Annotated in this window: 47 protein-coding genes (2 of these 47 cut by a window edge); 24 read left to right on the top strand and 23 right to left on the bottom strand. The window is 68.1% G+C overall.

Annotated features, from left to right (window positions below; genetic code table 11):
• From yidC to ACW5IY_RS22030, 4 genes are all read left to right on the top strand, one after another.
• Positions 1-1,703 carry the 3' portion of a membrane protein insertase YidC gene (gene yidC, locus ACW5IY_RS22045; RefSeq protein ID WP_043397705.1) on the top strand. It extends 13 nt beyond the left edge of the window, so 1,703 of the gene's 1,716 nt are visible here — the last part of the coding sequence; its start codon lies off the left edge, out of view; its stop codon occupies positions 1,701-1,703.
• A gap of 115 nt (positions 1,704-1,818) precedes the next feature.
• Positions 1,819-4,491, top strand: a complete 2,673-nt coding sequence (locus ACW5IY_RS22040) for a polysaccharide deacetylase family protein (protein ID WP_049436116.1) — start codon at positions 1,819-1,821, stop codon at positions 4,489-4,491.
• 3 nt (positions 4,492-4,494) lie between these two features.
• Complete coding sequence (gene mnmE, locus ACW5IY_RS22035; protein ID WP_049436114.1) at positions 4,495-5,844, top strand: tRNA uridine-5-carboxymethylaminomethyl(34) synthesis GTPase MnmE; 1,350 nt, start codon at positions 4,495-4,497, stop codon at positions 5,842-5,844.
• 137 nt (positions 5,845-5,981) lie between these two features.
• Complete coding sequence (locus ACW5IY_RS22030) at positions 5,982-7,097, top strand: glycerophosphodiester phosphodiesterase (protein ID WP_049436113.1); 1,116 nt, start codon at positions 5,982-5,984, stop codon at positions 7,095-7,097.
• Between the two features lie 110 nt (positions 7,098-7,207).
• Here ACW5IY_RS22030 and ACW5IY_RS22025 read toward each other — a convergent pair whose 3' ends face one another.
• Both ACW5IY_RS22025 and ACW5IY_RS22020 read right to left on the bottom strand, forming a co-directional pair.
• The gene (locus tag ACW5IY_RS22025) at positions 7,208-7,978 is read right to left on the bottom strand and encodes a rhomboid family intramembrane serine protease (protein ID WP_457326863.1); all 771 of its coding nucleotides are present in this window, start codon (positions 7,976-7,978) and stop codon (positions 7,208-7,210) included.
• Between the two features lie 106 nt (positions 7,979-8,084).
• Positions 8,085-9,047 (bottom strand): TerC family protein, encoded by a 963-nt coding sequence (locus tag ACW5IY_RS22020; RefSeq protein ID WP_010487446.1) that lies wholly within the window; start codon positions 9,045-9,047, stop codon positions 8,085-8,087.
• A gap of 350 nt (positions 9,048-9,397) precedes the next feature.
• Between ACW5IY_RS22020 and ACW5IY_RS22015 the strand changes: the two genes are divergently transcribed.
• Together ACW5IY_RS22015 and ACW5IY_RS22010 are read left to right on the top strand one after the other, a co-directional pair.
• Complete coding sequence (locus ACW5IY_RS22015; RefSeq protein ID WP_049436108.1) at positions 9,398-10,567, top strand: class I SAM-dependent rRNA methyltransferase; 1,170 nt, start codon at positions 9,398-9,400, stop codon at positions 10,565-10,567.
• Between the two features lie 178 nt (positions 10,568-10,745).
• A complete protein-coding gene (locus ACW5IY_RS22010; RefSeq protein ID WP_049436106.1) occupies positions 10,746-11,981 on the top strand; it encodes a dipeptidase in 1,236 nt (411 codons plus the stop codon).
• Positions 11,982-12,036: 55 nt separating this feature from the next.
• Here ACW5IY_RS22010 and ACW5IY_RS22005 read toward each other — a convergent pair whose 3' ends face one another.
• Positions 12,037-13,464 (bottom strand): amino acid permease, encoded by a 1,428-nt coding sequence (locus ACW5IY_RS22005; RefSeq protein WP_049436104.1) that lies wholly within the window; start codon positions 13,462-13,464, stop codon positions 12,037-12,039.
• Between the two features lie 175 nt (positions 13,465-13,639).
• Positions 13,640-14,635: an aldo/keto reductase gene (locus tag ACW5IY_RS22000; RefSeq protein WP_049436100.1), complete on the bottom strand. Its 996-nt coding sequence runs from the start codon at positions 14,633-14,635 to the stop codon at positions 13,640-13,642.
• 121 nt (positions 14,636-14,756) lie between these two features.
• On the opposite strand from ACW5IY_RS22000, the gene ACW5IY_RS21995 reads away from it, so the two are divergent.
• Positions 14,757-15,659 carry a LysR family transcriptional regulator gene (locus tag ACW5IY_RS21995; RefSeq protein ID WP_049436099.1) on the top strand — a complete coding sequence of 301 codons (903 nt, stop codon included), beginning with the start codon at positions 14,757-14,759 and terminating at the stop codon, positions 15,657-15,659.
• A 23-nt stretch (positions 15,660-15,682) separates the two neighbouring features.
• Here the strand turns inward: ACW5IY_RS21995 and ACW5IY_RS21990 are convergent, their stop codons facing one another.
• The 3 genes from ACW5IY_RS21990 to ACW5IY_RS21980 are packed head-to-tail and all read right to left on the bottom strand — an operon-like array spanning position 15,683 to position 17,730.
• On the bottom strand, positions 15,683-16,117 hold the full coding sequence (locus ACW5IY_RS21990; RefSeq protein ID WP_049436096.1) for a hypothetical protein: 435 nt from the start codon (positions 16,115-16,117) through the stop codon (positions 15,683-15,685).
• A complete protein-coding gene (leuE, locus tag ACW5IY_RS21985) occupies positions 16,114-16,743 on the bottom strand; it encodes a leucine efflux protein LeuE (RefSeq protein ID WP_005411716.1) in 630 nt (209 codons plus the stop codon). The genes ACW5IY_RS21990 and leuE overlap by 4 nt, the downstream gene beginning before the upstream one ends.
• Positions 16,744-16,758: 15 nt before the next feature.
• Complete coding sequence (locus tag ACW5IY_RS21980) at positions 16,759-17,730, bottom strand: LysR family transcriptional regulator (protein WP_049436095.1); 972 nt, start codon at positions 17,728-17,730, stop codon at positions 16,759-16,761.
• A gap of 91 nt (positions 17,731-17,821) precedes the next feature.
• Here ACW5IY_RS21980 and ACW5IY_RS21975 point away from each other — a divergent pair, with 91 nt between their 5' ends.
• Positions 17,822-18,829 (top strand): zinc-binding alcohol dehydrogenase family protein, encoded by a 1,008-nt coding sequence (locus tag ACW5IY_RS21975; RefSeq protein ID WP_049436092.1) that lies wholly within the window; start codon positions 17,822-17,824, stop codon positions 18,827-18,829.
• Between the two features lie 153 nt (positions 18,830-18,982).
• Here the strand turns inward: ACW5IY_RS21975 and ACW5IY_RS21970 are convergent, their stop codons facing one another.
• Positions 18,983-19,588 (bottom strand): glutathione S-transferase family protein, encoded by a 606-nt coding sequence (locus tag ACW5IY_RS21970; protein WP_049436090.1) that lies wholly within the window; start codon positions 19,586-19,588, stop codon positions 18,983-18,985.
• A gap of 45 nt (positions 19,589-19,633) precedes the next feature.
• Here ACW5IY_RS21970 and ACW5IY_RS21965 point away from each other — a divergent pair, with 45 nt between their 5' ends.
• The 3 genes from ACW5IY_RS21965 (at position 19,634) to ACW5IY_RS21955 (ending at position 22,333) form a co-directional block, all read left to right on the top strand.
• Positions 19,634-21,190, top strand: coding sequence for a DNA recombination protein RmuC (locus ACW5IY_RS21965; RefSeq protein WP_049436087.1), 1,557 nt, complete (start codon positions 19,634-19,636; stop codon positions 21,188-21,190).
• A gap of 71 nt (positions 21,191-21,261) precedes the next feature.
• Positions 21,262-21,660 carry a hypothetical protein gene (locus ACW5IY_RS21960; protein ID WP_049486899.1) on the top strand — a complete coding sequence of 133 codons (399 nt, stop codon included), beginning with the start codon at positions 21,262-21,264 and terminating at the stop codon, positions 21,658-21,660.
• 127 nt (positions 21,661-21,787) lie between these two features.
• On the top strand, positions 21,788-22,333 hold the full coding sequence (locus ACW5IY_RS21955) for a glutathione peroxidase (protein ID WP_049436084.1): 546 nt from the start codon (positions 21,788-21,790) through the stop codon (positions 22,331-22,333).
• A gap of 85 nt (positions 22,334-22,418) precedes the next feature.
• Here the strand turns inward: ACW5IY_RS21955 and ACW5IY_RS21950 are convergent, their stop codons facing one another.
• From ACW5IY_RS21950 to ACW5IY_RS21925, 6 genes are read right to left on the bottom strand one after another with little or no spacing between them, the layout of a single operon-like run.
• A complete protein-coding gene (locus ACW5IY_RS21950; RefSeq protein WP_049436083.1) occupies positions 22,419-23,432 on the bottom strand; it encodes an MlaA family lipoprotein in 1,014 nt (337 codons plus the stop codon).
• 1 nt (position 23,433) lies between these two features.
• Positions 23,434-23,745 carry an STAS domain-containing protein gene (locus ACW5IY_RS21945; protein WP_019337965.1) on the bottom strand — a complete coding sequence of 104 codons (312 nt, stop codon included), beginning with the start codon at positions 23,743-23,745 and terminating at the stop codon, positions 23,434-23,436.
• Positions 23,735-24,397: an MlaC/ttg2D family ABC transporter substrate-binding protein gene (locus ACW5IY_RS21940; protein WP_010487479.1), complete on the bottom strand. Its 663-nt coding sequence runs from the start codon at positions 24,395-24,397 to the stop codon at positions 23,735-23,737. The genes ACW5IY_RS21945 and ACW5IY_RS21940 overlap by 11 nt, the downstream gene beginning before the upstream one ends.
• Positions 24,394-24,918, bottom strand: a complete 525-nt coding sequence (gene mlaD / locus ACW5IY_RS21935) for an outer membrane lipid asymmetry maintenance protein MlaD (protein WP_010487482.1) — start codon at positions 24,916-24,918, stop codon at positions 24,394-24,396. Before mlaD ends, ACW5IY_RS21940 begins: the two co-directional genes overlap by 4 nt.
• Positions 24,919-24,977: 59 nt before the next feature.
• Positions 24,978-25,727: an MlaE family lipid ABC transporter permease subunit gene (locus ACW5IY_RS21930; RefSeq protein ID WP_005414955.1), complete on the bottom strand. Its 750-nt coding sequence runs from the start codon at positions 25,725-25,727 to the stop codon at positions 24,978-24,980.
• Positions 25,727-26,515, bottom strand: coding sequence for an ABC transporter ATP-binding protein (locus ACW5IY_RS21925; protein WP_049436080.1), 789 nt, complete (start codon positions 26,513-26,515; stop codon positions 25,727-25,729). The genes ACW5IY_RS21930 and ACW5IY_RS21925 overlap by 1 nt, the downstream gene beginning before the upstream one ends.
• Positions 26,516-26,704: 189 nt before the next feature.
• Here ACW5IY_RS21925 and recC point away from each other — a divergent pair, with 189 nt between their 5' ends.
• Genes recC through recD form a run of 3 tightly spaced genes read left to right on the top strand, consistent with a single transcriptional unit; the run spans position 26,705 to position 35,606 of the window.
• Positions 26,705-30,052 carry an exodeoxyribonuclease V subunit gamma gene (gene recC, locus ACW5IY_RS21920; protein ID WP_049486897.1) on the top strand — a complete coding sequence of 1,116 codons (3,348 nt, stop codon included), beginning with the start codon at positions 26,705-26,707 and terminating at the stop codon, positions 30,050-30,052.
• Positions 30,049-33,729 carry an exodeoxyribonuclease V subunit beta gene (recB, locus tag ACW5IY_RS21915; RefSeq protein ID WP_049436077.1) on the top strand — a complete coding sequence of 1,227 codons (3,681 nt, stop codon included), beginning with the start codon at positions 30,049-30,051 and terminating at the stop codon, positions 33,727-33,729. The genes recC and recB overlap by 4 nt, the downstream gene beginning before the upstream one ends.
• Entirely contained in the window at positions 33,726-35,606 is a 1,881-nt protein-coding gene (gene recD, locus ACW5IY_RS21910) for an exodeoxyribonuclease V subunit alpha (RefSeq protein ID WP_049436075.1), read from the top strand. Before recB ends, recD begins: the two co-directional genes overlap by 4 nt.
• Positions 35,607-35,731: 125 nt before the next feature.
• Here the strand turns inward: recD and ACW5IY_RS21905 are convergent, their stop codons facing one another.
• The 6 genes from ACW5IY_RS21905 to ACW5IY_RS21880 form a co-directional block, all read right to left on the bottom strand.
• Positions 35,732-36,127 (bottom strand): hypothetical protein, encoded by a 396-nt coding sequence (locus ACW5IY_RS21905; protein ID WP_049436073.1) that lies wholly within the window; start codon positions 36,125-36,127, stop codon positions 35,732-35,734.
• 61 nt (positions 36,128-36,188) lie between these two features.
• On the bottom strand, positions 36,189-38,228 hold the full coding sequence (locus ACW5IY_RS21900) for an FUSC family protein (protein ID WP_049436072.1): 2,040 nt from the start codon (positions 38,226-38,228) through the stop codon (positions 36,189-36,191).
• A gap of 3 nt (positions 38,229-38,231) precedes the next feature.
• Positions 38,232-39,692, bottom strand: coding sequence for an efflux transporter outer membrane subunit (locus tag ACW5IY_RS21895; RefSeq protein WP_049436069.1), 1,461 nt, complete (start codon positions 39,690-39,692; stop codon positions 38,232-38,234).
• Positions 39,689-40,606: an efflux RND transporter periplasmic adaptor subunit gene (locus tag ACW5IY_RS21890; protein ID WP_049436067.1), complete on the bottom strand. Its 918-nt coding sequence runs from the start codon at positions 40,604-40,606 to the stop codon at positions 39,689-39,691. The genes ACW5IY_RS21895 and ACW5IY_RS21890 overlap by 4 nt, the downstream gene beginning before the upstream one ends.
• The gene (locus ACW5IY_RS21885) at positions 40,603-40,812 is read right to left on the bottom strand and encodes a DUF1656 domain-containing protein (RefSeq protein ID WP_005411696.1); all 210 of its coding nucleotides are present in this window, start codon (positions 40,810-40,812) and stop codon (positions 40,603-40,605) included. The genes ACW5IY_RS21890 and ACW5IY_RS21885 overlap by 4 nt, the downstream gene beginning before the upstream one ends.
• A 108-nt stretch (positions 40,813-40,920) precedes the next feature.
• Positions 40,921-41,376, bottom strand: a complete 456-nt coding sequence (locus ACW5IY_RS21880; protein WP_008265191.1) for a MarR family winged helix-turn-helix transcriptional regulator — start codon at positions 41,374-41,376, stop codon at positions 40,921-40,923.
• A 675-nt stretch (positions 41,377-42,051) separates the two neighbouring features.
• On the opposite strand from ACW5IY_RS21880, the gene folE reads away from it, so the two are divergent.
• The 4 genes from folE (at position 42,052) to ACW5IY_RS21860 (ending at position 48,330) form a co-directional block, all read left to right on the top strand.
• The gene (gene folE, locus ACW5IY_RS21875) at positions 42,052-42,663 is read left to right on the top strand and encodes a GTP cyclohydrolase I FolE (protein WP_004141296.1); all 612 of its coding nucleotides are present in this window, start codon (positions 42,052-42,054) and stop codon (positions 42,661-42,663) included.
• A gap of 112 nt (positions 42,664-42,775) precedes the next feature.
• Complete coding sequence (locus tag ACW5IY_RS21870; RefSeq protein WP_049435560.1) at positions 42,776-44,245, top strand: DUF3375 domain-containing protein; 1,470 nt, start codon at positions 42,776-42,778, stop codon at positions 44,243-44,245.
• Positions 44,232-44,933, top strand: a complete 702-nt coding sequence (locus ACW5IY_RS21865) for a DUF4194 domain-containing protein (protein ID WP_005421303.1) — start codon at positions 44,232-44,234, stop codon at positions 44,931-44,933. Before ACW5IY_RS21870 ends, ACW5IY_RS21865 begins: the two co-directional genes overlap by 14 nt.
• A 16-nt stretch (positions 44,934-44,949) precedes the next feature.
• A complete protein-coding gene (locus tag ACW5IY_RS21860; protein ID WP_049435559.1) occupies positions 44,950-48,330 on the top strand; it encodes an ATP-binding protein in 3,381 nt (1,126 codons plus the stop codon).
• A gap of 106 nt (positions 48,331-48,436) precedes the next feature.
• Here ACW5IY_RS21860 and ACW5IY_RS21855 read toward each other — a convergent pair whose 3' ends face one another.
• On the bottom strand, positions 48,437-49,216 hold the full coding sequence (locus ACW5IY_RS21855) for a sulfite exporter TauE/SafE family protein (RefSeq protein WP_029380158.1): 780 nt from the start codon (positions 49,214-49,216) through the stop codon (positions 48,437-48,439).
• 102 nt (positions 49,217-49,318) lie between these two features.
• Between ACW5IY_RS21855 and ACW5IY_RS21850 the strand changes: the two genes are divergently transcribed.
• Positions 49,319-49,711, top strand: a complete 393-nt coding sequence (locus tag ACW5IY_RS21850) for a YchJ family protein (protein ID WP_049435558.1) — start codon at positions 49,319-49,321, stop codon at positions 49,709-49,711.
• A 3-nt stretch (positions 49,712-49,714) separates the two neighbouring features.
• Here the strand turns inward: ACW5IY_RS21850 and ACW5IY_RS21845 are convergent, their stop codons facing one another.
• Positions 49,715-50,995: a GGDEF domain-containing protein gene (locus tag ACW5IY_RS21845; protein ID WP_049435555.1), complete on the bottom strand. Its 1,281-nt coding sequence runs from the start codon at positions 50,993-50,995 to the stop codon at positions 49,715-49,717.
• A 150-nt stretch (positions 50,996-51,145) separates the two neighbouring features.
• On the opposite strand from ACW5IY_RS21845, the gene egtB reads away from it, so the two are divergent.
• The 5 genes from egtB to ACW5IY_RS21820 all read left to right on the top strand — a co-directional run bounded on the left by egtB (position 51,146) and on the right by ACW5IY_RS21820 (position 56,472).
• Positions 51,146-52,417 (top strand): ergothioneine biosynthesis protein EgtB, encoded by a 1,272-nt coding sequence (egtB, locus tag ACW5IY_RS21840; protein WP_049435554.1) that lies wholly within the window; start codon positions 51,146-51,148, stop codon positions 52,415-52,417.
• On the top strand, positions 52,414-53,388 hold the full coding sequence (gene egtD / locus ACW5IY_RS21835) for an L-histidine N(alpha)-methyltransferase (protein WP_049435553.1): 975 nt from the start codon (positions 52,414-52,416) through the stop codon (positions 53,386-53,388). The genes egtB and egtD overlap by 4 nt, the downstream gene beginning before the upstream one ends.
• Positions 53,389-53,472: 84 nt before the next feature.
• Entirely contained in the window at positions 53,473-54,741 is a 1,269-nt protein-coding gene (locus ACW5IY_RS21830; protein WP_049435552.1) for a lytic murein transglycosylase, read from the top strand.
• 40 nt (positions 54,742-54,781) lie between these two features.
• Positions 54,782-55,648, top strand: coding sequence for a D-hexose-6-phosphate mutarotase (locus tag ACW5IY_RS21825; protein ID WP_049435551.1), 867 nt, complete (start codon positions 54,782-54,784; stop codon positions 55,646-55,648).
• 50 nt (positions 55,649-55,698) lie between these two features.
• Positions 55,699-56,472, top strand: coding sequence for a DUF2628 domain-containing protein (locus ACW5IY_RS21820; RefSeq protein ID WP_049435549.1), 774 nt, complete (start codon positions 55,699-55,701; stop codon positions 56,470-56,472).
• A 6-nt stretch (positions 56,473-56,478) separates the two neighbouring features.
• Here the strand turns inward: ACW5IY_RS21820 and ACW5IY_RS21815 are convergent, their stop codons facing one another.
• Positions 56,479-57,262, bottom strand: the 3' portion of a protein-coding gene (locus ACW5IY_RS21815; RefSeq protein WP_049435548.1) for a benzoate/H(+) symporter BenE family transporter. It continues 404 nt past the right edge of the window; the window shows 784 of its 1,188 coding nt (coding positions 405-1,188); its start codon lies beyond the right edge, outside the window — the gene reads right to left on this strand; the stop codon is at positions 56,479-56,481.

The raw sequence follows: 57,262 nt of genomic DNA, 5'->3' as shown, positions 1-57,262 counted from the left end.
GCGTATTCCTCATTTTTGCCTGGCTGATGGTGGCCGTGCTGCTGTGGATGGAGTGGAGCCGTGAAAAGGCTGCTCCGACCCCGGCACCGACGACCACGTCGGCCCCGGCCGCTGCACAGAGCGTTCCGGGCGCAACCCCGGGCGCCATCCCCAGCGCCCAGGTTCCGGGTGCGCCCGGCCAGGCCGCCGTGCAGGCGCAGGCCAGCGCCACCCCGGCCAGCCAGCGCGTGACCGTCACCACCGACGTCCTGCGCCTGGTGCTCGATGGCGGCCGCGTGCTCGACGCCGAGCTGCTGCAGTTCCCGCAGACCAAGGACGAAGGCAGCCCGCCGGTCCGCCTGCTGACCGAAGACCCCGCGCATCCCTACAGCGCGATCAGTGGCTGGGCCAGCGAAGACAAGAACACCCCGGTCCCCGGCGCTGACGGCTTCAAGCTGGTGGGTGACACCAAGGACTTCGTGCTGGCCAAGGGCCAGAACGAGCTGCAGATCCCGTTCGTGTGGACTGCCGACAACGGCGTGACCATCAAGCGCACCCTGACCGTCTCGCGCAACGAGTACGCCGTGCGCTTCAAGGACGAAGTCAGCAACACTGGTGCCGCTCCCTGGAACGGCTACGTCTACCGCACCCTGGACCGCACCCCGACCATCCTGTCGCGGAGCATGACCAATCCGGATTCCTTCAGCTTCAACGGCGCCACCTGGTACGACAACGACAAGAAGTACCAGCGTCGTGCGTTCAAGGACTACCTGGAAGACGGCACGCTGAACCAGAACATCACCGGTGGCTGGCTGGCGATGCTGCAGCACCACTTCTTCACTGCCTGGATCCCGCAGAAGGACCAGACCGCACACTACGTGCTGTCGCAGGTGGCCGGTCGTGACCTGATCGAAGCGCGCGGCCCGGCCTTCACCGTGGCCCCGGGCCAGTCCACCAGCACCGAAGCCCGCCTGTGGGTCGGCCCGAAGCTGGTCAACCTGATCGCCAAGGAAGACGTGCCGGGCCTGGACCGCGTGGTCGACTACAGCCGCTTCTCGATGATGGCGGTGATCGGCCAGGGCCTGTTCTGGGTGCTGAACCAGGTGCACAAGCTGGTTGGCAACTGGGGCTGGGCGATCGTCGGCCTGGTGGTGCTGCTGAAGCTGGTGCTGTACCCGCTGTCGGCGACCCAGTACAAGAGCGGTGCCAAGATGCGTCGCTTCCAGCCGCGCATCGCGCAGCTGAAGGAACGCTATGGCGATGACCGCCAGAAGTTCCAGACCGCGATGATGGAGCTGTACAAGAAGGAAAAGATCAATCCGATGGGCGGCTGCCTGCCGATCCTCATCCAGATGCCGATCTTCTTCGCCCTGTACTGGGTGCTGGTGGAATCGGTCGAACTGCGCCAGGCGCCCTGGTTCGGCTGGATCCAGGACCTGACCGCACGCGACCCGTACTTCATCCTGCCGGTGATCAACGTGGCAGTGATGTGGTTCACCCAGAAGCTGACCCCGGCACCGGGCATGGACCCGATGCAGCAGAAGATGATGCAGTTCATGCCGCTGGTGTTCGGCGTCATGATGGCCTTCATGCCGTCCGGCCTGGTCCTGTACTGGGTGGTCAACGGCGGCCTGGGCCTGCTGCAGCAGTGGTGGATGACCAAGCGCCATGGCGGCGAGCCGGTCCCGGCCACCACCGCGCCGGCTCCGGTCAAAAAGAAGTAATCGGTAGAGCCGGCCGCTGGCCGGCTGACCCCAGCAGAAGCCCGCCGCAAGGCGGGCTTTTCGCATCCGGCGTTAGAATCGCCGGCACACCGATCCTGCATCCATTGAGTCCGCCATGCCGCGTGCGTCGTCGTTCCGCCTGTTCCTGCCCTCGCTGTTGTTGACCCTGGTCGTTGCCGGCTGCGGCGACAAGGATGCGAAGGCGCCGGCGACCACCGTCACCCAGCCCAGCGCGCAGGCCGCGGCCGCCGCCGATCCCGCCGCGGCGCCGTTGCTGGCCGCGCTGCAGAAGCAGCTCGACGGCTACCGCCGGATCATCGTGCTGCTGGCCGACGAGGACCAGCAGTCGGCCGCCGACCGCGGTACCTCCACGCGCGTGGGCCAGCAGCTGTTCCACGATGGGCTGGAACAGCGCACGGCCATCGCCGCGCAGTTCGATACGCTGCTGCGCGGTTCCAGCGCCCAGCGCTTCGCCACCCTCGGTACCGTGCTGGACTACATCGAGTCGGCGCCGGAACTGTTCGACGCCGACCGCCTGGCCTTCCGCGAAGTGCTGCGTGACCTGCATGAGCGCGTTGGCACTGACTCGTCGCTGCCGGCGGTGAAGCTGCACCAGCGCATCGGCGAGGACCTGGAAGCGCTTGATGAGATCGAGCGCAACTACAACCAGGAACTGACCCGCATCTTCAGCCGCTTCGAGCGCACCCGCGCCATCGAGCTGAAGCGCGAGAAGTGGGAGGACTACATCGCCCACCTGCACAAGGACTACAGCCGCGAAGCGATCCTGCGCGACTACGGCGTGATCGAGCCGTACCCGATGTCGATGAAGGACAGCGATCGCGAGATCTTCGGCCGCGACCTGCCGGCCAAGACCGTGGTGCTGACCTTCGACGATGGCCCGCACAAGGCCTATACCGATGAAGTGGTGGCCATCCTCAAGCGCTACGACGTGCCGGGCGTGTTCTTTGAAGTGGGCCGCAACCTCGGCAAGGTCGAGGCTGATGGCAAGGTCAGCCTCGGCCCGATGGCCAAGATCAGCCGCAACCTGATGGAAGAGGGCTATGCGGTGGGCAACCACAGCCTGACCCACGCCCAACTCTCGCGCACCACCGGTGATGCGCTGCGCCAGCAGGTGCTCGACACCGACACGCTGCTGAAGGATGTCGACAGCAAGCGCGCGCCGCTGTTCCGCTTCCCCTATGGCGCCCGCAACGCCGAAGGCCTGCAGCTGCTCAACGAAGCCGGCCTGAAGTCGATCATGTGGAACATCGATTCGATGGACTGGGCCGACCCGGTGCCGGAATCGATCGTGCAGCGCGTGCTCGACCAGGTGAACAAGGAACAGCGCGGCATCATCCTGTTCCATGATATCCACGACCGTGCGGTGAAGGCGCTGCCGCAGATCCTCGACCGGCTGATCGCCGATGGTTACCAGTTCGCTGGCTGGAACGGCCGCGATTTCACCGTGGCCCGTGCGCGCAAGGGTGACACCAGCGCAGCCACCGTCACCACCGGCTACGAGAAGTCGTGGGCGATCGTGGTCGGCATCGACAACTACGCCAAGTGGCCGAAGCTGGAATACGCCAGCCACGACGCGCAGGCGGTGGCCGATACCTTGACCGGGCAGTTCGGCTTCCCGTCCTCGCAGGTGATCGTGCTGAAGAACGAGCAGGCCACCCGCAACAACATCCTGGCCGCCTTCCACGACCGCCTGGCCGACGACCGCACCGGAAAAAACGACCGTGTGTTCGTGTTCTTCGCCGGCCATGGCGCCACCCGCCAGCTCGCCTCCGGGCGTGACCTCGGCTACATCATCCCGGTTGATTCGGACCCGAAGGAATTCGCCACCGACGCGATCGCGATGACCGACATCCAGAACATCGCCGAGAGCATGCAGGCCAAGCACGTGATGTTCGTGATGGATGCCTGCTACAGCGGCCTGGGCCTGACCCGTGGCGGCCCGTCGTCGTCGTCGTTCCTGCGCGAGAACGCGCGTCGCAGCGCGCGGCAGATGCTGACCGCCGGCGGTGCCGACCAGCAGGTGGCCGATGCCGGCCCGAACGGCCACTCGGTGTTCACCTGGGTGCTGCTGCAGGCACTGGCCGGCAAGGGCGACCTCAATGGCGACGGCCTGATCACCGGTACCGAACTGGCCGCCTACGTGGCGCCGGCCGTCTCGGCCGTTTCGCACCAGACCCCGGCCTTCGGCAGCCTGCCCGGTTCGCAGGGCGGCGAGTTCGTGTTCCAGGTGCCGGACAGCCAGGAATTCCTCAACGCCGATACGCGCCAGCTGACCCCGGATGCCATCGCACTGAACAACAAGGTCGACGCCGCGCAGGATGCCAAGGGCGCGCAGGCACCGGTGACCGTGGCCGACCTGCAGGGCGGCAAGGCCAAGCTGGTGGTACCCACTGCCGGCCCGGCCTCGGACCGCCAGCGCGCGCAGCAGGCCAACGACCGTGGCCTGCAGCTGTACCGCGAAAAGCAGTACGACGAGGCGGTGGCGCAGTTCACCGAAGCACTGAAGCTGCGTCCGGACTTCGCCCAGGCCGCCAACAACCTCGGCTTCGTCTACTACCGTCAGCAGCGCTACGCCGAAGCCGCACGCTGGCTGGAGAACACGCTGAAGATCGACCCGTCGCGTGCGGTGGCCTATCTCAACCTGGGCGATGCCTACTTCAACGCCGGCGACAAGGCCAAGGCGAAGCAGGCCTACACGACCTACCTGGCGCTGCAGCCGCAGGGCAGTGGTGCCGCGCAGGCACGCACGCAGCTGGAGAAGCTCTGAGCGATGGACGATACCTTTCGCACTGACACCATCGTAGCCATCGCCAGCGCACCCGGTGCAGGCGGCGTCGGCCTGCTGCGCCTGTCGGGGCCGCGCGCTGCGGCCATCGCCAACGCGCTGGGTGCGCCGACGCTGCGCCCGCGCCATGCGCACTACGCACGCCTGCGCGATGCCGACGGCGAGGTGATCGACGATGGCATCGTGCTGTGGTTCCCGGCGCCGAACAGCTTCACCGGCGAGGAAGTGGTGGAACTGCAGGGCCATGGCAGCCCGGTGCTGCTGCAACAACTGGTCGCGCGCTGCATTGCGCTCGGTGCGCGCCAGGCGCGGCCGGGCGAGTTCAGCGAACGCGCGTTCCTCAACGGCAAGCTCGACCTGGCCCAGGCCGAAGCCATCGCCGACCTGATCGCGGCCGGCGACAATCGCGCCGCGCGCGCTGCACGCCGCTCGCTGGATGGCGTGTTCTCGCGCCGCATCGACGCAGTGGTCGAACAGCTGGTGCTGCTGCGCATCCATGTGGAAGCGGCCATCGACTTCGCCGACGAACCGCTGGATACCCTCGGTGGTGCGCAGGTGCGGCGTGGCCTGGAACAGGCACGCAGCGATCTGGCCATTCTGCGCCGCGACGCCGAACGTGGCCGCCGCCTGCGCGATGGCCTGCATGCGGTGCTGATCGGTCCGCCGAATGCCGGCAAGAGCTCACTACTGAACGCACTGGCCGGCAGCGAACGCGCCATCGTTACCGACATCGCCGGCACCACCCGCGACACGTTGCGCGAGACCATCCGCCTGGATGGGCTGGAGCTGACTCTGGTCGACACCGCCGGCCTGCGCGACGGCGGCGACGCCATCGAACGCGAAGGCATGCGCCGCGCCCATGTGGAGATCGAGCGCACCGACCTGGCCCTGATCGTGCTGGATGCGCGCGATCCCGCTGCGGGTGAAGCCGCGCTGGGCGGGGCCGTGGCGGCGGTGCCGCACAGGGTCTACATCCACAACAAGTCGGACCTGCTGGAGGCGTTGCCGGCACTGGACGATCCGGACCGCGTGTTCGTCTCCGCTGCGACCGGTGCCGGCCTGGAGGATCTGCACGCGCGCCTGCGTTCGATCGCATCGGCCGGGGCAGGGGAGCAGGTGGATGGCGAGTTCTCCGCGCGCACCCGCCACGTGGATGCGATTGAGCGCGCGCAGGAACACGCGCAGCGCGCCGATGGCGAGCTGGCGCATGAGCACCTGGAACTGGCCGCCGAGGAACTGCGGCTGGCGCATGATGCACTGGGCGAGATCACCGGGCAGATGAGCGCTGATGATCTGCTGGGAAGGATCTTCTCCAGTTTCTGCATCGGCAAGTAACTGTAGAGCCGAGCCCATGCTCGGCTGGCGGGTAGAACAGCCGAGCATGGGCTCGGCTCTACAGGGACCGGCTTCCCCCACCTGTCACATTGCCGCCGCATACTGACGCCCATCACATACCGCTTGGGGAAGTCGCAGTGAAGTCGTGGGGTTGTGCGTTGCTGTTGTCGCTGGCCGTGGCACCATCGGTGGCCATGAGTGCTGAATCCTCCACCCCGGCCGCGCACAAGGTGTCGGTCTACGGCCATCGCGGCGCAAGCGCGCTGTTGCCGGAGCACACCCTGGCGGCCTACGCCCAGGCGATCGCCGATGGCGCCGACTACATCGAACCGGACCTGGTGATGACGAAGGACGGGGTGATGGTGGCCCGCCACGAGAACGAGATCGGTGGCACCACCGACGTCGCCTCGCATCCGGAGTTCGCCAGCCGCCGCACCAGCAAGGTCATCGACGGGCAGAAGGTCGACGGCTGGTTCACCGAAGACTTCACCCTGGCCGAGCTGAAGACCCTGTACGCACGCGAGCGCCTGCCGGAGCTGCGCAGCACCGCCTACGACGGCCAGTTCCGCATCGCCAGCCTGGACGAGATCCTGGCCTTCCTGGTGCAGCAGGCCGGCCGCGCCAACCGTGGCATCGGCCTGGTACCGGAGATCAAGCACCCGACCTACTTCCAGTCGATCGGCCTGCCGATGGAAGACAAGCTGCTGGCCGCACTGCGCGGCAACGCCTATACCAACGTCGGCCCGGTCACCATCCAGTCGTTCGAGACCGCCAACCTGCGCTACCTGCGCGGCAAGATCCCGCGCGGCAGCAACATCCGCCTGCTGCAGCTGCTGTGGAAGGGAGATACCCAGCCGGCCGACATCGCCAAGGCCGGTGGCACGCTGACCTACGCACAGATGATGACGCCGGCCGGGCTGAAGGACATCGCCAGCTACGCCGACAGCATCGGCCCGGAGCTGCGCTCGATCATTCCGCTGGATGACAAGGGCGCACTGGGCACGCCGACCACGCTGGTGCGCGATGCGCATGCGGTGGGCCTGATGGTGATTCCGTACACGTTCCGCCCGGAGAACCATTTCCAGGCCAGCAACCTGCGCAAGGGCGCCGACGACGCGCGCAATGCAGAGGGATCGATCGCCGAAATGCGTGCCTACCTGGCCACCGGCATCGATGCGTTCTTCACCGATGACCCGGCGCTCGGCCGGCAGGCGGTGGATGGAATGGGCGCGGCGGGGAATGCGGCGGACTGATGCGCCCGTGGTAGGTGCCAACCTTGGTTGGCACACGGCAGGAGCGCCGACCAAGGTCGGCCACTACCGGGTCCTGAGGTTGCCGGCCAGCGGCCGGCACTACCGTCACCTCAACCGCGCGGCTCGTCCGGGCGGCGGAACGGAATCACCACGTAATCCTGTCCTTCGCGCGGCTGCCACAGCACCGGCACGCGTTGCGGTGACGGCGGCTCCAGCTCGTCGTCGGGCAGCGGTTCGAAGTCTTCTTCCTCGTCTTCCCAGCTGTAGCGCGGGCGCGGCGGCAGCGGGTCGGCGTTGCGGAACAGCAGCGCGGCGATGATGCCGGCGAAGGCGCCGCCCATGTGCGACTGCCAGGACACGCCGTCGGCGTGTGGCAGGATGGTCATCAGCATGCCGCCGTAGAACAGCATGCCGATCAGGCCAGTGGCGATCGCCGCGCGATCGCGGCGCAGCAGGCCCAGGCTGGCCAGCAGGAACATCAGGCCATGGGTCACGCCACTGGCGCCCAGGTGCACGCTGCCCGGATTGCCAAGCATCCACGCGCCGATGCCCGAGCCCAGCCACAGCAGGGGCAGCGCGCGAACGGTGGCTTTCGGGTAGACGCTGCCGGCCAGCGTGCCGAGGATCAGGATCGCAATGCTGTTGGCGACGATGTGCTCGACCGAGGCATGCAGCATCGGGCCGCCGATCAGGCCAAGCAGGCCCTTGGCTTCCAGCGGTGCGACCGCCCACGGTCGCCAGTCGAACGTGCCCTGCAGGGCGAACACGGCCACCAGCACCAGCACGGCGGCCAGGCTGACATAGAACGCCCGCAGGATGCGCGAGCGGTCATTGCGGGGGGCCGGCACGTCGCCAGCGGGCAGGGGCGCGTTGTTGTTCATACCTCAGCAATGGCGGTGGTTGGCGCGAAACCAAGGCCACCGCGGCGGGAGAGTGGAAACGGCCGGCGGGACAATCCCACCGGCCGCGTCATCCAGCGGCTCAGGCTCAGGCCTGGCCTTCGCCTTCCTTCGGCGGGTACTTCAGGCTCAGCACCACGGTGGCGGCGATGATCACCGCGACCACGCCCAGCGACACCGGGGTCGGGATCTTGAACAGGTCGATGATCATCATCTTGATGCCGATGAAGCCCAGCACCAGCGCCAGGCCATACGGCAGCAGGTGGAAGCGGTCGGCCATGCCGGCCAGCAGGAAGAACATCGCACGCAGGCCCAGCACCGCGAACACGTTGGAGGTGAGCACGATGAACGGGTCGGTGGTGATCGCGAAGATCGCCGGGATGCTGTCCACCGCGAAGATCACGTCGGTGACCGCGATCAGGATCAGCACCGCGAACAGCGGGGTGAACCAGCGCACGCCATCACGCTTCACGCTCAGCGCGTTGCCAGCGTAGTCCGGCAGCAGGCGCAGGTGCTTGCGCATCCAGCGCAGGGCCGGGTTGGTCTCCAGGTCCGGCTCCTGGCCGGCGGCGAACCACATCTTCCAGCCGGTGAACAGCAGGAAGGCACCGAACACGTAGAGCAGCCAATGGAACTGGCTGATCAGCACACTACCGGCGAAGATCATGATCGTACGCAGCACGATCGCGCCCAGGATGCCGATGATCAGCACCTTCTGGCGCTGTTCTTCCGGCACTGCGAAGTAGCTCATGATCATCAGGAAGACAAAGATGTTGTCGACTGCCAGCGCCTTCTCGACCAGGTAACCGGTCAGGAATTCGAGGCCGACCTTGTTGGCCACCACCTGGCCTGCAGTCTCATTCAGGTAGTACCAGAGGCCCGCATTGAACAGCAGGGCCAGCGCGACCCAGCCGATGGACCACCACAGGGCCTCCTTGAAGGTGACCTTGTGCGGTCCACCATGGCGCATCAACACGAGGTCGACCAGCAGGGCGATGACCACCACCGCTGCGAAGCCGCCCCACAACCACACGTTACCGATCGTCTGCATTGGGAATGTCCGTTGGAAAGATGAATGCCAGGCCGGACGGCGAGGATCTGCAACGGAGGATCGGGAGGGGGATCCAGGGACAGAGCTTCGCCAGTACGGCGAAGGTCTCGCTCGCAGTCCCAGTCGGCTGGAACTGCCGTTGCACCGGAGCCTGCGGGCTCGAAATGACGGCGACAACGTCTGGGAGCTACTCCCCTTCTGGCGCCGATTCTGCCGTCTGGGCGGGCCGCCGTCAAATGGGGCGCGGGCGGAGTCGGATCCCCAAAGGGGCTTCGACCCCGCGTCGTCGCCACACTGGGGTCAGAGCCCCTGCGGGGATCCGACCCCGGCGCCCGGTTTACAATAGGTGGATGAATACCCCCCTTCCGATTGTCCGCCTCAAGAATGCGTGGCGTTCCAGCCACCCGTGGATCTTCCAGAAACTTGTCGAGAAGCCGACCGTCCGGCCCAAGCCCGGTTCCATCGTCGACGTGGTCGGCATCGATGGTGAGTTCATTGGCCGCGGGTTCTACAACGGGCATTCGCGCATCGCCGTGCGCATCCTCGAAACCGATCAGAACGTGCCGGTCGATGCCGGCTGGTTCTCGCGCAAGATCGCCCAGGCGGTGTCGCTGCGCCGTGAGGTGCTGAAGCTCGATGCGGTCTCCGACGCCTGGCGCGTGGTGCACAGCGAAGGCGACGGCCTGTCCGGCCTGGTGGTCGACCGCTACGGCGACCTGGTGGTGGTCGAGTTCTTCGCCGCCGGCATGTTCCGCCACCGCGAGTGGATCTACGACGCCCTGCGCGAGCAGTTCCCGGGTTGCCGCTTCCACAGCTTCGCCGACGAGCACGTGCAGAAGCAGGAAAGTTTCGACTTCCACGGCAACACCACCACCGAAGCGTCGGTGATCACCGAGTACGGCATCAAGTTCCGCGCCGACCCGGCCGGTGCGCACAAGACCGGCTTCTTCGCCGACCAGCGCGAGAACCGCGAGTGGCTGAGCCAGCAGGTGGAAGGCAAGAGCGTGCTGGACCTGTGCTGCAACACTGGCGGTTTCGCCGTGTATGCGGCGGCGCGTGGTGCTTCGGACGTGGTCGGTATCGACATCGATGAAGACGTCATCCAGATCGCCAAGGGCAATTCGCGCCTGAACAACGTGCGTCCGAAGTTCGTCCAGTCCGACATCTTCCCGTGGCTGCGCGATGCCGCCAACCGCGGCGAGCAGTACGACGTGGTGATCCTGGACCCGGCGAAGATGACCCGCGACCGCGACCAGGTCATCACCGCGCTGAAGAAGTACCTGGACATGAACAAGCTGGCGCTGGGCGTGGTCAAGCCGGGCGGCTTGTTCGCCACGTTCTCCTGCACGGGCCTGGTGGCCGAGGACCAGTTCCTCGACATGCTGCGCCGCGCGGCCTATTTCTCCGGTCGCACGATCCAGATCCTGAAGGTTGCTGGTGCGGGTCCGGACCATCCGTTCATGGCCCACGTGCAGGAATCGCGTTACCTGAAGGCCGTGTTCTGCCGCGTGGTGGATTGACGGTCGGCTTCTGCGTTCGCCGGGCATGAATCATGTCCACTGCCCGGCGGCCAGCTTTCCGCGCATTGCGATGCGTTCGTGAGAATGGCGCCCCATTGATGAGGGGGCGCGGCTCGGCTCTACAAAAAGGCCGGCCGCAGCGCTATGGTCGGGCTCTTCCCAATGCCGGTGAGAGCCCATGCCATCGTTGCGCCACCTGTCCGTCGTGCTTGCCCTGGCGCTGTGTGCGCCGCTGTCCGCCCACGCCATCGAGTTCAGCGCGCAGGAGCTGGCGCGGGCCAAGTCCCTGCAGCAACGCCTGGTCACGCTCGACAGCCACCTGGATACGCCGGCCAACTTCGGTCGCAGCGGCTTCGACATCGAACAGCGCCACGACCGCAACGCGCTGTCGCAGGTGGACTATCCGCGCATGGTCGAAGGCGCGCTGGACGGTGGCTTCTGGGCGATCTACACCGACCAGGGCGACCGCAGCGCCGCTGCACATCTGGCCGAGCGTGACCATGGCCTGCAGAGGCTGGTGGAGATCCGCGAAATGCTGGCCGCCAATCCCGAGCGTTTCGCGCTGGCATTGACCGCCGATGACGCGGCGCCGATCAAGGCTGCTGGCAAGCGCGTGGTCTACATCAGCATGGAAAACGCCAGCCCGCTGGTGGCCGATCCCAGCCTGCTCTCGTTCTATCACTGTGCCGGCCTGCGCCTGCTCAGCACCGTGCACTTCGCCAACAACGAGTTCGCCGATTCGGCCACCGACCCCAAGGGTGCGGAGTGGAAAGGCCTGAGCCCGGCCGGCAAGGACCTGGTGCGGCAGGCGGTGAAGCTGGGCATCGTGATCGACCAGTCACATGCGTCGGACGCGGTGTTCGATGACCTGCTGGCAATGATGCCGGTGCCGTTCGTGCTCTCGCACAGCTCGGCCAAGGCGGTCTACGACCACCCGCGCAACCTCGACGATGCGCGCCTGCGCAAGCTGGCCAAGGCCGGCGGCGTGATCCAGGTGAACGCCTATGGCGGTTACCTGATCGACACCGCAAAGACGCCCGAGCGCAAACAGGCAGAGGAAGCGCTCAGCAAGCAGCTGGGCGGTTGGGAAGGCATGGGCATCGAACAGGGCGTTGCCCTGCTGAAGGCCGAGCAGGCGCTGGACCACGAGCATCCGGTACGCCATGCCAGCCTGGACGATTTCTTCGCCCACTTCGAGCACATCCTCAAGGTGGTCGGCCCGGAACATGTGGGCATCGGCCTGGACTGGGATGGCGGCGGTGGCCTGAGCGACCTGCCCGATGTCAGCCAGCTGCCGAAGATCACCGCGTGGCTGCTGCGCAAGGGCTATACCGAGAAGCAGATTGCCGGCATCTGGGGCGGCAACCTGCTGCGGGTGATGCGCCAGGCGCAGGAGTACGCCGGGAGCAAGTAGAGTCGAGCCGCGCTCGACTCTACAGAGGGGCGCCGGGCCATGCCCGGCGGCGCCCTTATTTCGCGATCAACGCATGGCGACGGCTGTACAGGAAGTACAGCACCAGGCCGGCCACGTTCCACAGCAGGAAATACAGCTGGGTGCTGTGCGGCAGGCTGAGGAACAGGTAGATGCAGCCCAGCGCGGCCAGCGGGCCGACCACGAAGGCCAGCGGGGTGCGGAAGGTGCGTTCGCGGTTGGGCTCACGCAGGCGCAGCACCACCAGACAGATGCCCACGGCGGTGAAGGCGGCCAGGGTACCGGCATTGGCCAGTGCAGCGATCTCGTCCAGGCGCGCAACGCCGGCCAGCGCCGACACCACGACCGCGGTGAACAGCGTGGTCGCCACCGGCGTGCCGGTGCGTGCGTTGACCTTGGACAGGCCACGCGGCAGCAGGCCATCGCGGCTCATCACGAAGAAGATGCGGCTCTGGCCGTACAGGAAGGCCAGCAGCACGGTCGGCAGCGCGATGATCGCGATCACGCCGATCACCATCGCTGCGGTCGGATGGCCCAGCTGGCGCATGATCAGCGCCAGCGGCTCGGCGCTGTGGCCAAACACGGCGTAGCTCATCGCACCGACCGCGGCCAGCGCCACCAGCACATAGACGATGGTGCAGCCGATCATCGAACCGATGATGCCGATCGACAGGTCGCGGCCCGGGTTCTTGGTTTCCTCGGCGGCGGTGGAGATCGCGTCGAAGCCGTAGAAGGCAAAGAAGATGATCGCTGCTGCCGCCATCACGCCGTGTTCGACGCCGTCAGGGCCGATCGACTTGGCGAAGCCGTACGGCATGAACGGCTGCAGGTTGGCGCTGTCGAACGCGGGCAGCGCCACGGCCACGAAGATGGCCAGCGCGATCAGCTTGAACACCACCAGGATGGCGTTGAGGGTGGCGCTTTCCTTGGTGCCGGCCATCAGCATGCCGGCTACCAGCCAGGTGATGATGATCGCCGGCAGGTTGATCATGCCGCCTTCCACGTGCGGGCCGGCCGCCAGCCAGGCCGGCAGGTGCACATTCCAGCCGAACTGGGTGTGGACCCATTCGAGGAAGCCGACGAAGTAGCCGGACCAGCCCACCGCCACCGTACTCACCACCAGCGAGTACTCCAGGATCAGGCTCCAGCCCACCACCCAGGCAAACACCTCGCCCAGTGCGCTGTAGCTGTAGGTGTAGGCACTGCCGGCGGCCGGCATCATCGTCGACAGCTCGGCGTAGGACAGCGCCGCACAGGCGCAGACCGCACCGGCGATGGCGAAGGAGATCAGCACGGCCGGGCCGGCCAGGTTGGCACCCACGCCGATCAGCGTGTAGATGCCAGTACCGACGATGGCGCCGATGCCCAGCGCGATCAGGTGCGGCCAGCTGAGCGTCGGGATCAGGCGCCTGCCGGCTTCGTGGACGGTGACGGAATCTAGGGACTTGCGCCGGAACAGGGACATGCAGGCCTCGGAAGGGGTGACTAAGAACGACAAGTTCCCGAGTGTGACCGAACGCAGCGCAGCATTACCACTGACGGGGGTCATGCATGGCGGGGCGCGCGCTGCGCCCCGGCCAGGCTGCCGGAATCGGCACAATCCGGCGACAGCCACCGGTGTGCATTGGTCCCGGCTGCTGCTACGACTGGATGTTGGCCATGCCACTGGCCGAATACCGGTCACCGGCAGCGGCATGCAGCGGGAAGGCCGCATCCAGTGCGTCCAGCGTGGCCGCATCCAGCTCCACCTGCAGCGCACCGAGGTTCTCGTCCAGTCGTGCCCGCCGCGTCGTGCCCGGGATCGGCACGATGTGCTCGTCGCGCGACAGCACCCAGGCCAGCGCCAGCTGCGAGGCGGCGATGCCGCGCTCGGCGGCCAGCGCCTGCACGGTGTCCACCAGTGCCAGGTTGCGCTGGAAGTTTTCGCCTTCGAAGCGGGGCGAGGTGCGCCGGTAATCGTCGGCGTCGAAGTCGTCCGGGCTGCGGATGGCGCCGGTCAGGAAGCCACGGCCCAGCGGCGAATACGGCACGAAGCCGATGCCCAGTTCCGCCGTGGTGGCCAGCACCCCGTTCTGTTCCGGCTCGCGCGACCACAGCGAGTACTCGCTCTGCACGGCGGTGATCGGATGCACCGCATGCGCCCGGCGGAGGGTGGCCGCCGAGGCCTCGGAAAGGCCCAGCCAGCGCACCTTGCCCTGTTCCACCAGGCGCGCCATCGCACCCACGGTGTCCTCGATCGGCACGGTCGGGTCGACGCGGTGCTGGTAATACAGGTCGATGTGGTCCACGCCCAGGCGGCGCAGGCTGGCCTCGCAGGCGGCCTGCACATAGTCCGGGTGGCCGTTGACCTGCCGCGCCTGCGGGTCGGAAGGGTCCAGGCCGATGCCGAACTTGCTGGCCAGGAACACCTGGTTGCGGCGGCCGGCGATCGCGCGGCCGACCAGCACTTCGTTGGTGTGCGGGCCATATACATCGGCGGTGTCGAGCAGGGTCACGCCACGGTCCAGCGCGTGCCGGATGACGGCGATGCCGTCATCGTCACTGCCACGGCCGCCGTAGTAGGCGCTCATGCCCATGCAGCCCAGGCCGAGGGCGGACACGGTAGGGCCGGCGGGGCCGAGAGTACGGGTCTTCATGCGGATCTCCTTGGGGAAGGCGCCACGCCTGGATGGGCAGTGGCGCGGGGCACAGCATCCTCCACGCCATCATGTGGATAAACTGCGTGCCACCGGACTTACCTTGAAGGCTGGCTTCACAATGGATGCCTCCGTCCCCCTCAACGCTGTGGTCGCCTTCGTCCACGTGGCCGAGCACGCCAGCTTTACCCGCGCCGCCGATGCCTTGGGCGTGTCGACTTCGGCGCTGTCGCAGAGCGTGCGCGCGCTGGAAGCGCGGATGGGCGTGCGCCTGCTGCAGCGGACCACACGGCGGGTCAGCCTGACCGAACACGGCGCGCGTTTCCTGCAGCGCGTGCGCGGCGGCCTGGACCAGATCGACCAGGCCTTTGCCGAACTGGACAGCGCGCGTTCGGTGCCTGCCGGGCGGCTGCGGGTGACCCTGCCGCGCATCGTCGCCGATCGCATGGTCCTGCCGCGGCTGCCCGATTTCCTTGCGCGCTACCCGCAGGTGCAGGTGGAACTCTGCGTCGACCCCGCGCTGACCGATCTGGTGGCCGAGGGCTTCGACGCCGGCATCCGCCTGGGCGAATCACTCGCGCAGGGCATGATCGCGGTGCCGGTCGGGCCACCCGAGCGGCAGGTGGTGGTGGCCACGCCGGCCTATTTCGAACGCCATGGCGTGCCGCAGACCCCGCATGACCTGCATGGCCACGCCTGCATCGTGCACCGCCTGGCCAATGGCCGGCTGATGCCCTGGGAGTTCAGCCGCGAAGGCCACGACCTGGACGTGGAAGTAAGCGGGCGGCTCGTGTTCAACGATGCCGGTGTCGCCCATCACGCCGTGCGGGCGGGGCTGGGCATGGCCCAGGGCTTCGCTTCGCTGATGGCCGACGACATCGCCGCTGGGCGACTGCAGAGCGTGCTGCAGGACTGGCAGCCACCGTTCCCCGGCTTCCACCTGTACTACCCCGCGCGCGAGCAGATGGCGCCCAAGCTGCGGGTGTTCATCGACCACCTGCGCGCGGAGATGCACGACCGGTAGATGCCAACCTTGGTTGGCATGCTTCAATCGACCACGCGCGCCGCTACGCCTCCCGGCCAATGGCAGCCATCCTCGTGCCACGCCTCGACGTCCTCGTTGAACTCGGTACGTCGCCCGTCGTGGGCGCGCTCGTAGCTGAAACCGTAGACGTGCGCGCCCTGGGTGCTCAGGTAGTAGCGCCCATTGAGGCGGCCACCGATGCGTTCTTCCCAGACGCTGTCGAACTGGTACGGGCGGTCTTCGGCCAGCACCGTCGTTTCCTGCGACACCTGTTGCACCTGCAGGCGGCCGCGCTGCCCGGCGTACTGCACGTCGGCGCTGCCATCGTCCAGCCAGCGCCACAGCAGGTGGATGCCGTCGTTGCGGCCCCCGGTGAGGCAGCGATGGTCCTGCGCGCTGGCCGCTGCGGTGTCGGCCAGCAGACCGATGAACCCCACCACCAGCAGCCACCGGATCATCCGTTCAACCCCAACCGGATGCCGAACCCCACCAGGAACAGGCCGGCCACCCGGCGCAGCGCATCGCTGATGCGCGGGTGCTGGATCAACCGGCGGCGGGCCAGGTTGCCGACCCCGATCAGCATCGAGCAGTAGGCGATGCTGACCACCAGGATGATGCCGGCCAGTGCCGCGAAGGTGGCGATGCCCTGGTGTGCCTTCGGATCGATGAACAACGGCAGGAAGGCCATGTAGAACAGGATCGCCTTCGGGTTGAGCAGGCTGACCAGGATCGCCTGCTGGAAGTAGCGGCCCGGCTGCATGCGGATCGGGCCGGCGTCACCGCCCTCGTGCTTCGGCGTGCGCAGCAGGCTGATGCCTACCCACACCAGGTAGGCCGCACCCAGGTACTGCACGGCGTGGAACACCAGCGGGTTGGCCTTGAGCAGCGCGGCCACGCCGGCCAGCGCCAGCCACATCAGGATCTGATCGCCGACCAGCAGGCCGGCCAGTGCGGTATAGCCGCCACGCACGCCGCCACGGCCGGTGGCGGTCAGCAGGGTGAAGGTGCCGGGGCCGGGCAGGGCGAGAAATACCAGCACAGCGACCAGAAACGTCCACAGGTCCTGGATGCCCATCCACGGCATGGCGGCGTTCTCTTGTTACGGGGGGCCGCCATTGTCGGTCAGCGCCGGGATTGGCGACAGGGGGGCGTTGGACCCACCAGGCATGCCAGACAGCAGCGGTTGCAGGTGCTGGCGCAGCTGCGCATGCAGTTGCCGTACCGCTGGCGAGAACTGCTTGCGGTGCGGGCATACCAGCTGCAGCGGGATGCTGCTGCCAACACCGTCCAGCAGCAGCTGCAGGCGGCCGGCCAGCACGTCCTCGCGCAGGTCCAGCCAGGACTTGTAGGTGATGCCTTCGCCGGCGACGGCCCAGCGCCGCACCACGTCGGCGTCGTCGCAGACCAGCGGACCGCGCACCGGAATCACGCTGCGGCGCCCGTCAACCTCGAACGACCAGCGATCGTAGGCGCGGCCACTGAGCTGGTAGACCAGGCAGTCGTGCTCGCGCAGTTCGTCCAGGCGTGTGGGCGTACCGCGCCGCTGCAGATAGTCGGGCGAGGCCGCGAGCACGCGCCGGTTGCCTTCCAGCAGGGGCAGGGCGACGTAGTTGGCGTCGTCGAAGTGGCCGATGCGGATGGCCACGTCGACCGGGTCGCGGAACACATCGGCCACCTCGTCGGACAAGCGCAGGTGCAGGCGCAGCCGCGGGTGCGCGGCGCGGAAGGCGCTCAGCCAGGGCAGTAGCAGGTTGCGGCCGAGGTCCGAGGGCGCCGACAGCTGCAGGGTGCCGTGCAGCTCGGTGTCCTCGCCCTGCACGCGCGCCTGGCCCTCGCGCAGGGTGGCCAGCACCTCCTGCGCATATGGCAGGTACAGTGCGCCCTCGCCGGTCAGGCGCAGGCTGCGGGTGGTACGCACGAACAGGCGCAGGTCCAGCTCGCGTTCCAGCCGCGCCACCGCCGCGGCGACCTGCCCCGGCAGCAGATCGGCCTCGCGCGCCGCCTGCGAGAAGCTGCCCAGCGCGGCCGTGCGGACGAACAGCTGCAGATCGTCGAAGCGGATCATCTTCATTGCCAGAGTGAAAGTGCTGCCCGATTCTGCGCCTTTCTGCGGGAGCGCGCGCGGCGCAACCTGTCGCCTCCTTCCCCACTGGACCGCTGCCATGCGCGCCATTGCCTACACCCAAGCCGGCCTGCCGATCGATGATGCCCAGGCCCTGATCGACATCGAACTGGAGCTGCCACAGCCCGGCCCGCGTGACCTGCGCGTGGCGGTGCGCGCGGTGGCGGTGAACCCGGTCGACACCAAGGTCCGCCGTGGCGTGGCCACCGACGGCCCGCGCGTGCTGGGCTGGGATGCGGTCGGCATCGTCGATGCGGTGGGAAGCGAGGTGACCCTGTTCCAGCCCGGCGACGCGGTCTACTACGCCGGCGTCATCGACCGCCCGGGCAGCAATGCCGAGTACCAGCTGGTGGACGAGCGCAGCGTCGGCCGCAAGCCGGCCAGTCTCGACGATGCGGCCGCCGCCGCGTTGCCACTGACAGCAATCACTGCCTGGGAGCTGCTGTTCGACCGTCTGCGCATCCCCGAGGGCGGTGGTGAAGGCCAGACCCTGCTGGTGATCGGCGCTGCCGGTGGTGTCGGTTCGATCCTGGTGCAGCTGGCGCGGAAGCTGACCAAGCTGACCGTGATCGGCACCGCCTCGCGTCCGGATACCCAGGACTGGACGTACGCAATGGGCGCACACCACGTGATCGACCACAGCCTGCCGCTGGCCGAGGGACTGGCGCGGCTGGGCATCAGCGAGGTGCAGCACGTGGCCAGCCTGACCCACTCCGACCAGCACTACGCGCAGATCGTGGAGCTGCTGGCGCCGCAGGGCCAGTTCGGCCTGATCGATGACCCGGGCCAGGTGGATGTGATGGCGCTCAAGCGCAAGGCGCTGTCACTGCACTGGGAATCGATGTTCACCCGGCCGCTGTACCGCACCGCCGACATGCAGCGCCAGCACGACCTGTTGAACCGGGTGGCCGAGCTGATCGACACGGGCGTGCTGCAGACCACGCTGGGCGAGCACTTCGGGCGCATCGATGCGGCCAACCTGCGCCGTGCCCATGCGCTGCTGGAGAGCCATCGCGCCAAGGGCAAGATCGTGCTGCAAGGCTGGTAAGGCTCCTGTAGAGCCGAGCCCATGCCCGGCTGCCGTTCGCGCATGGGCGTCAGCCGAGCATGGGTCCGGCTCTACAGAGATTCATCCACGCATGGCATGGATCAGCCGTGTCGACCAAGGTCGACACCTACCAACAGCTGCGGGAACCACGGCTCACGCCACGCCGTTGTCGACGTGTTCGGCGAAACCGGGCTGCTCTCGCAGGCGCTCGAACCATGCGGCGACGTGGGGCAGCGCGGGCTTGCTGCCCGGCGTGCTGCGCCAGCGTTGGGTCGACAGCCCCAGCACGACATCAGCCAGGGTGAAGGTGTTGCCCACCACGTAGCCGTCGGTGGTGGCCAGCTGTGCATCAAGCATGCCCATCAATCGGTTCCACTGCGCCAGGCTGGCCTCCGCACGGGCGTCATCCGGGTAGTCCGGATGCTGGCGCACGCGCGCCATGAACACGTGCCGCCAGGCGCTGTTGAGGTCGCTGGCCTGCCAGTCCATACACTGCTCCACCCGGGCCCGGTCCTTTGCTGCACGTGGCAGCAGGTCCTCGCGGTCGGCGCGTGCGGCCAGGTAGCGGCAGATGCTGTTGGATTCCCACAGCACGAAGTCGCCATCGCGCAGCACCGGCACCTGCCGGTTGGGGTTCAGTGCGGCCAGCAGGTCCGGCGGGGGTGCCGGTTCGTGGTGCAGGGGCAGATCCAGCCCCGCGCGCAGCCACAGCACCTTGCGCACATTGATGGAGGTGGGCTTTCCGTACAGAGCGAGCATGGTCCTGACGCAGCGGCTGAGACTCGGCCAGCCTACACTTGCTCCATGCAAACCGAATATCTGCTCATTGGCGGTCTTCTATTGGCCGTGCTCATCCTGCAGCTGGTCGCCCTGCTGCGCCGCCCGCCGCACGACCGCCTGGAACAGGCGGTGCGCGAGGAGGCGCGCGCCGGGCGCAGCGAACTGCGCGAACAGCTCGATGGTTTTGCCCGCGCGCTGACCGACCTGTCCACCCGCACCGACCAGCGCCTGGACCTGCTGCGCGAAGCGCTGGGTGAGGACGCCCGCAAGGCGCGTGCCGAAGCGGCCGAGAGCCAGCAGCGGGGAGCGGCGTTGATGGGACAGCGGCTGCAGGAACTGCGCGGCCAGCTGGAGACCTTCGGCCAGCAGCAGGAAGCGCGCATCCATGCGTTTGGCCAGCAGCTGCAGGAGCTCACCGGGCGTACCGATACCCAGCTCGGCGCGCTGCGCCAGACCCTGGTGGACGATGCACGCAAGGGCCGCGAGGAGGGCGCGCAGTCGCAGCAGCGCCTGACCGAAAGCCTTGGCCTGCGCCTGCAGGAACTGACGCAGCGCAACGAGCAGCGCATCGCCGAGATGCGCACGACGCTGGAAGAACAGCTGCGCGCGCTGCAGAACGACAACGCGCAGAAGCTGGAGCAGATGCGCCACACCGTGGACGAGAAGCTGCAGTCCACGCTGGAAACGCGGCTGGGCAATTCCTTCAAACTAGTCTCCGAGCGCCTGGAACAGGTGCAGCGTGGCCTCGGCGAAATGCAGCAGCTGGCCACCGGCGTCGGCGACCTCAAGCGCGTGCTGACCAACGTCAAGAACCGTGGCAGCTGGGGTGAAGTACAGCTGGAGAACATCCTCGAGCAGACGCTCACCCAGGAGCAGTACGCGCGTGCGGTGAAGGTGCGCCCGGATAGTGGCGAGATGGTCGATATCGCCGTGCGCCTGCCGGGCCGCAGCAGCGACGACACGCCGGTGTGGCTGCCGATCGACTCCAAGTTCCCGCGCGAGGACTACGAGCGCCTGCTGGACGCGCAGGAACAGGGAGACGCCGAGGGTGTGCGCCTGCAGGGCATCCAGCTGGAGCGCGCGGTGCGCGTGCAGGCCAAGTCGATCTGCGACAAGTACATCGCGCCGCCGCACACCACCGACTTCGCGGTGATGTTCCTGCCCACCGAAGGCCTGTATGCCGAAGTGATCCGGCGCCCGGGCCTGGTCGACCTGCTGCAGCGCGAGCACCGCGTGGTGGTGGCCGGCCCGACCACGGTCACCGCGCTGCTCAACAGCCTGCAGATGGGCTTCCGCACGCTGGCCATCGAGCAGCGTTCCAGCGAGGTGTGGAGCCTGCTGGGTGCGGTGAAGAGCGAGTTCGGCAAGTTCGCCGGCATCCTCGAAAAGGCCGAGAAGCAGATCACCACGGTGGGTCGCAGCATCGGCGAGGCCAGCCGCAAGACCCGCACCATCGAACGGCGCCTGCGTGGCGTGGAGTCGCTGGCGTCCGAACAGGCGCAGTCGCTGCTCGGCGATCTGGCCGAGGGTGATGCGGCGGGCGAGGACGAAGGCAGTGAAGGCGACGGCGACGAGACCTGAGCCACGCTGACACGCCGCCTGCATCGCCGATGCGTATGCTGGCGGCCTGTCCGCTTCGATCAGGTATCGTCATGCGCCTGCGCCGCTTCACCAGCCTTGTCCTGACCGCGCTGCTTGCCGCCTGCAGCAGCGCACCACCGGCCGCCGATACGGCGGCCGCACCTGCTGCAGCCACCAGCCCTGAAGCAGCCGAGGCCTACCGCGAAGCGCGCGACGTCGACTGCCAGGCCGCTGGCGGCACCCTGCAGCGGCTGGGCCGGCTGCAGCGCGAACAGTGCGTGATTCCTTACGCCGACGCCGGCAAGGCCTGCAGCCGCAGGAGCGACTGCACGGGCCAGTGCCTGGCCGGCGGCGAGGTGACTGTCGGCAGCGTCGCCACCGGGACCTGCCAGCGCGATGTGCGCCAGAATTTCGGCTGCCGCCAGCGCATTGATGACGGCAAGGCGCAGGGCACGATCTGCGTGGATTGAATCCTGCCTGTAGAGCCGAGCCCACGCTCGGCGGCTGTGGCCATCAGCCGAGCGTGGGCTCGGCTCTACAACAGCGCGCGCGGCGCTATGCTGGTGGGCCATTCCCCGCTGTTGCCGGAGCCCCCGCGTGAGCACCCCGATCCAGGACATTTCACTCACCACCATCGACGGCCAGCCGTCCTCGCTTGCCGACTACCAGGGCAAGGTGCTGCTGCTGGTCAACGTCGCCTCCAAGTGCGGTCTGACCCCGCAGTACGAAGGCCTGCAGGCGCTGTATGCGGAAAAGCACGCACAGGGCCTGGAAGTGCTGGGCTTCCCCGCCAACAATTTCCTCGGCCAGGAGCCGGGCAGCGAGGCGGAGATCCAGCAGTTCTGCCAGCTCACCTACGACGTCAGCTTCCCGATGTTCTCCAAGATCAGTGTGGCCGGTGATGACACCCACCCGCTGTACCAGCAGCTGACCGCCGCCCAGCCGCAGTCGATCGGCGAAGGTCCGCTGCGTGAGCGCCTGGCGAGCAAGGAGATTCCGATCCACGCAGCGCCGGCGGTGCTGTGGAACTTCGAGAAGTTCCTGGTTGGCCGCGACGGCAGGGTCATCGCGCGCTTCGCCCCGGACGTGGCTGCCGATGACACGCGCCTGCGCGAAGCCATCGAGGCCGCGCTGGCGGCCTGAGGAAAGCGTGCCAACCGAGGTTGGCACCTACCGGAAAAGAAAAACCCCGCCGAGGCGGGGTTTTTTCATGCACGGGCTGCAGCGATCAGTTGCTCCAGTTCGGCATCGGCATGGCATCGACCGGGATCGGCGAATTGGCATCGTCGTGGCCGCGGTCGCGCTTGCTGCGCAGATCGTTCTCGATCTGGTAGTTGCGGCGCTGCATCCACGCATCGCGTACCAGCGAGTACTCGTCCACGGCGGTGTCACGCAGGTTGTCGATCGCCAGCAGCTGCGCGCGGGTATCGACCAGCTGCAGGCCCTGCAGGCCGATGCGGATCTTGTCCTCTTCGATACGGCGGATCGGCGACAGCGGAATGTCACCGGCCAGGCCGAACACATCGCGCACGGTACGCGGGCCGAAGAACGGCAGTTCCACGTAGCGCGAACGCCGCCAGCCCCAGGCACCCAGGGTCTGGCCGAAGTCCTCATTGCGACGCGGCACCATCGCCTTGCTGGCCGGATCGAACAGGCCGCCGATACCCAGCGTGCTGTTCATCAGGAAGCGGCCGAGGCTGTCCCACGCATCGGCACCGCGGCCCTGCAGCAGCTGGTTGGTGATGGTCACCGGTGCGCGCAGGTTGCTGAAGAAGTTGCTGACGCCGGTGCGGGCGAAGCGCGGCACCACGTGGGTGTAGGCGGTGGCCAGCGGGCGCGCGATGCCGCGGTCAACCGCGTTGTTGAAGGTGTGCACCTTGCGGTTGAACGGTTCCCACGGATCGTAGGCCGCTGCGCTGCCGGTGTTGCCGGCGCCGCCATAGAGGGCATCGAAGTCGTCATCACCACCGGGTGCGGTCGCCGCTGCGGCCCTGGCCGCATCGGTGTCGGCGCTGCGGACTGGTGCGGATGGTGGCGTGGCCGGTGCAGGTGCGGCAACCACGGCTGCTGCCGGCGCGGCGTCGACCGTTCCGGTATCGGCAGTGGGGGCGGAGGCCTCGGCGATGGTGCTGGCCGGGACCACGGTGCTGGCTGCCGGTGCATCGCTGCGTGCGGGCTTGCCGGCGCAGGCGGTCAGGGCGGTGGCCAGGACGATCAGGGGGAAAGTGCGTACGACGTTCATGTCAGCTCGCAGCAGAAGTAGCGTTGAAATCCAGGTCGGGCGACAGCCGGTAGGCTGCGCTCAGCTCGTTGTAGCCGGCCGGTGCGCCGGAGATCGCCAGTGGGTGGCCGGCGTTGCGCGCACGTGCGGCCAGTTCGGCCAGCAGCGCCAGGCCGGCGCTGTCCACGCGTTCGACCTCACCCAGCTCCAGCCGTGACAGCTTCGCCGGCAGGGCCTGCAGCTGCGGCCACAGCGCGATCACCGCGGCACGGTCGAGCACCCCGCGCAGGCGCAGGGTGTCGCCTTCCAGCAGCGCCAGTGCGTTACTTGCCATTGCCCGCGGGCCCGGCCTGCATGCTGCCGCTGTGCAGTTCGTTGGCCACCTGCTTGATGCCCTTCTGGCGCAGCGGGGTATCGAACTGGTTGCGGAAGGTCTGCACGTAGGAAATGCCTTCGATGTTGACGTCGAAGATCTTCCACTGGCCATTCACGTTGCGCATCCAGTACTCGACCGGGGTCGGCTCGTTGCCGGCACGCACCAGTTCGGTGCTCACGCGCACGCCACGATTGCCCGGCAGCGGGCTTTCACCCTTCAGGCGGAAGCTCGGCTTGCCCTGGATGTTGAGCAGGGTCGAGCCGTAGCGCTGCATCAGGCTGTCGGCCATGGCATCGGCAAACAGCTTGATGTCGGCGTCGGAGGCGCCGCGGGCGTGCGGGCCCAGCACCAGGCGCGCGGCGTAGTCGCGGTCGAAGGTGCGGGTCAGCTCGCTGTCAATGTAGCTGCGCAGGCTGGCCGGGTTGCTGGTGAACTCGCTCTTGCGCTGCTGCAGCGTGGACAGGATGCGGCTGCTGGCATCGATCACCACCTTGCCGGCCTGGCTCTGCGTTGCGGCAGCGGCAGGCGCGGCGGCCTGGGCCTGGGCCAGGAACGGGGTGGCCGCCAGCAGCGCCGAGGCGAGCAGGGCCGGGATCAGTTTCATCTTCATGGTTGCGGTTCCGTTGCAGGCGCCTGCGCGCCATCGTTGGGCTTCTGAGCAGCGCCGCCACCGGCGCCGCCACTGAACATGTACTTGCCGACCAGCTGGATCAGGTCCACCGCCGGCTGGGTGAAGACGATCTCGTCGCCGGCCTTCAGCACGTCCGGATCACCGCCCGGCTGCAGACCGATATAGCTCTCGCCGAGCAAACCACTGGTGAAGATGCCGGCCGAGGTGTCTGCCGGCAGGTCCTTGACCTTGCTGTCCATGCGCAGGGTCACGATCGATTCGAACTTCACCGGGTCCAGGTCGATCGACGCGACCTGGCCGACGGTGACGCCGCCGATCTTCACCGGCGCCTGCTTGCGCAGCTGGCCGACCTGGGAGAAGCGCGCCTTCAGGTCATAGCCTTCACTGCCCCAGCTCCAGCGCTGGTTGGTCGAGGCCACGGCCAGCACCATCAGCGAGGCCAGGGCCAGCAGCAGGAAAGCGCCGACGGAGAATTCGAGTCTGGGACCGCGGATGGCCATGTGGATTACCTGATCGAGTCGTGGTGGCCGCGCGCGCCTGCGCACCGCCGGTGGAGGGGTTAGGTGAACAACATTGCCGACAGCACGAAGTTGAACATCAGCACCAGCAGCGAAGCGTTGACCACCGCACGGGTGGTCGCCACCGAGGTGCCTTCAATGGTCGGCTCGGCATGGAAACCAACGTAGGCGGCGACCAGCGCGGCAGTGCCGCCAAAGATCGCTGACTTCAGCATCGCCACGCCGAAGTCGTCCCAGAAGTCCACGCTGTTGCGCAGCGCCGACCAGAACACGCCGTTGTCCAGGCCCAGCACGTGCACGGCTTCGAAGTAGCTGGCGCTGATCGCCAGCGAACAGAAGATGCCGGTCAGCAACGGCACAGTCAGCACCGCCGCCCAGAAGCGCGGCGCCACCGCCTTGGCTACCGGATCGATCGCCATCAGCTCCAGCGCCTTGATCTGGTCGGTGGCACGCATCAGGCCCAGTTCGGCGGCGATCGAACTGCCGGCGCGGCCGATGAACAGCAGCGCGGTCAGCACCGGTGCCAGCTCACGGTACAGTGACAGGCCGAGCAGGGTCGACAGCGCGTCGGCCGCGCCGAAGGTGGTCAGCGTGCGGTAGCCCTGCAGGGTCAGCACCAGGCCGACGAAGGCACCGCCGACGGCGATGATCGGCAGCGAGCGCGCGCCGATCTTGTAGATCTCGCGGGTCAGCTCGGCCAGGAAATCACGCGTGGGCAGCGAACCGCGCAGCACGGTCAGCGAGAACAGGCCGGCGCGGCCAAGCGAGCGGGTGGCTTGGACGAACGGCATCAGGCAACCCTCGCGCGTGGCGCGGCATCGAACGGAATCGGGCCATCCGGCTGGCCGTGCAGGAACTGCCGCAGCAGCGGGTCCTGGCTGGACTGCAGTGCCTCGGGCGTGCCCTGGAACACGATGCCGCCATTGGCGATCGCGATCACCTGGTCGCAGATCGGCAGGGTCTCGTGCACGTGGTGGCTGACGATGATGCTGGTCAGGCCCAGGCTGTGGTTGAGGCGCTGGATCAGGCTCATGATCACCCCCGAGGCGATCGGGTCCAGCCCGGTCAGCGGCTCGTCGTAGATCATCAGCGGCGGGTCCAGCGCCAGTGCACGGGCCAGCGCCACACGGCGCGCCATGCCACCGGACAGCTCGCGCGGCCAGGCATCGGCGGCGGCCAGCAGGCCCACCGCATGCAGCTTCATCTGCACCAGCCGGCGCAGCACGGCGGTCGGCAGGCGGGTGTGCGTACGCAGCGGCAGGACGACGTTCTCGGCCACGGTGAGGTCGGTCAGCAGGCCGTTGCCCTGCAACAGCACGCCCACGCTCTTGCGCATTTCCAGCAGCGCGCCGCTGTCATGCGGGATCGGCTTGCCGAACAGGGTGACCTCGCCGGCGACCGGGCGCAGTTCGCCGGTCAGCGCCGCCAGCAGGGTCGACTTGCCGCTGCCGGACGGACCGAGCACCGCAGTGATGCTGCCCTTGGGCACCTGCAGCGACACGTCGCGCAGGATCGTGCGTCCGCTCCGGTCGATGCGGACGTTGGATAACTGCACCAGACTGGAGGTGGAAGCCGACATGGGCACCATTAACGTTTTTTAGACATCGAAGGATCGGACCCGTCGGCTGAACATAAGCAGACTGGACGGTCCAGTATTGTTGCACGGCAAGGCCTCGCGCAGGCCGGGACAATCACCCGGCAGCCCGGAACAATCCGTACCGGCGATGGGCTGACCATTGAATACTGCCTGCCGTCCTGCACACTGTGCATGATGAGTGACCCAGGCAGCGATTTCCGCCTCTACCATTCCAACTCCCTGGACGTGCTGGCCGCGCTGCTGGCGCGCAACGTGCGTGCGCCGGTACCGGGCCAGCCGCTGCTGGCGCCGGAAGTGGTGCTGATCCCGCAGGTGGCGATGCGCCGCTGGCTGCAGGCGACACTGGCCGCCGAATTCGGTGTCGCCGCCAACCTCGAATTCCTGACCCCGGGTGAGTTCGTGGCGCGCGCGCTGAAGGCCAATGTCAGCGGTGAGCAGGACGATCTGGACGCCGCCGGCCTGCACTGGAAGCTGTACCAGGCGCTACGCGATCCGTCGCTGCTGGCGCAGCCACCGATGCGCGCGCTGCAGTCCTATCTTGCCGGCGATGATGCTCTGAAGCCGTGGGCGCTGGCCGGCGAGCTGGCCTCGGTGTTCGAGAAGTACCAGGCCTGGCGCCGTGACTGGCTGCTACGCTGGGCGGCCGGCGCCGATCCGGCCGATCCACAGGCAATCCTCTGGCGCACCATCACCCGGGGCCACGACTACCGCGCCCGCCGCATCCAGGAGTACCTGGACCGCTTCGAAGGCGCCGGCCAGCCGCTGCCGAAGGGCTTGCCGCCGCGCATGTCCGCGTTCGCAACGCTCAACATCTCGCCCGACGTGCTGCGGGTGATGGCCACGCAGGCACGGGTGGGCGAGCTGCACTTCTATATGCCCACCCCGGTGCAGTCGTACTGGGGTGACCTGCAGACGCTGGCCGAGCGCCTGCGCAGCGGCGCGCCCGATCCCTTCGGTGAAGCGGCCGGCGAGAACCGCCTGCTGGAAGCCTGGGGTGCGGCCGGGCGCGACTTCATGGCGGTGCTGGGCAGCTACGAGGTGGTGCATCCGGCCGGCGAGATCGCCGCCTATTCCGATCCGGAAGAGGACACGCGCCCGACCCTGGACGAAGGCGGCCTGTCCGACAGCCTGCTGCATCGCCTGCAGCGCGATATGTTCCACCGCCGCGCACTGCCCTCGGGCGAGCTGCGCGACGGCCTGCGCAGCGACGATCCCAGCCTGCAGGTACACGCCTGCCATACCCGGCTGCGCGAGCTGCAGGTGCTGCACGACCAGCTGCGCAGCCTGCTGCAGGACCCGCGCTTCGACCCGCCGTTGCAAGCACGCGAGATCGCGGTGCTGGCGCCGGACATCGATCCCTATGTGCCCTACCTGGAGGCGGTGTTCGGCGGTCGCGGCGGCGAGGAGGAGCACATTCCGTATGCGCTGGCCGACAGCAGTCCACTGGCGGGCGAGCCATTGGCCGATGTGTTCGTGCACCTGCTGGGCCTGCCGGTCTCGCGCTTTGGCTTGAACGAAGTGCTGGACCTGCTGGCCAGCGCGCCGCTGGCCGAAGCGGCTGGGCTGGAAGCGGTGGACTTCGATCGCCTGCACGGCTGGCTGCAGCAGGCCGGTGCACGCTGGGGCCTGGATGCGAAGCACCGCAACCAGCACCAGGCACCGGCCGACGACGCCTACACCTGGCAGTTCGCGCTGGATCGCCTGGTACTCGGCCATGCCACCGGCAGCGATGCCGACCTGGCAGGCGTGGCGCCGTGGATCGAACTGGAAGGCGGCGCGCTGGACGCGCTGGACCGGCTGCTGCGCCTGCTGCGCGTGCTGGCGATCTATCAGCGTCGCCTCGGCGAGCTGCTGACCCCGGCGCAGTGGCGGCAGCGCCTGCTGTCGCTGCTGGATGCACTGTTGCCCACCGCGCCCAGCTCGCCCAACAGCCAGCGCGCGCTGGAGCGCCTGCGCAAGCTGCTCAACCAGTTCGCCGACGATGCCGCCAAGGCCGGTTTCGAAGACGGCGTGCCGCCGGAGGTGGTGCGTTCGCACTTCGCTGGGGCGCTGGGTGAGGCCGATACGCGCGCACCGCTGCTGACCGGTGGCATCAGTTTCGGCCGCATGGTGCCGATGCGCCTGCTGCCGTTCCGGGTGATCTGCGTGCTCGGGCTCAACGATGGTGATTTCCCCCGCCGCGACCCGGCCGCCGGTCTCAACCAGCTCACCGCCGAGCTGGATACGCCGCGTCGCCGTCCAGGTGACCGCTCTACCCGGGAAGACGACCGCTTCCTGTTCCTGCAGCTGTTCGCGGCCGCGCAGGAGGTGTTCTATCTCAGCTATCTCGGCGCCGATCCGCGCGATGGCAGCGTGCGGGAGCCGTCGGTGCTGGTCAGCGAACTGATCGATGCCGCCGCCGCGTATCACCTCGATCCGCCTGCGGCGGTCCGGGACTTCACCGTGCGTCACGCCTTGCAGCCGTTCTCGCCAGCCGCGTTCGGTGATGGTGATCCACGCCGCTTCAGCTATCGCCGCCAGTGGCATCCGGCCGCCGGTCGCCTGACCGGCCAGCGCGGTGGCCTGCAGCCGTGGTTCGATGCACCGTTGCCGCCGCCGCTCGACGATGCGGTGGAAGAGGAGGTCGCGCTCGATACCCTGCGCCGTTTCCTGTGCGACCCGGCCGGGCAGTTCCTCGCACAGTCGCTGGGCCTGCGCCTGGCCGACGATGTCGAGGAGGTTGATGACCTGGAACCGCTGGTGCTGTCCTCGCGCGGGCCGGAAAAGCGCAGCGTGCAGGCGGCGGTGGTGCGCGCCACGCTCAGCGGCGATACCGAGCCGTTGTACCCGCGGCTGCGGGCGCGCGGCCTGCTGCCCTCGGGTCCATTGGGCGAGCGCCAGTTCGAGGTGGAGCAGTTGAAGACGCGCCCGTATGCCAGCGCGCTGCTGGGCTGGATGCAGGGCGAACCATTGGAAAGCCGTCGCTACGAAGTGGACATCGATGGCGTGCGCCTGCATGGCCGCGTGGCCGATCGGCATCCCGAAGGGCTGGTGCGCCTGCGTGCCGGCACGCTCAATGGCAACGCAGTGATTCGTCAGGGCCTGGACTGGCTGCTGGCCAACGCCGCTGGCGACGCGCTGCCACTTGTGCAGTTCCACGATGGCGGCGACGCCGGTCCCGGCCCACATGTGCTTCCGGCACTGAGCGTTCCGGCTGCGCGCGCGGCGCTGCGTGCGCTGCTGCAGTTGCGCCAACGTGGCCTGCGTGAGCCGCTGCGCTTTGCCCCGTACACCGGCTGGGTGCTGTACAACGCGCCGACAGAAAAACAGCGCAGCGAAGGCTGGAAGCAATGGCACGGCAGCGACCGCACCTGGGGTGAATCCAGCAGCGACGCCTGGCAGCTGCTGCTGCGCGGCGCAGACCCGTTCGCCAGCGATGCCAGCTATGCCGACCTGCTGCGTAACAGCCAGGTGGTCTTCAGCGCGGTGCGCGAAGGCCGCACTCTCGGCGCCGAAGCACGCCAGGAGGGCAACGCATGAGCACCGCCATCGCCGAAGACGGCATCGAATCCCTCAGCCGTGATCCCTACCTGACCCTGCCGCTGGACGGCATCCGCCTCATCGAAGCCAGCGCCGGCACCGGCAAGACCTTCACCCTGGCCACGCTGTTCACCCGCCTGGTGGTGGAGCAGGGCCTGCGAATCGGCCAGATCCTGGCAGTGACCTTCACCGACGCCGCTACCCAGGAACTGCGCAAGCGCATCCGCGAGCGCCTGGCGCTGGCCGCACTCCTGGTCGATCTGGAACCGGCCGAGGGCGAAGCGCCGGACGTGCGCCTCACCCGCGCGGTGCTGCAGCGTCATCTGCACGAGGGCAGCGAAAGCGCCGCCGCATTGAAACGCCGTCTGCAGGTGGCGGCCGACGAGATCGATCTGGCGTCCATCTTCACCATCCACGGCTTCTGCACCCGCGTGCTGCGCGAGCATGCGCTGGAGAGCGGCCATACCTTCGATCCGCCGGAACTGCTGGCCAGTGACCGCGAGCTGCTGGAGGAGCTGGCGGCCGACCTGTGGCGGGTGCACGCCAACGACCCGGCCACGCTGGAGCCGCTGACCTGGCTGTGGTCCAACCCGGACGCGCTGGCCGCCGATCTGCGCGCGTTGCTGGGCACGCCACCGCTGCATCCGCTGCCACAGCCGGTGACACTGGCCGATCCACACCCGGCATTGCAGAGCGCGGCAGAAGCACTGTCCGCAAGCGTGCGCGAGCATGGCGAGCAGTTCTTCATCGACCTCTGCGATGCGGTCGACAACAAGTGGCTCAACGGTGTGTCCTACAAGTTGGGTTGGCTGCATCCGCTGGGCCGGCAGCTGCTGGCCTGGGCCGGGCGCGCCGATCCGCGTGAGCTGCTGGCCAGCGAGCGCCTGCCGGCGCTGCTGCCGGAGGCGCTGGCCGCCAAGACCAACAAGAAGTTCGCCGAGCGCACGCCGTCATCCGCTTTGCAGGCGCCGTTGGCGCGCTATGTCGCGCTGCTGGCCGAACGCGATGCCTGGTTGCGCGCTACCGCGCTGAATTTCCTGCACGCGCTTCGCGCCGACGCCACGCAGCGGCTGCAGGCGCTGAAGCGCACGCGCCGGGTGCAGACCTACGACGATCTGATCGATGGCGTAGCGCTCGCCCTCGAAGGCCCGCAGCGACTGACGCTGGTCAGTCAGCTGCGCGCGCAGTACCGCATCGCGCTGGTTGATGAGTTCCAGGATACCGACGATCGCCAGTGGGGCATCTTCCACACCGTGTTCGGCGATTCGCCGGAGGTGCGCGAGCTGGGCCTGGCGCCGGCGTTGTTCCTGATCGGCGACCCCAAGCAGGCGATCTACGGTTTCCGCGGCGGTGATATCCACACTTACCTGAAGGCCAAGCAGGTGGCGCAGCAGGCGCCGGTGCTGGACCAGAACTTCCGCTCGCGACCCGCTGTGCTGCGCGCGCTGCAGGCGCTGTACGACAACGCTGGCGAAGACGCCTTCCTCGAACGCGACATCCAGTTCGAGCCGGTGCGGCCCGGTGGCGTGCGCAGCGATGCGGACTACCAGCGCGACGGCCATGCCGCCGCGGCGCTCACCCTGCGCGTGCTGCGTAGTGGCGGTGACAAGGCGATGAGTGCCGACGCCTCGCGTGACGCGGCCACCCAGGCCTGCGTGGCCGCCATCCACCAGATCCTGGTCGAGGCGCGTGCGGGCAATGCCGTGTTGCGTGGGCGCCCGGTGCAGCCCGGCGACATCGCGGTGCTGGTGCGCTCGCATCGCGAGGCCACCCTGGTGCAGCGCGCGCTGGCCGCGGTCGGCATTCCCGCGGTGGCAGCCGGCAAGCAGAGCCTGTTCGCCACCCCTGAAGCGCGTGATCTGCGTGCGCTGCTGCTGGCACTGCTGCAACCGGCTGACGAAGGCCGCCTGCGCGCAGCGCTGGCCACGGTACTGCTCGGCCAGCGTGCAAGTGCGATTGCGGCGATGGAACGCGAGGGCGACCTGCAACGCGGGTTCCAGGCGCAGCTGCTGCATTGGCGCGAACGCTGGCAGCGCGGCGGACCGTTCGCGGTGATCGCCGATGTCTGTGCCGCGCAGGGCGAGCGCCTGCTGGCGCTGATCGATGGCGAGCGCCGCCTCACCAATTACCTGCAGCTGGGTGAACTGCTGCAGGAAGCCTCGGCGCAGGCGCTGGGCATGCACGGCCTGCTGGATTGGCTGCAGGGGCAGATGGCCAGCGCCGATCAGGATGACGAGCAGCAGCTGCTGCGCCTGGAATCGGATGCGCGCCGCGTGCAGATCATCACCCTGCACAAGAGCAAGGGCCTGGAGTATCCGCTGGTGTTCCTGCCCTTTGTCGGCATCGACGGCGGCGCACCGAACACCGCCTCGCACTGCACCGTGCACGTCGGCGGCGAGCGCCAGCTGCACTGGAAGCTGGACAAGGACGAGGCCTGGGAAGCGGCCAGCACGCAGCGTGAGCGCGAACAGCGCGCCGAGGATGCGCGCCTGCTGTATGTGGGACTGACCCGCGCCGAGCATGCGCTGTGGATCGCCGTGGGTGATCTGGCCGGGCTCGGCAAGACACGTCTGGCGCCGCTGCTGGGCGACCTGCAGGCGCTGCGCGCACACGCCGATGTGCACATCGATGACAGTGAGGCACCGGCCGCGCTGCCGCAGCTGGCGGCCGAAGTGGAAGGTGAGCTTCCGGCGGTGCGTGCACTGACCCGGCGCGTGCCGCATGATTGGTGGGTTTACAGCTTCACCCAGCTGGCCCACGCAGACGCCGGTGCCGGCAACGATATCGAAGCGGCCGCCACCGAGCTGCCGGCACCGGCCGCCGACGAACCGGCTGGCCCGGAACTGCCGCTGGAACCGGCGCTGCCGGAACCCGCCGCCGTCGTCGAAGACAGCGCGCCGATCGACCCGCGCTTCATGGGCAGCCGCTTCGGCAATGTGCTGCACGAGGCGATGGAGAACATCGACTTCGCCGCATGGGGTGACTGGCAGCCAGGCCTCGAAGCGCCCGAGGGGCAGGCCGAGGTACTGCGCAAGGCACTGCACGATGAAGGCTATGCCGACGTCGATCTGGACGACGGCGTGGCGGTGTTGGTGCCGTTGGTTGGTCACACGCTGACCGTACCGCTGCCCGAAGGCGGCGCGCTGCACAGCTTGGCCGAAGGTGAACGCCGCGCGGAAATCGACTTCCATTTTGCTATCGAGCCGACCACGGTGCCGGCGCTGCTGCAGGTGCTGCATGCGCATGGCGTTTCCAGTGGTCGTCGAGGCTTCGGCCAGCGCCGTCGGCTGGAAGGGCTGATGACCGGCATGATCGACCTGACCTACGTGCGCGACGGGCGCTGGTACGTGCTCGACTACAAGTCCAATCGCCTGCCCGGCTACAGCCCGGACCTGCTGGCCATCGCCATGCGCCACAGCGAGTACGACCTGCAGGCGCTGATCTATACCGTGGCCCTGCATCGCTGGCTGCGCTTCCGCCTGGGCACAGCCTACGACTACGAGCGCGACATGGGCGGTATCCGCTATCTGTTCTGCCGCGGCCTGGATGCCGCTGGCAATGGCGTGCATGTGGATCGTTTCCCGTTGGCGTTGGTAGATGCGCTGGACGCGCTGTTCGCCGGTGGCGAACAGGCCCAGGCCGAACTGGCCGCACGTGTCCGTGGAGCCAGCGCATGAGCCTGCTGAAGGAGCTGCACAAGAAAGGCCAGCTGCGCACCCTGGACCATGCATTGGCAACCAGCCTGCAGCGGCTGCGCGACGACACGCCCGAGAGCGTGGCGCTGGCGGCGGCGCTGGCCTCGCTGGCGGTGTCGCAGGGCCACGCCGGTTTCGATCCGGCGCAGCCGCAGCGCCTGCTGGAAGGCGTGCCGGAATGGCCGGAGGCGCAGACCTGGCTGGCACAGCTGCGTGCATCGCCGTGGGTGGCGACACCCGAGCAGTCCGACACCATCGCCGAGGATGCGCCGCTGGTGCTGGAAAACGGCCTGCTGTACCTGCGCCGCTACCGCGAGTACGAGCGCCAGCTGGCTGCCGGTCTGCAGCGCATCGGTCGGCATCCGCTGCCGGCGCCGGACATGACGGCGTTGGTGCCGTTGTTCGCGCAGCTGTTCCCGCAGGCATTGAACAGTGAAGATCACCAGGCACGCGCAGCCGGCGTGACCCTGCGCCATCCGCTGGCGCTGGTTACCGGCGGCCCCGGCACCGGCAAGACCACCACCATCGCGCGCCTGTTGCTGCTGTTGGCGGCACAGGCCCGGCATGCCGGCCAACCGCTGCCCGAGGTGGCGCTGGCCGCGCCTACCGGGCGCGCCGCCGAACGCATGGCCGAGAGCCTGCGCGTCGCCGTGCAACGGCTGCAGGAACAAGGACTGGACCCGGCGTTGTGTACGGCGCTGCCCAGTACCGGCACCACCCTGCATCGCCTGCTCGGTGTGATTCCCGATTCACCGCGCTTCCGTCACCACGCCGACAACCCGCTGCCGGTGGATGTGGTGGTGGTGGACGAAGCCTCGATGATCGATCTGCCGATGATGGCCAAGCTGGTCGATGCGATCGCCAGCGGCACCCGCCTGATCCTGCTCGGCGACCCCGATCAGCTGCCGTCGGTCGAGGCAGGCGACGTGCTCAGCGCGATCCTGCGCGCCAGCGGTGATGGCATCGGCACCCGCGCTGATGACGCGCAGGCACTGCATGGTCTGCTGGCGCCGGCCACCTTGCAGCCACAGGCGGCACCACGCGCCTTTGCTGGCCGCCGCGTGCAGCTGCAGCGCGGTTACCGTCAGAGTGATGCGCTGGACCTCGCACCGCTGGCGCATGCCGTGCGCGAAGGCGACAGCAGCACCGCATTGCAGCTGCTGCGTGGCGGTTCACTGGCTGGCGTGCATTTCCATGAAGGCGAAGCCGATCCATTGCGTGGCCAACGCGAGCATCTGCTCGGCCACTGGCGCGCGCTGGCCGAGGCCGCTGATCCGGTAAGTGCCCTGCAGCAGGCCGGGCGTCTGCGCGTGCTGACCGCGCTGCGCGAAGGCCCGCAGGGTGCGCGCGGCCTCAACAGCCGCATCGAACAGTTGCTGGCCGGCAACACCCCGGGCTACTTCCAGGGCCGCCTGCTGCTGGTTACCGAGAACAGCTACCGGCACCGCCTGTTCAACGGCGATATCGGCATCTGCCTGCGCGATGACAGTGGCGCGATGGTGGCCTGGTTCCCGGGCGACAGCGTCGACCAGCCACGCGCCTTCCACCCGGCCGCACTGCCCGCACACGAAAGCGCCTTCGCGATGACCGTGCACAAGGCACAGGGCTCGGAGTTCGATGAAGTGTGGCTGCAGCTGCCACGCCAGGACAGCCGCGTGCTGTCACGCGAACTGGTCTACACCGGCCTGACCCGTGCCCGTCAGGTACTGCACGTAGCAGGCAACGCAGAGGTGCTGCAGGCGGCGTTGAAGCGCCACGCCAGCCGGCTGGGCGGGTTGGCCTGGCGGCTGGGTGCGGAAGAGGTGGCCGAATTACCGGCACGCATCGAACAACCTGCGGTGCAGGGCACGTTGTTTTGACGTGCGCGATGCGCTTCCTGTAGAGCCGAGCCATGCTCGGCTGATGGGCCACGGAGTCGAGCGTGGCTCGACTCTACAAGAGCGCGCGCCGATCGTTTTGGCGTTCATCCACGTATGGCGTGGATCTACGCGATGAGTACCAGCCCATCCGGGAACACGATTGCCGCTTCATCAGCACTTACATCGAAGAAGCCCACGCCGTGCTTCTCGGCCAGGTCCTGCACGCGTCCGTGCGCGCGCTCGGCCACCGAGTACGCGAACGCGCCGTAGATCACCTCGCGGCCGATGCTGTACTCGGTCACCTCGGCACGGTCGTCATCGTCGTTGCTCAATGGGCCGTCCAGGGGTGGAAATTCCTGCGCCATTTCCGCGAACCAGGCCTGCAGCGCCGGGCTGCTGACCGTCGGGTCGTCATACTCGTGGCGTTCGTTCCACTGCGTCTGCTTCTCGAACCAGGCGATGAAGGCCGCCGCCTCACGTGGGGCGGCGCTGGCCTCGAACACCATCATGTCGTAACTCATTGAACCATCCTGCTGGCGTGGCGAAAGGCTGCCGGGCATCGCCCGGCGCCACCGATCATTATCAGGCTGATGCAGCGCCGGCGTCCGCCCACCCCGGCGCCAACGCCTTCGCCTCCGGGAACAACGCGAAGCGCAGGCCGATCAGGCCCATCAGGGCTTCATCGCGGGCCTTGCAGGCGGCCACGCTGCCGACCCGGCCCAGCGAGGTATCCAGCCGCTCGCGCAGCGCCTCGGCCGCCACAATCGGTTTGCGCGCGGCGATCTGACGGCGGTAATGCCCGGCGATCTCTTCCAGGATGTGCTCGACCGCCTCGCGGCTGCGCTCGGGCAGTTCCAGACGGGCGCGGCGCAGCTGCAGGATGTTCAGGCCGATGCGCGCCTCATTGAGCATATCCACCGAAGCGATGTCACTGCCCTCGGGCGTCGCCGCCAGGCGCGGTGCGAGCAGGCCCAGCAGGTCGAGCATGCGCGCGGCGAAGCGCTGGCGGTCCTGCTGGCCACGTCCTTCGGCGGCTTCGGCTAGTGTGGTCCAGCCCTGCCGCACCAGCCGGTGCGCGGTCCATTCGGCACCCACCGAACGGAACAGGCGGGTCATCACCACCGCAAAGCCAATGCCGATGAACATTGCGATGGACGAGTTGAGGAAGGTCTGGATGTTGGCGCTGTAGGTGTTCTGCAGGCTCAGCAGCGCAGCCAGGTTCACTGTCAGCGGCAGCGCGAACAACGCGCTCTTGGGGTGGTGCAGCATCAGCCCCAGGGGCAGGAACGCCACCGCCAGCACCAGTGCCAGCAGGCCGAAGTCGTGCACGGCCGGGAACACGCCGAACAGGTACACGCCGGCCACCACCGAGGCGACCATCGCCCACACCAGGAACGACACCATGCTCGGTGCCGGATCGTCCTGTGCGGCGAAGAACGCGGCGGTCACCGCGGCCATCATCGCGCCGTTGCCGCCGCCTTCCCATCCCAGCGCGATCCACAGCACGCAGTAGCTCATCAGCGCCACGCCGGCACTGAGCGCGGAGAACAGCGCCATGCCGTAGTCGACGTGCTTGTCGGCGGCCACGCGTTCGGTGCGGATGCGGTAGTGCGCGCGGTCCAGCGGCGCGGTGCCGTGGTCGATGGCGTGCTGCAGGGTGCGGCAGTCCTGCCACAGGTCCACCAGTTCTTCCAGGCGCAGCAGCAGGCTGGCCAGCTGCAGGTGCTGCAGGTCGCGGTCCACCTGCGGCTTCAGCGCACTGATGCGCGCGCGCAGGCGGGCGTACTCGCTGGCATTGGTCGGCCCGTCGAGCCAGTCGTGGATGGCGTCGATCAGCTCCGGCAGGCCTTCCGGCAACGCCTGGCCATCGCTGCGCAGCGCACTCAGGCGGTCGGCGATCGAGGACAGCACCGGCAACAGCAGCAGCATGCGCTCGCGCAGGCGCTCCATCGACACCGCTGACCCTGCATGGCGTGGATCATCGCGGCGCAGGAATTCGATCAGCGCCTCGAACTGCACCAGATCGGCGGCCAACCGGTTGCGTGGCGCGTGTGCACGGCCACGTTCCAGGATCTGCCGGCACCACTGCGCGGCGTCCTCCATCCAGTTGCCGATGCGGGCGCGCAGCATCGGGCGCACCGAGGCCGGGAACAGCAGCGAGGCGAACAGCACCGCCACCACCGTGCCGAGGATGATCTCCTCGCTGCGCGCCACCACCGTGTCGAAGATGGTTTCCGGCGAGGTCACTGCGGGGAAGCCGATGAAGGCGGTGGTGTAGCCGGCCAGCAGGAACGCGTAGCCGCGCGGCCCGCGGTTGAGCAGGGCCATGAACAGGCAGCCGGCCAGCCAGATCGACATCGCCGCGCTCAGGACCAGCGGCGTTTCCACCAGTGCCGGCAGCACCAGCAGGGTGGCCAGGCCGGCCACCAGGGTGCCGACGATGCGGTACACGCCCTTGGCACGGGTAGGGCCCAGCAGCGGCTGGCTGACGATGTACACCGTGCCCATCGCCCAGTACGGGCGCGACAGGTTGCCGGCCATGGCGATGTACAGCGCGGCCACCGCGGCCAGGTAGGTCTTGATCGAGAACAGCCAGGCCTGGCGGTCGGTCAGCGCGTTCATGGCTTACTTCGCTGCGGTCGAGGCGTTGGGCGCGGCGGCGCTGGCCTGCCAGCCACCACCCAATACCAGGAACAGGTGGATCTGGTCGCGCGAGACCTGCGCTTCGGCAGCGGCCAGGGTGGCATCGCTGGTGGCCAGGCTGCGGTCGGCATCCAGGCTGGACAGGTACGGCGTGCGGCCACCCTGGTACAGCCGGCGGTTCTGCTCGGCAGCCAGTGCGGCCTGTTCCTGCGCGATGCGCAGCGACTGCAGGCGGCGCAGGTCCTGCGCATAGCGGTCCAGCGCGGTCTGGGTCTCGCGCAGCGCCTGCAGGACCGTGTGGTCGAACTCGGCCAGCGCCGCGTCGGCACCGGCTTCGGCGGCGTGGATGCGCGCGTGCGTGCCCGACGACGGCAACGTCCACGAGATCAGCGGGCCGATCGACCATTGCTGGGTCATCGGCGTGCCGAAGTCTTCCAGCAGGCCGGCGGCACCCACCGAGGCACCCAGGCGGATGTCCGGATACAGCTCGGCGGTGGCCACGCCAATGCGCGCGGTGGCCGAGGCCAGCTTGCGTTCGGCCTGGCGCACGTCCGGGCGGCGCTGCAGCAGCGCACGGCCATCACCGACCGGCAACGGCTGCGCCAGGCTGGGCGCGTGTGCGCAATCGATCACGCCGGCTGGCAACTGGCCCGGGGTCTGGCCCAGCAGTGCGGCCAGCGAATAGGCGGCTGCCGACCGCTGGGCCTGCAGCGGCGGCAGTGCAGCTTCCAGCAGCGCTACCTGGGCATTGGCGCGGGCCAGCTCCGGCGGCGTGCCACGGCCAGCCGCGATCAGGCGCTCGGTAACGGTGCGGCTGCGTTGTTGCAGCTGCAGCGAATGCTCGGCCACGTGCAGTTCGTGGTTGGCATGGCAGATTTCCAGGTAGCTGTCGGCCACCTGGGCGACCACACTGACCTGGGCCAGATCGCGTGCCGCCGCCACCGACTGCTCGTCGGCACGCGCCGCTTCGGCGCCGCGCTTGAGCTTGCCGAACAGGTCGAACTGGTAGCTGACCGCGAACTTGCCATCGGCCAGGTTGATCACCGGCAGCTCGTGCTCCTGCAGGAACGATTCGGCCGACAGCTGCGCGCGGCTGACGCCGGCCTCGGCCTCGTACTCGAAACCACCGGCGTCCAGCGCCTGTTCGTACACGGCGGCGGCGCGGCGCAGGTGCGCATCGGCGGCCTTCAGTTCCACGTTGTCACGCAGCGCCTGGGTGATCAGCCCATCCAGCACCGGGTCGTTGTACAACGACCACCAGCGGTCGGGCAGCGCCTGGTTGGCGGCCACCTGCGGGTTCTGCGTATCGATGAAGGCCGCATTGGCCTCCGGGCGCTTGAACGCCGAGCCTTCCGGCAGCGCGTAGTCCGGGCCGACGGTCCTGCACGCGGCCAGGCTGGCCAGCGCGACGATCAGGCCGAGACGGGGCAGGGTGGCGTTCACAGGCCCGCCTGTGTCGGCGCGGTGCCGACCTTGTCTGCATGCTTGGTGCTGTTGGTCTGTACGGTCACCGTGGCGGTACGGCCGGCAATCAGCTCAACGCCCTTTGGCACTTCGTCGATGGCGATGCGCACCGGAATGCGCTGCGCCAGCCGCACCCAGTCGAAGGCCGGGGTCACGTTCGGCAGCAGGGTGCTGCCGTTGCTGCGGTAGCGATCCTCGATGCCGGCGGCGATGCTCTCGACATGGCCGCGCAGCGGCGCCGATTCGCCCATCAGGCGGATGTCCACGCGCTGCCCCGGGGCCACGCCGCGCAGGCGGGTTTCCTCGAAGTAGCCGTCGATGCGGAACGAGCCGGTGTCCAGCAGCGCCAGCACCGGCTTGCCGGCCACCACGTAGTCGCCCACGCGCATGGTGCGGTCGTTGACCCGGCCATCGGCCGGTGCGCGCACCTCGGTGCGGCCCAGGTTGAGCTCGGCCAGGTCGACCGCCGCCTGTGCGGTGCCCAGCGCAGCCTGTGCTGCCTGCAGCTTGGCGCGGCGTACTTCGGCGTCCTCGGCGGCGACCAGATCCTGCAGGCTGCGGTCACGGCCGATTTCGCGGCGCAGCTGCGCCACCGAGGCCTGGCGCTCGGCCAGGCTGGCGCGTGCCTGCTCCAGCGCGATGCGGTAGCGGGCGCGATCGACCACGAACAGCAGGTCGCCCTTCTTCACTGCCTGGTTGTCGGCCACGTCCACCGTTTCCACCAGCCCGGACACGTCCGGCGCCACCTGCACCACGTCGGTACCCACATGCGCGTCGCGGGTCCACGGCTCATCCATGTAATAGACCCACAGCTGGCGCAGCACCAGCAGGGCGACGATCACCGATGCGCTGGTCAGCAGTATGGGCAGGGTCTTCTTCACGATCTTGTTCACGATTGCATCCAACGCAGGAGGTGGAACAGCAGGCCAAGCACGATCCCGTACAGCGCCAGGTTGAACAGTGGCGGGTGCCAGATATGGCGATAGGCACCGGCACGCTGCAGCAGCGCGTGCAGACCGCTGTTGACCAGGTAGGCCAACAACATCAACCCGAGCAGGGTCGGGACGAACACTCCGTGGAGACTGAATTCACCGGGCATCGGTAGGGGCGGGGGCGAGGTGGGGGAGGGGAGGGACAACAGAACAACGGCAACGGGCAAAAGCCGCTGGCGTATGCACGGCAGCGGCGGTGTTCGGGGGCAGCGCTCTTACGTGATGCGGTCGGCGGCCTCGGCCAGCAGGCGCCAGGCCTTCAGCACGGCGTGCAGTTCATCCATGGAAAGCTCGCCGAACACGTCCTGGCGCAGGCCGATCAGCTGGTCTTCCAGCTCGCTGACCAGCGCCTGCCCGGCGTCGGTCAGCCACAACAGGTTGGCGCGGCGGTCGCTGGCATCGCTTTCGCGGCGGACCAGGTCGCTGGCGCACAGCTTGTCCAGCAGGCGCACCAGGGAGGGCCCTTCCATGCCCAGCTGCTGGGCCAGTGCCACCTGGCGGATGCCACCGCCGGAGCGGCCGATCATCAACAGGGGCATGGTGCAGGCGGTGGAGATGCCGTAGCTGCCGAGCCGACTGTCGGCCAGGCGCTGCCACTGCCGCCCTGCGTACAGCAGGCCGGAGCTGAGCTGCATCTGCAGCACGGTGCGCTCGTCGAGGGGTCGGTCCATAAGAGATAGATAGGATACTACTAATTTCATTCCTATCAATGGTTTTTGCTGAATGGGTGGGTGGGTTGAGGAAAGCGTTGCGCCTGCCTGGTGCCGGGTGGGGCGGCGGGGGCCGGACGGGGCAGGACACGCCGTAAACCCGTCCCTGGGGGCTCGGCCGCGGCTTGCTCGTGTGCGCGTCCTGCGCACACGGCAAGACCGGGGTTGGGCGTCCTGCCCAACCCGCCCGAGGCATGCCTCGGGCCCATGCCGCGGACGGTCCTGCCCCGCCCGGCCCCCGCTGCCCGCCCAACACCCCGCGAGCGCGGTGGGTTGGCTCTTAGAAGCAAGAGCGGAAGCAGTGCGGACCAACGGTCCGCACCCACCAGGGCGGCGGCGGGCCGCCTCCGAGGCCATGAACCCCCGCTTTTGACCCCGCTTTCGGGCGGTCCGGCCGCGCCCGCAGGAAATTGTCGGAGAGGGGGAGGGGCAGGCCGGGCAGGACCGTCCACGGCATGGATGCCGTGGCCGAGCCTACAGGGACGTACTTGCGGCGTGTCCCGCCTGGCCTGCCCCTCCCCCTCTCGCTCAGCTGCAACGAGGCGCTGCAAGAACCCCCCGATGAACCGTCCCAACAGGACGACCCACCCCCCGGTCGGGTACGATGCTCGCCCCCCGTTCGGGACGCTGTACGCAATGAGCAAGAACAACGAAAAGGCCGCCCCGCAGGGCGACGTGACCCAGGACCAGGCCGAGGATGCCGTGCGCACCCTGCTGCGCTGGGCCGGTGAGGACCCGTCCCGCGAAGGCCTGCTGGATACCCCCCGCCGTGTCGCCGAAGCCTATGGCGACTGGTTCAGCGGTTACCGCGACGACCCGCGCGCCTACATGGAGCGGACCTTCGAGGAAGTGGCCGGCTACGACGAACTCATCGTCCTGCGGGACATCGAGTACGAAAGCCACTGCGAACACCACATGGCGCCGATCATCGGCCGCGTGCACGTCGGCTACCTGCCGGCCGGCAAGGTGGTGGGCATCAGCAAGCTGGCCCGCGTCGTCGAAGCCTACGCCCGCCGTTTCCAGGTGCAGGAGAAAATGACCGCGCAGATCGCCCAGTGCATCCAGGATGTGCTGCAGCCGATCGGCGTCGGCGTGGTGGTCGAAGGCGCCCACGAGTGCATGACCACGCGCGGCATCCACAAGCGCGGCGTCAGCATGGTCACCTCCAAGATGCTGGGCAGCTTCCGCGACGACGCGCGCACCCGCGCCGAGTTCCTGCGCTTCATCGAAGTGGGCGGCAAGCGCTGAGCCGCTTGCCCGCACCGCGCCGGCCCCTGCAGGCCGGCATGCCCACGGCTGCCCACGCGGCAGCCGTGCATGGCGGCTCGTCCCTGTCAGCCCTACAGACTTCTTTCGCTGCATGAAGCATCGCGAACGCATTGCCCGTTACCGCCACCTGCGCGAACAGCCCCAGTGGAAGCTGCTTGCCGCCGACCACGCCCCGGAAATCATCGGCCTGTTGCAGGGCCTGCTGATGGACGGCGAGCGCACGTTGCCTTCGTCGGTGCTCAACGAGCGACTGCAGCGCGCGCTGGACCAGCTGGCCGGCGATGAACTCTCGCGCGAGCTGCCGCGTACCGCCCAGGCCTACATCGCGCACTGGCTGGCCCAGGGCTGGCTGGAACGCCGTTTGCCCGAAGGCGCCGACCAGGAGCAGTACGAGCTGTCCACTGCTGCACTGCAGGCGATCCGCTTCGCGGACGGCCTCGAGCAGGCCCGCGTGGCCGCCACCGAAAGCCGCCTGGCGCTGGTCATTGAGCAGCTCTCGGCGCTGGCTGCGCAGACCGAAGCCGACCCCGATGCGCGCCTGTCCGCGCTGCACGACGAGCGCGACCGCATCGATGCCGAAATCGCCCGGGTCGGCACTGGCCGCGTGGTTGCGCTGGACGGCAAGCGCGCGCTGGAACGCACCCGCCAGATCATCGGCCTGGCCGACGAGCTGACCGAGGACTTCCGCCGCGTGCGCGACGACTTCGAGCAGCTCAACCGCGATTTCCGCGAACGCATCATCGACGATGAAGGCGAGCGCGGCGATGTGCTGTCGCAGCTGTTCGAAGGTGTGGATGTCATCGGTGAAAGTGACGCCGGGCGCAGTTTCCAGGCCTTCTGGCGCCTGCTCAACGACGCCGAACAGAGCGCCCAGCTCGACGCCGCGCTGGAAGCGGTGCTGGCGCGCGGCTTTGCGCGCCGCCTGGACCGCAACGAGCGCAACTTCCTGCGCGGCTTCACCAGCACCATGCTGGAGCGTGGTGGACAGGTGCACGACGTGCTGCAGAACTTCGCGCGCAGCCTGCGTGGTTTCGTGCAGAGCCGTGGCTACCTGGAACAGCGTCGCCTCAACCAGCTGCTGAAGCAGGCGCAGTCCGAAGCGCTGGCCCTGCGCGACGAGTTCCCCGCACAGCGTGGCATCGGCCGTGACCTGCAGTTGACCACCAGCCGCCTGCGCTCGTGGTCGCAGTGGAGGCTGCACGATCCGCGCAGCGCCCAGGTCGATGGCAACGTCGAGTACAACGACGCCGCCGCGATCAGCCTGGAAAGCGTGGGTGATCTGGTCGCCTCGTCCGAAATCGATTTCCGCACGCTGCGCCGCGACCTGCACGACCTGCTCGATGCACAGCCGCGGCTCAGCATCGCCCAGGCCCTGTCGCAGCGTGAGGCGCCGCAGGGTCTTGGCAGCGTCATCGGCTACCTGTCGCTGGGCACGCGCTTCGGCAACGTGGTCGCCGGCGAGCAGGAGCTTGCCGAATGGCGTGGTGGCGACGGCCAGATCCGTCGTGCCCGCATCCCGCTGGTTTGGTTCACCCAGGAGAGACGCCATGAGCTGGCATGAAGATCCCATCGACGCACCGCAGGCCGACGTGGCGGAAGACGCCTACGAGGCCGAGCCGGTGGCGGCCGTGGCGCAGCCCCGCCGTGGCAACGACGTGTATTACCTCGGCGATACCGGGCGCCTGCCGCTGGATGCGCGCCGCGCGCTGTGCCAGCTGCTGATCGGCCCCAGCATCGACCAGCTGCGCCACGCCAAGCTGTGGCCGGCGCTGATCCGCAGCGAGGCGGCCATCCGCTCGTCGCTGGCGGACCTGTTCCTGGAACTGGTGCTCGATCGTGACAGCGGCGTGGCCTTCACCCGCCAGGCCGATACCGAAGACGTTGATGCGCCGGTGCTGCTGCGTACCTCGCCGCTGACCTTCATCGACTCGGTGCTGCTGCTGTACCTGCGCCAGCAGCTGGCCGAGGCCGATGCGCGTGGCAACCGCGCGGTGGTCGCCGACGCCGAGATGGCTGAAGCGCTGGCCATCTACGAGAAGAACCTGTCCACCGACCGCGCCGGCTTCAACCGCCGCGTCGCTTCGGCGGTGCAGAAGATGAAGGACAACCACATCCTGACCCGCCTCAGCGGCCAGGAAGACCGCCACGAAGTCTCGCCGGCGCTGAAGCTGCTGTTCTCCGCCGAAGACGTGTCCCAGCTCTCGGCGGTCTACCGCCAGCTGCGCGAAACCCCGGCCGCCGAGGCCTGAGAGACCCGACCATCGCATGGCTATCTCCAAGCACACTCCCGCCCTGTTCAACGAAGGCCTGCCGGACCCGCGCCTGCAGCAGTTCCGCATGCGCCGCCTGCAGGTGCACAACTGGGGCACCTTCAACGGCCTGACCGAAGTGCCGATCGCCGAGCGCGGCTTCCTGTTCGTCGGCCGTTCCGGCTCGGGCAAGTCGACCCTGCTCGATGCCATGTCCGCGCTGCTGACGCCGCCGGCCATCGTCGACTTCAACGCCGCCGCGCGTGAAGCCGAGCGCAGTGGCCGCGACCGCAACCTGGTGTCCTACGTGCGTGGCGCGTGGGCCGACCAGCAGGACAGCGGTACCGGCGAAATCGCCACCCAGTACCTGCGCAAGGGCGCCACCTGGACCGCGCTGGTGCTGGAATACCGCGCCGGCGATGGCCGCGTGGTCAGCCTGGTGCGCCTGCTGTGGATCTCCGGCAACGGCACCTCGGCTGGCGATGTGCGCAAGCACTACATGATCGCCGAGCGCCCGTTCGACATCGCCAAGGATCTTGGTGGTTTCGACCTGGACCTGCGCAAGCTCAAGCAGAAGCTGTCCGACCTGCACCACTTCGACACCTTCTCCGGTTACGCTGAGCGCTTCCGCGACCTGCTCGGCATCGACAACGAGATGGCGCTGCGCCTGCTGCACAAGACGCAGTCGGCGAAGAACCTGGGCGACCTGAACGTCTTCCTGCGCGACTTCATGCTCGACACGCCGAAGACCTTCGACGCCGCCGAGCGCCTGGTCAGCGACTTCGCCGAGCTCGATGGCGCGCACCAGGCCGTGGTCACTGCGCGTCGCCAGGTGGAAACCCTGCTGCCGGCACGCGCCTACTACAACGACCTGAAGGAAATGCATCGGCAGCGTGGCGACGATGAAGCGCTGAAGCTCGGCGTCGACAGCTTCCGCGAAAGCCGCCGCCAGGCGCTGATCGAAGCGCGCCTGCGCGAGATGGACGTGCGTGACCGTGGCCTGCTTGGCGAAGAAGCCCAGCGCCGTGCCGCACTCGACAACCACACCGAGCGCCTGGCCGAGCTGGAACTGCAGCGCCGCCAGCAGGGCGGTGAGCGCATCGAGGAACTGGAACGCGAGCAGGGCCGTGCTGAAGCCGAGCGCGACCGCCGCCAGGCCAAGCGCGAGCAGGCAAGCCAGGCCGCGCAGCAGCTGCAGGCTGAACTGCCGGACGACGCCCACGGCTTCGCCGAACTGGTCGAGCGGGCGCAGAACGAGCTGCAGGATCGCCAGCGCGCCTCTTCGGCACTGGACGATGCGATCAGCGATCGCCTGGGTGGCAAGCGCGATGACGAGCGCCGCTTCGGCGAAGTCCGTGCGGAACTCGAAGCGATGCAGCGCACGCCGTCCAACATCCCTGCGCCGATGCAGAAGCTGCGCGCGCGCCTGGCCGAGGAAACCGGCATCGCCGAAGCAGCGCTGCCGTTCGTTGGCGAACTGATCCAGGTCCGCTCGGAAGAGCAGGGCTGGCAGGGCGCCATCGAGCGCGTGCTGGGCGGTTTCGCGCTGTCGCTGCTGGTCGATGACAAGCATTACAACGACGTCGCCGAGTGGGTGAACCGTACCCACCTGGGCATGCGCTTCACCTACTACCGCGTGCGCCGCAACGATGATGCGTTCGCGCGCGAGCCGTCGGCGAAGTCGCTGCTGCACAAGCTGGAACTGCGCGAGCACGTGTTCGAAAGCTGGCTGCGCCGTGAGCTTGGCAAGCGCTTCGACTACGAGTGCGTTGATGCCAAGCAGCTGCGCAACGTCGATCGCGGCATTACCCGCGAAGGCCAGGTCAAGCATCCGGGCGACCGCTTCGAGAAGGACGACCGCAGCGCGGTGGGCGACCGCCGTCGCTGGATTCTCGGCTTCAACAACCACGACAAGGTCGGCGCCTTCGAGCGTGAAGCGCAGGAACTGGCCAAGCGCATCGCCGGCTGCGAGACCGACATCGCGCGCCTGCGTGGCCAGCGTGATCGCGACAACGAGCGCCGCCTGGCCTGTCACGAGCTGGTCAGCATCAGCTGGAATGAGATCGATATCGCCGCCCCGCAGCAGCGCCTCAGCGATATCGAAGCGACGCTACGCGACCTGCGCGAAGGCAATGCCGACCTCGCCAAGCTGGCCAAGCAGATCGATGCGGTGCGCGCGGACATCGAACAGTCGCGCCGCACCTATGAAGACGTCCGCGTCGAGCGTGGCCAGCTGGTCAAGGAGCGCGATCGCCTCGACCGCGCACGCCAGCAGAGCCGTGCGCTGGTGCTGCCGAGCCTGGCCCAGGAGCAGGAAGCCGGCCTCGCCGAGCGCCTGCAGGAGCAGGGCCCGCTCAGCCTGGAAACGCTGGAAGCGCACATGCGCCAGGTCAGCAACGCGCTGAACGAGCAGCTGTCCTCCTCCCAGCAGGACCTCAACCGCATCGAGAACCAGCTGATCGGCTGCTTCCGTCGCTTCATCCAGCAGTGGCCGGAGGAATCGGGCGACTTCACCGTGTCGGTGGCCTCGGCCGAGGACTTCCTCGCACGCCTCGAACGCCTGGAGCGCGATGGCCTGCCGCAGCACGAAGAGCGCTTCTTCGATCTGCTGCAGAACCAGAGCAAGAACAACCTGCTGGCCCTGCAGCGGCACAGCGCCGAGGCCCGCAAGTCGATCGGCCAGCGCCTGGACGAAGTGAACGCCAGCCTGGAACAGGTGCCGTTCAACCGAGGCACGCTGCTGACCATCGAACTGAACGACCGACGCCTGCCGGAAGTCGGCGAGTTCCACCTGCAGCTGCGCGAAGTGCTGTCGCAGCAGCAGACCGAGCAGCGCGAGCTGGCCGAATCGCAGTTCACCGTGCTGCGCCAGCTGGTCAATCGCCTGGGCTCGCAGGAAGGCGAGGACAAGCGTTGGCGCGAGCTGGTGCTGGACGTGCGCATGCACGTGGAGTTCATCGGCGTCGAGCTGGATGCGGAAACGCGCCAGCAGGTCGAGATCTACCGCAGCGGCGCCGGCAAGTCCGGTGGCCAGCGCCAGAAGCTGGCCACGACCTGCCTGGCGGCCGCGCTGCGCTACCAGCTCGGTGGTGCCGACAGCCAGCTGCCCAGCTACGCCGCGGTCGTGCTCGACGAAGCCTTCGACAAGGCCGACAACGAGTTCACCGCACTGGCGATGAACATCTTCGACAACTTCGGCTTCCAGATGGTGGTCGCCACCCCGCTGAAGTCGGTGATGACGCTGGAACCGTTCATCGGCGGCGCCTGCTTCGTCGAGATCAGCGGCCGCCACGACTCCGGCGTGCTGCTGATCGAGTACGACGAAGAAGGCAAGCGCCTGAAGCTGCCCGAGCGCAGCCGACAGCAGGCCAACGAACCGGAAGAAGCCGAGGCCTGAGCGCCTCGGTCCATCTACCTGTAGAGCCGAGCCATGCTCGGCTGCTGTTCGCGACCGGAACCCACGTGCCAGCCCAGGTTGGCACCTACCGGGTCGTGAGGTTCATTCACGAACCGCGGAACGTATCCCACGCCATCCGCGCGATCAGCACCACCACCAGCCCCACGAACAGCTTGCGGATGAACGGCGTGCCGCCCTTCAGCGCCAGGCGCGTGCCCACCACCGAACCGATGATGTTGGCCGCTGCCATCGGCAGCGCGAACAGCCACAGGATGTTGCCGGTCGGCACGAAGAACGAGATCGCCGCCACATTCGTCGCCAGGTTAACCACCTTCGACGCCGCTGACGCGCGCAGGAAATCCAGCCCGAAGAAGCGTACGAACAGGAAGATCAGGAAGCTGCCGGTGCCCGGCCCGAAGAAGCCGTCGTAGAAGCCGATCGCCGCACCGATCGCCAGCGCGATCGCCAGCTCGCGGCGACCGATCTCCTGCGGGCGGTGCAGCGCGCCGAAGTCCTTCTTCCACAGTGTGTAGGCCAGCATCGCGATCAGCAGCACCAGCACCAGTGGGCGCACCGCGTCCTTGGGCAGCAGGCTTACCGCCGTGGCCCCGGCGAAGGAGAAGATGAAGGCCGTACCGGCCGCGAACAGTACCGGCTTCCACGGGAAGCGCACATTGCGCGCATAGCGCCAGGCCGCCGCACCGGTACCGAACATCGAACTGAACTTGTTGGTACCAAACAGCATCGCTGGCGTCTGCTGCGGCAGCACCGTGAACAGTCCAGGCAGCTGCACCAGGCCACCGCCACCCACGGCGGCATCCACAAGACCGGCGATGAAGGCGATCACCACCAGCCACCACAACTCGGGGGGAACCAGTTCCAGCACGGCGATCAATCAAGGTGGGGGCGCGACAGCATACGCCTGTCCTGTACCCGGCGACCTGTGCCGTGCGTGGATCAATCCGCGCAACCCGGCGACAATGCTGATATGAGCCGAAAACCTGCCGATCCCTGTCCCTGCGGCCTGCCCGCCGACTATGCTGCCTGCTGCGGCCGCTTCCACGCCGGTGAAGCCGCGCCGGATGCCGAGCGCCTGATGCGTTCGCGCTACAGCGCCTATGTGCGGGGCGTGGCCGACTACCTGCGCCAGAGCTGGCACCCGGACACGCGTCCGGCCGAGTTGTCGCTGGATGATGCGCCCGGCCAGCGTACGTATTGGCTGGGCCTGACCGTGCACGAGCACACCGTCACCGGCGCCGACAGCGCTGAGGTCCGGTTCACCGCGCGCTACCGGGTGGGCGGCGGCAGCGCGGTGAAGATGACCGAGCACAGCCGCTTCCTGCGCATCGAAGACCGCTGGTATTACCTCGACGCGCTCTGAGCCTCAGCCACCGCGTACTGCCAGCACGCCCTGCCCGGCATACGCGCGCACCTGGTTGCGGCCTCCGTCCTTGGCGACGTACAGCGCCTGGTCGGCAGCCTTGACCACCGCCGCCGGCCGCAGACCGACGCGGGTGTCGGCCAGACCGATGCTTACCGTTACCTGCACTACCTGTCCGCTGCCGCCGCGCCCGCGCTGCTGGCGCCCGGCGTCATCGTCGCGGCTGCGGGTGCTGCGGTCACGCAGCTGCATGCGGGTCTCCTCGATGCTCTGCCGCAGCGCCTCCACGGCATCCATGCAGGCTGCCGCCGGGCGGTCCAGGAACACCACCGCGAACTCCTCGCCGCCATAGCGGAACGCACGTCCACCATCACCCACGCGCGCCAGCCGTGAGGCCACCAGGCGCAGCACGTCGTCGCCGGTGTCGTGGCCGTGGGTATCGTTGAACGATTTGAAGTGGTCCACATCCACCATCGCGATGCTGTAGGTGCCGCGTGCCCGCTGCAGGGTCTCGTTGAACGCGCGGCGCCCGGGCAGGCCGGTCAGCTCATCGCGGAAGGCCATGTGGAACGACTCCTGCAGCATCGCGCCCAGCATCAGCAGCAGGGCGGCGCTGCTCAGCGCCGGCAGCAGCACCGGCTGCAGGAACACCCTCGGCAGCATCCACCACAGGCACAGCAGGGCCAGCAGCATTGCTGTATGCAGCGGCCTCGGATGCCGCCATGCCTGCCAGCCCAGCGCCGCCGTGGCCAGCAGGAACAGCAGCGCCGGCAGCTGCGCCAGCGCGTTCCACTCGGCCGGGATCCACGCCCAGTGACGGTTCGACAGCAGATCGTGCATGCCGCGCGGCTGCTGCGTGGCCAGCAGCAGGAAGATCAGCAGCGCCGTACCGCTGGCGACGGAGCGCAACAGCAGGTCGTGGCGGCGCCGCCCGCGCTCCGGCCACAACGACAGGCCGGCGAACAGCAATGGCAGCCACGCCGAGATGGCATGGAAGCGCAGGGGTGTCAGCGCGCCGACATGACCGTTGCGCAGGTAGCCGCCGACATCCTGGTGCAGCAGCGCGAACATGACCGCCACCACCAGCAGCAGGCACAGCGACCGTACCTGATGGTAGAGCAGGGCCAGGCCGGCACCGAGGCAGGCCAGCAGCCAGGGCAGGATGCGCTGCGCCGGGCTGGCCACGTCTGCGGTATCCAATGCGGTCCATACCCCCACGGCAACCAGCAGGGCGGGCAGCACGAACAGGTAGTGCGCAGGCTGGCGGAGCGGATGCAGGGGCAAGCAGGAATTCCAGCGCGGTGACGACGCGGCCGCAGCATTGCCGTTAGCGGCGCGCGTGCCTGCATCTTGAATGCGGGGGGCTTACCCATGTGAACAAAGTGACGCCGAACCATGACATCGCACTCACCGTCCTGCGCCGATGCTGCCCACATGGACAGCGTACCCACCGCCGTCGCTGCCCCGCAGCACGATCTCGCCCACCAGTTCGCACGGGTGCGTGCGCGCAGCATGCAACTGGCCGCGCCGCTCAGCGCCGAGGACGCCATGCTGCAGAGCATGGCCGATGCCAGCCCGAGCAAATGGCACCTGGCCCACACCACCTGGTTCTTCGAGCGCTTCGTGCTGGCGGGCTTCGCTGCTGCACCGGCGCATGACCCGGCCTGGGATTACCTGTTCAACAGCTACTACAAGAGCATCGGTCCGGCGCATGCCCGGCCGCAGCGCGGGCTGCTGTCGCGGCCATCGCTGCAGCAGGTGCGCGACTACCGCCAGCAGGTCGATGCACAGGTGCAATCGCGGCTGGCGGCCGGCGACCTTGATGAGCAGGCACTGCAGCACCTGCAGTTGGGCCTGCAGCACGAACAGCAGCACCAGGAACTGCTGCTCACCGACATCAAGCATGCGTTCTGGTGCAACCCGTTGCAGCCCGCCTACCGCGAGGACCTGCAACCTGCCGCCAGCGCTGCCAGTGCGCAGGGCTGGATCGAATCACCCGAGCGCATCGTCACCGTCGGTGCCGCAGCCTGGCCGCTGCATACCGCCTTCGCCTACGACAACGAATCGCCAGTGCATCGCGTGTTGCTCCCCGCGCACGCACTGGCCGAGCGTCCCGTCAGCAATGCCGAGTACCGCGCCTTCATCGACGCCGGCGGCTACCGTGAGCCGCGCTGGTGGCTCAGTGAAGGCTGGGTAGTGCGTGAAGCCGAGGACTGGCGGCATCCGCTGTACTGGGATGACGCCCTGCAGCGCGAGTACACCCTGGGCGGTTGGCGCGAACTGGATCCGCACGCGCCGGTCTGCCACCTCAGCTACTACGAGGCCGATGCCTGCGCCCGCTGGGCCGGCGCGCGCCTGCCCAGCGAGTTCGAGTGGGAGGCCGCTGCCGCGTCGCAGCCGCTGCGCGGCCATTTCGCCGATGACGATCGGCTGCACCCGCAGGCAGCGCGGGGCCGTGGACTGCGACAGCTGTTCGGCGATGTATGGGAATGGACCCACAGTGCTTACGGTGCCTATCCCGGTTTTCGACCCTTCGCCGGCAACCTCGGTGAATACAACGGCAAGTTCATGTGCGGGCAATGGGTACTGCGCGGCGGCAGCTGCGTGACGCCCCGCGGCCATGTGCGCGCCAGCTACCGAAACTTCTTCATGCCACCGGCGCGCTGGCAGTTCTCCGGGCTGCGCCTGGCCAGGGACCTCGCATGAGTACGGTGCAGGACGCGCTGCACGCATTGACCGATCTCACCCCCGGGCGCCAGCAGATCCTGGCTGACGTGGTGGCCGGGTTGTCGCGCACGCCCCGCCAGCTACCGTCCAAGTACTTCTACGATGCACGCGGCTCGCGCCTGTTCGAGCAGATCACGCAGACCCCCGAGTACTACCCCACGCGCACCGAGCTGGCCCTGCTGGCGCGCGTGCTGCCGGACATCGCCCGCACCGCTGGCCCGCGCCTGCACGTGGTGGAGCTGGGCAGCGGCAGCGGACGCAAGACCGCGCTGCTGCTGGCCGCCCTGCACGACCCGGTGGCCTACACACCGATTGAAATCTCGCGTGCCGCGCTGCTGTCCAGCATCGACCATCTGGCACCGGCGCTGCCTGAGGTGGAGATGCTGCCGGTCTGTGCCGACTTCACCCGTCCCGTGGCCGTGCCCCTGCCCGAACGTGAGCCTGCGCGACGGCTGCTGTTCTTCCCCGGTTCCACGCTGGGCAACTTTGAAGGCGAAGACGCGGTCGCACTGCTGCGCGCGATGCGCCAGACGATGGGCCGCGACGGCCTGGCCCTGGTCGGCATCGATCTGCACAAGGACCCGGCAATGATCGAGGCCGCCTACAACGACGCGCAAGGCGTCACCGCCGCATTCACCCTCAATCTGCTGGCGCGCCTCAACCGCGAGATCGGCAGCGACTTCGATCTCGATGGCTTCCGTCATCGTGCCCGCTACAGCGTCGCGCGGCTGCGCATCGAGACCGATCTGGTCAGCCAGCGGGCACAGGACGTCCATCTGGATGGCCGGACCTTCCACTTTGCCGCCGACGAACCGATCCGCGTGGAGTACAGCCACAAGTACACCGACGACAGCTTCGAGTCGCTGCTGCAGGAGGCGGGACTGCAGGTCACGCAGCGCTGGAATGCCGACAGTCCCGCCTACGGCCTGCGCCTGCTGCGTGCCATCTAGGGCGGACGGCCAGCCGGTGCCCCTTCAGGTTCAGCAGTACCGCTACCCCTAAGATGGCCGTGCAACGGCAACACGGAGGACGCCATGCCCATTCTGACCACGCTCGGCCTGGCGGCCGCTCTCGCCTCGCCCCCGGTGCTGCCTGCAGCATCCAATGCCAGCGTCGATCCGGCCTTCAGCCGCTGCCTGGCGGGTCTGCAGGCCACGGCCACCAGCCAGGGCATCAGCGCCGTCCGCTTCAATGAGATCACCGCCGGGCTCACCCCGGACCCCAGCGTGCTCGGCCTGCTCGATGCGCAGCCCGAATTCACCACGCCGATCTGGGACTACCTGGCCGCGCTGGTCGATCGCCAGCGCGTGGCTGATGGTCGCGCCATGCTGCAGCAGCACCGCGACCTGCTCGATCGGGTGTCGGCGCAGTACGGCGTCGATCCGGCCACCATCGTCGCAGTCTGGGGCGTGGAGAGCGACTACGGCCGCGTGTTCGGCAAGCGCCCGCTGCTGCAGTCACTGGCCACGCTGTCCTGCGCCGGCCGTCGCCAACCCTTCTTCCGCGGTGAACTGCTGGCGCTGCTCAAGCTGATCGACCGCGGGGACCTGCAGGCACAGGGGCTCACCGGTTCCTGGGCCGGTGCCTTCGGGCACACGCAGTTCATGCCCAGCACCTATGCGCGCATCGCCGTGGACGGTGATGGCGATGGCCGCCGCGATCTGGTCGGCAGCATTCCCGATGCGCTGGCGTCCACCGCCAACTACCTCAAGCGCGCCGGCTGGCGCAGCGGAGAGCCCTGGGGCATGGAAGTTCGCGTTCCTGCGGGCTTCAACGCCAGCCAGGCGGGGCGTACCCAGCGTCGCGCCCTGGCCGACTGGCGTGCGCAGGGCGTGACCGCGCTGGATGGCAGCGCGTTGGCTCCGGTCAACCTGCCGGCGGATGCGCGCGCCGCCCTGCTGCTGCCGGCCGGCAACAAGGGCCCCGCATTGCTGGTGTTCCGCAACTACGACGCGATCTACAGCTACAACGCCGCCGAAAGCTATGCGCTGGCGATCGCGACGCTGGCTGACCAATTGCGTGGCGGCAACGGGTTGGCCACCGCCTGGCCGACCGATGACCCGGGCCTGGGCCGCGATGAGCGCCGCCAGCTGCAGACCCTGCTGCTGGCCCGTGGCCACGATATCGGTGCCGCCGACGGCATGATCGGTACCGCCACGCGTCGCGCGATCCAGACCGAGCAGCAGCGCCTGGGCTGGAGCGAGGTGGACGGCCGCGCCGGCCAGCGCATCCTGCGCACGCTGCAGGAAGAAGCCGCCGCTATCGCACCCGCTGGGCAGAAGGCCTTGCCGGCGGCACGTTGACCGCGACATCATCGCCGCGGTCTTCAAGGAGCGTCATCGCATGCAGTTGAATCCGGACATCAGCACCGGCCTGTATCACGGCCTGGAGGCCTGGCAGGTGCGAACCGCCAACGCCACGGCGGTCGTCAGTGTGTTTGGTGGCCAGCTGTTGTCGTTCATCCCCGATGGGCAGCCCGATCTGCTGTGGCTTTCGCCCACGCGCGCCGAGCTGCCTACGCCCATCCGCGGTGGCGTCCCGGTGTGCTGGCCGTGGTTCGGCCGCCAGGGCCAGAGCGCCGATGTACCGGCGCATGGCCTGGTACGTACCGCGCGCTGGGAGCTTCTGCAGGCCAGCCAGAGCGATGATGGTGAGGTCGAGCTGCAGTTGGCGCCTGCGCCCTGCGCCGATCCCGGCCTGCGCCTGCAGATGCAGCTGCGCATCGGCCGCCAGCTGCGCCAGCAGCTGGTCACCGAGAACACCGGAACCTCGCCGGTGACCTTCACCCAGGCCCTGCACAGCTATTTCCGGGTGGGCGATGCCAACCGGGTCGAGGTCGAGGGCCTTGATGGCCTGCAATACCTGGACAAGTACGAGGACTATGCGCAGCTGCGCCTGCAACAGGGACCGTGGTCATTGCGCGATCCGCGTGATCCCGGTCGCAGCGATCGCATCTATACCGGTGCCGGCGGCCATTACGTGCTGCGTGATCCCGTACTGCAGCGGCGGATCGAGATCCGCAGCGAAGGCAGCCAGACCCTGGTGGCCTGGAATCCCGGTGCCGAGGCCGCAGCCAGGATGGCCGATGTCGGCGATGGCTGGCACGATTACGTCTGCCTGGAAGTGGCCAACGCAGGCCCGGAGCAGATTACCCTTGCGCCAGGTGCGCGCCATCAGCTGGTGCAGACCCTGGCCAGTACCGCGCTGTAGGCGCTGGCAGCGGTTTCAGTTTGTCGATGCAGGTAGCAAGGACGGAAAACATGCAGGAAGCACAATGGTGGTATGCCAATGGCAGGCAGAGCAGTGGGCCGGTGGATCTGGCCGGTCTTCGCCAGCTGCAGCAGGAAGGGACGGTTACGGCGCGCACGCTGCTCTGGTGCGAAGGCATGCCCTCATGGCGGCCGTTGTCGGAACTGGAGCAGGCGTCCACGCCCATCGAGGTGGCTCCGGCCCCGGATATCGACGCAGCCCCTGCGGTTGAGGGCATCGCGCCGAGTGTCGGCGATCCGTCCGATCCCTATCGTGCGCCGGTCGCTGTACCGGATAGGGCAGTGGCTGCCGGGCTGGAGGGCGAGATGGCCTTGTACGCCAGCGTGGTCGGCGGCAACTTCCCGATCTATCGCCAGCGCTGGCGGCTGGATCAGGGCATTGCCACGGGCAGTGGCACCTGGCACTGGCCGGCCTTCCTGCTCGGCCTGATCTGGATGATGTACCGCAAGATGTACCGCCTGGCGGCGATGTGGGCTGGCCTGCTGCTGCTGATCAGCGTGGTGGAGACCTTGCTGGACGTGCCGGATGGCCTGTCGCTGGTCATCACCTTCGCACTCAGCATCACCACCGGCATCTTTGGCAACAGCTGGTACCTGGCACACTGCCAGCGCCTGATCGCCCAGGCCCGAGCCGTCACCGGCGGCGATGACGCACGGCTGCGCAGCGAGCTGACCGCGCGCGGCGGCACCAGCGTGGTCGCCACACTGATCGCCATCATCATCGCGGTGGTACTGAGCACCGTCGGCGCCGCATTGGCGGGGTAGGGTGGGTCAGCGGTCCTGACGGGGCCGCAGCACCAGCAGGCACAGCGCACCGGCCACCAGGCCCCAGAACGCCGAGCCGATGCCGGCCAGTGAGACGCCCGAGGCGGTAACCAGGAAGGTGACCAGTGCCGCCTCGCGGTCCCGCTCTACCGCCAGCGCACTGGCCAGGCTGTTGGCGATGGTGCCGAACAGGGCGATACCGGCCACGCAGGCCACCAGCTCCTTCGGGAACGCAGCGAACAATGCGGCGACGGTCGCACCGAACAGCCCGATGACGATATAGAAGGCCCCGGCGGCCATGGCGGCGGTATAGCGCCGCGCCGGATCTTCATGGGCATCGCGGCCCATGCAGATCGCTGCGGTGATCGCCGCCAGGTTCAGCGCGTACGCACCGAACGGCGCCAACAGGGTGTTGACCACGCCGATCCAGCCGATCAGGGGAGACACCGGGGCGTCGTAGCCGGAGGCCCGCATCACCGCCACGCCCGGAATGTTCTGCGAGGCCATGGTGACCACGAACAAGGGCAGGGCGATGCCGGCCACCGCAGTCCAGGACAAGGATGGGATCACCCATTGCGGTACCGCCAGCTGCAGTTGCACCTGCTGTGCGTGCAGCAGGCCACGGCTGGCCGCGACCGCGATGCCGACCAGCAGGGTGGCGATGACCGCATAGCGCGGGAACAGGCGGCGTCCGGCCAGCCAGGTGGCGAACATTGCCAGCGCCAGTACCAGTTGGGTGTTCATGGCCACGAACACGTCCAGACCGAAGCGCAGCAGCACCCCGGCCAGC

Source organism: Stenotrophomonas sp. C-A (assembly GCF_054030835.1).
Note: the sequence above shows the minus strand (reverse complement) of the source record. Positions and strands in the feature narration are given on the sequence as shown.

What these genes read in the sequence shown, in the direction of transcription:
- ACW5IY_RS22040 (WP_049436116.1), top strand. Translation starts at nt 1,819, where the DNA reads ATGCCGCGTGCGTCGTCGTTCCGCCTGTTCCTGCCCTCGCTGTTGTTG.
- mnmE (WP_049436114.1), top strand. Translation starts at nt 4,495, where the DNA reads ATGGACGATACCTTTCGCACTGACACCATCGTAGCCATCGCCAGCGCA.
- ACW5IY_RS22025 (WP_457326863.1), bottom strand. Translation starts at nt 7,978, where the DNA reads ATGAACAACAACGCGCCCCTGCCCGCTGGCGACGTGCCGGCCCCCCGC.
- ACW5IY_RS22020 (WP_010487446.1), bottom strand. Translation starts at nt 9,047, where the DNA reads ATGCAGACGATCGGTAACGTGTGGTTGTGGGGCGGCTTCGCAGCGGTG.
- ACW5IY_RS22015 (WP_049436108.1), top strand. Translation starts at nt 9,398, where the DNA reads ATGAATACCCCCCTTCCGATTGTCCGCCTCAAGAATGCGTGGCGTTCC.
- ACW5IY_RS22010 (WP_049436106.1), top strand. Translation starts at nt 10,746, where the DNA reads ATGCCATCGTTGCGCCACCTGTCCGTCGTGCTTGCCCTGGCGCTGTGT.
- ACW5IY_RS22005 (WP_049436104.1), bottom strand. Translation starts at nt 13,464, where the DNA reads ATGTCCCTGTTCCGGCGCAAGTCCCTAGATTCCGTCACCGTCCACGAA.
- ACW5IY_RS22000 (WP_049436100.1), bottom strand. Translation starts at nt 14,635, where the DNA reads ATGAAGACCCGTACTCTCGGCCCCGCCGGCCCTACCGTGTCCGCCCTC.
- ACW5IY_RS21995 (WP_049436099.1), top strand. Translation starts at nt 14,757, where the DNA reads ATGGATGCCTCCGTCCCCCTCAACGCTGTGGTCGCCTTCGTCCACGTG.
- ACW5IY_RS21990 (WP_049436096.1), bottom strand. Translation starts at nt 16,117, where the DNA reads ATGATCCGGTGGCTGCTGGTGGTGGGGTTCATCGGTCTGCTGGCCGAC.
- leuE (WP_005411716.1), bottom strand. Translation starts at nt 16,743, where the DNA reads ATGCCGTGGATGGGCATCCAGGACCTGTGGACGTTTCTGGTCGCTGTG.
- ACW5IY_RS21980 (WP_049436095.1), bottom strand. Translation starts at nt 17,730, where the DNA reads ATGAAGATGATCCGCTTCGACGATCTGCAGCTGTTCGTCCGCACGGCC.
- ACW5IY_RS21975 (WP_049436092.1), top strand. Translation starts at nt 17,822, where the DNA reads ATGCGCGCCATTGCCTACACCCAAGCCGGCCTGCCGATCGATGATGCC.
- ACW5IY_RS21970 (WP_049436090.1), bottom strand. Translation starts at nt 19,588, where the DNA reads ATGCTCGCTCTGTACGGAAAGCCCACCTCCATCAATGTGCGCAAGGTG.
- ACW5IY_RS21965 (WP_049436087.1), top strand. Translation starts at nt 19,634, where the DNA reads ATGCAAACCGAATATCTGCTCATTGGCGGTCTTCTATTGGCCGTGCTC.
- ACW5IY_RS21960 (WP_049486899.1), top strand. Translation starts at nt 21,262, where the DNA reads ATGCGCCTGCGCCGCTTCACCAGCCTTGTCCTGACCGCGCTGCTTGCC.
- ACW5IY_RS21950 (WP_049436083.1), bottom strand. Translation starts at nt 23,432, where the DNA reads ATGAACGTCGTACGCACTTTCCCCCTGATCGTCCTGGCCACCGCCCTG.
- ACW5IY_RS21945 (WP_019337965.1), bottom strand. Translation starts at nt 23,745, where the DNA reads ATGGCAAGTAACGCACTGGCGCTGCTGGAAGGCGACACCCTGCGCCTG.
- ACW5IY_RS21940 (WP_010487479.1), bottom strand. Translation starts at nt 24,397, where the DNA reads ATGAAGATGAAACTGATCCCGGCCCTGCTCGCCTCGGCGCTGCTGGCG.
- mlaD (WP_010487482.1), bottom strand. Translation starts at nt 24,918, where the DNA reads ATGGCCATCCGCGGTCCCAGACTCGAATTCTCCGTCGGCGCTTTCCTG.
- ACW5IY_RS21930 (WP_005414955.1), bottom strand. Translation starts at nt 25,727, where the DNA reads ATGCCGTTCGTCCAAGCCACCCGCTCGCTTGGCCGCGCCGGCCTGTTC.
- ACW5IY_RS21925 (WP_049436080.1), bottom strand. Translation starts at nt 26,515, where the DNA reads ATGTCGGCTTCCACCTCCAGTCTGGTGCAGTTATCCAACGTCCGCATC.
- recC (WP_049486897.1), top strand. Translation starts at nt 26,705, where the DNA reads ATGATGAGTGACCCAGGCAGCGATTTCCGCCTCTACCATTCCAACTCC.
- recB (WP_049436077.1), top strand. Translation starts at nt 30,049, where the DNA reads ATGAGCACCGCCATCGCCGAAGACGGCATCGAATCCCTCAGCCGTGAT.
- recD (WP_049436075.1), top strand. Translation starts at nt 33,726, where the DNA reads ATGAGCCTGCTGAAGGAGCTGCACAAGAAAGGCCAGCTGCGCACCCTG.
- ACW5IY_RS21905 (WP_049436073.1), bottom strand. Translation starts at nt 36,127, where the DNA reads ATGAGTTACGACATGATGGTGTTCGAGGCCAGCGCCGCCCCACGTGAG.
- ACW5IY_RS21900 (WP_049436072.1), bottom strand. Translation starts at nt 38,228, where the DNA reads ATGAACGCGCTGACCGACCGCCAGGCCTGGCTGTTCTCGATCAAGACC.
- ACW5IY_RS21885 (WP_005411696.1), bottom strand. Translation starts at nt 40,812, where the DNA reads ATGCCCGGTGAATTCAGTCTCCACGGAGTGTTCGTCCCGACCCTGCTC.
- ACW5IY_RS21880 (WP_008265191.1), bottom strand. Translation starts at nt 41,376, where the DNA reads ATGGACCGACCCCTCGACGAGCGCACCGTGCTGCAGATGCAGCTCAGC.
- folE (WP_004141296.1), top strand. Translation starts at nt 42,052, where the DNA reads ATGAGCAAGAACAACGAAAAGGCCGCCCCGCAGGGCGACGTGACCCAG.
- ACW5IY_RS21870 (WP_049435560.1), top strand. Translation starts at nt 42,776, where the DNA reads ATGAAGCATCGCGAACGCATTGCCCGTTACCGCCACCTGCGCGAACAG.
- ACW5IY_RS21865 (WP_005421303.1), top strand. Translation starts at nt 44,232, where the DNA reads ATGAGCTGGCATGAAGATCCCATCGACGCACCGCAGGCCGACGTGGCG.
- ACW5IY_RS21860 (WP_049435559.1), top strand. Translation starts at nt 44,950, where the DNA reads ATGGCTATCTCCAAGCACACTCCCGCCCTGTTCAACGAAGGCCTGCCG.
- ACW5IY_RS21850 (WP_049435558.1), top strand. Translation starts at nt 49,319, where the DNA reads ATGAGCCGAAAACCTGCCGATCCCTGTCCCTGCGGCCTGCCCGCCGAC.
- egtB (WP_049435554.1), top strand. Translation starts at nt 51,146, where the DNA reads ATGGACAGCGTACCCACCGCCGTCGCTGCCCCGCAGCACGATCTCGCC.
- egtD (WP_049435553.1), top strand. Translation starts at nt 52,414, where the DNA reads ATGAGTACGGTGCAGGACGCGCTGCACGCATTGACCGATCTCACCCCC.
- ACW5IY_RS21830 (WP_049435552.1), top strand. Translation starts at nt 53,473, where the DNA reads ATGCCCATTCTGACCACGCTCGGCCTGGCGGCCGCTCTCGCCTCGCCC.
- ACW5IY_RS21825 (WP_049435551.1), top strand. Translation starts at nt 54,782, where the DNA reads ATGCAGTTGAATCCGGACATCAGCACCGGCCTGTATCACGGCCTGGAG.
- ACW5IY_RS21820 (WP_049435549.1), top strand. Translation starts at nt 55,699, where the DNA reads ATGCAGGAAGCACAATGGTGGTATGCCAATGGCAGGCAGAGCAGTGGG.